Origin of the sequence: Micromonospora sp. MW-13, assembly GCF_003434305.1 — a bacterium.
Lineage (GTDB): Bacteria > Actinomycetota > Actinomycetes > Mycobacteriales > Micromonosporaceae > Micromonospora.
Map to the genome: position 1 here is coordinate 55708 of NZ_QKKX01000054.1, position 56650 is coordinate 112357.

55 protein-coding genes, 1 tRNA gene and 1 pseudogene (2 of these 57 running past the window's edge) are annotated in these 56650 nt (G+C 71.6%); 25 read left to right on the forward strand and 32 right to left on the reverse strand.

The features are described 5' to 3' along the window. From C5N14_RS23840 to C5N14_RS23860, 5 genes are all read left to right on the forward strand, one after another. On the forward strand, positions 1-290 hold the 3' end of the coding sequence (locus C5N14_RS23840) for a hypothetical protein (RefSeq protein ID WP_128763651.1). 829 nt of this gene lie to the left of the window's left edge; only the last 290 of its 1119 coding nucleotides appear in the window; its start codon lies off the left edge, out of view; its stop codon occupies positions 288-290. Positions 291-351: 61 nt separating this feature from the next. Further along, positions 352-834: a GNAT family N-acetyltransferase gene (locus C5N14_RS23845; protein ID WP_117670835.1), complete on the forward strand. Its 483-nt coding sequence runs from the start codon at positions 352-354 to the stop codon at positions 832-834. Positions 835-994: 160 nt separating this feature from the next. Then, on the forward strand, positions 995-1420 hold the full coding sequence (locus tag C5N14_RS23850) for an Imm12 family immunity protein (RefSeq protein ID WP_165878209.1): 426 nt from the start codon (positions 995-997) through the stop codon (positions 1418-1420). Between the two features lie 178 nt (positions 1421-1598). Further along, on the forward strand, positions 1599-2228 hold the full coding sequence (locus tag C5N14_RS23855) for a hypothetical protein (protein WP_117670837.1): 630 nt from the start codon (positions 1599-1601) through the stop codon (positions 2226-2228). A gap of 106 nt (positions 2229-2334) precedes the next feature. Further along, positions 2335-2517, forward strand: coding sequence for a hypothetical protein (locus tag C5N14_RS23860; RefSeq protein WP_117670838.1), 183 nt, complete (start codon positions 2335-2337; stop codon positions 2515-2517). 507 nt (positions 2518-3024) lie between these two features. On the opposite strand, the gene C5N14_RS31825 is transcribed toward C5N14_RS23860, so the two are convergent. The 14 genes and pseudogenes from C5N14_RS31825 to C5N14_RS23915 all read right to left on the reverse strand — a co-directional run bounded on the left by C5N14_RS31825 (position 3025) and on the right by C5N14_RS23915 (position 15029). After that, the gene (locus C5N14_RS31825) at positions 3025-3774 is read right to left on the reverse strand and encodes a hypothetical protein (protein WP_128763652.1); all 750 of its coding nucleotides are present in this window, start codon (positions 3772-3774) and stop codon (positions 3025-3027) included. Between the two features lie 110 nt (positions 3775-3884). Further along, the gene (locus C5N14_RS31830; protein ID WP_128763653.1) at positions 3885-4076 is read right to left on the reverse strand and encodes a hypothetical protein; all 192 of its coding nucleotides are present in this window, start codon (positions 4074-4076) and stop codon (positions 3885-3887) included. A 684-nt stretch (positions 4077-4760) separates the two neighbouring features. Further along, complete coding sequence (locus C5N14_RS23865) at positions 4761-6752, reverse strand: DUF4209 domain-containing protein (protein WP_117670839.1); 1992 nt, start codon at positions 6750-6752, stop codon at positions 4761-4763. A 220-nt stretch (positions 6753-6972) separates the two neighbouring features. After that, positions 6973-7296: pseudogene (locus tag C5N14_RS23870) on the reverse strand (winged helix-turn-helix domain-containing protein); the annotation flags it as partial. A 181-nt stretch (positions 7297-7477) separates the two neighbouring features. Then, positions 7478-9433 (reverse strand): DUF3987 domain-containing protein, encoded by a 1956-nt coding sequence (locus C5N14_RS23875; RefSeq protein WP_117670840.1) that lies wholly within the window; start codon positions 9431-9433, stop codon positions 7478-7480. Positions 9434-9468: 35 nt separating this feature from the next. Continuing rightward, entirely contained in the window at positions 9469-9771 is a 303-nt protein-coding gene (locus C5N14_RS23880; RefSeq protein ID WP_117670841.1) for a hypothetical protein, read from the reverse strand. Then, a complete protein-coding gene (locus C5N14_RS23885) occupies positions 9768-10007 on the reverse strand; it encodes a hypothetical protein (RefSeq protein ID WP_117670842.1) in 240 nt (79 codons plus the stop codon). The genes C5N14_RS23880 and C5N14_RS23885 overlap by 4 nt, the downstream gene beginning before the upstream one ends. Positions 10008-10154: 147 nt before the next feature. Beyond that, the gene (locus C5N14_RS23890) at positions 10155-12332 is read right to left on the reverse strand and encodes a cell division protein FtsK (protein ID WP_117670843.1); all 2178 of its coding nucleotides are present in this window, start codon (positions 12330-12332) and stop codon (positions 10155-10157) included. A gap of 96 nt (positions 12333-12428) precedes the next feature. Further along, a complete protein-coding gene (locus C5N14_RS32360) occupies positions 12429-12596 on the reverse strand; it encodes a hypothetical protein (protein ID WP_165878210.1) in 168 nt (55 codons plus the stop codon). 26 nt (positions 12597-12622) lie between these two features. Beyond that, complete coding sequence (locus tag C5N14_RS23895; protein ID WP_117670844.1) at positions 12623-13090, reverse strand: DUF3307 domain-containing protein; 468 nt, start codon at positions 13088-13090, stop codon at positions 12623-12625. Positions 13091-13181: 91 nt separating this feature from the next. After that, on the reverse strand, positions 13182-13976 hold the full coding sequence (locus C5N14_RS23900; RefSeq protein ID WP_117670846.1) for an ABC transporter permease: 795 nt from the start codon (positions 13974-13976) through the stop codon (positions 13182-13184). Next, a complete protein-coding gene (locus C5N14_RS23905; RefSeq protein ID WP_117670848.1) occupies positions 13973-14182 on the reverse strand; it encodes a hypothetical protein in 210 nt (69 codons plus the stop codon). The genes C5N14_RS23900 and C5N14_RS23905 overlap by 4 nt, the downstream gene beginning before the upstream one ends. Before the next feature lie 12 nt (positions 14183-14194). Next, complete coding sequence (locus C5N14_RS23910) at positions 14195-14443, reverse strand: DUF6284 family protein (protein WP_165878211.1); 249 nt, start codon at positions 14441-14443, stop codon at positions 14195-14197. Positions 14444-14786: 343 nt separating this feature from the next. Next, the gene (locus C5N14_RS23915; protein ID WP_117670852.1) at positions 14787-15029 is read right to left on the reverse strand and encodes a helix-turn-helix domain-containing protein; all 243 of its coding nucleotides are present in this window, start codon (positions 15027-15029) and stop codon (positions 14787-14789) included. Between the two features lie 200 nt (positions 15030-15229). Here C5N14_RS23915 and C5N14_RS23920 point away from each other — a divergent pair, with 200 nt between their 5' ends. After that, positions 15230-16444 carry a hypothetical protein gene (locus tag C5N14_RS23920; RefSeq protein ID WP_243639983.1) on the forward strand — a complete coding sequence of 405 codons (1215 nt, stop codon included), beginning with the start codon at positions 15230-15232 and terminating at the stop codon, positions 16442-16444. On the opposite strand, the gene C5N14_RS23925 is transcribed toward C5N14_RS23920, so the two are convergent. The 6 genes from C5N14_RS23925 to C5N14_RS23950 form a co-directional block, all read right to left on the reverse strand. Beyond that, complete coding sequence (locus C5N14_RS23925; protein ID WP_117670854.1) at positions 16424-17461, reverse strand: NAD-dependent epimerase/dehydratase family protein; 1038 nt, start codon at positions 17459-17461, stop codon at positions 16424-16426. The two genes, C5N14_RS23920 and C5N14_RS23925, sit on opposite strands and share 21 nt — an antisense overlap. A gap of 126 nt (positions 17462-17587) precedes the next feature. Continuing rightward, positions 17588-18523: a hypothetical protein gene (locus C5N14_RS23930; protein WP_128763654.1), complete on the reverse strand. Its 936-nt coding sequence runs from the start codon at positions 18521-18523 to the stop codon at positions 17588-17590. Between the two features lie 227 nt (positions 18524-18750). After that, positions 18751-20232, reverse strand: a complete 1482-nt coding sequence (locus C5N14_RS23935; RefSeq protein ID WP_117670978.1) for a tyrosine-type recombinase/integrase — start codon at positions 20230-20232, stop codon at positions 18751-18753. A 102-nt stretch (positions 20233-20334) separates the two neighbouring features. After that, a tRNA-Arg gene (locus C5N14_RS23940) sits at positions 20335-20407 on the reverse strand. A 127-nt stretch (positions 20408-20534) separates the two neighbouring features. Further along, on the reverse strand, positions 20535-21584 hold the full coding sequence (locus tag C5N14_RS23945; protein WP_243639988.1) for an alpha/beta hydrolase: 1050 nt from the start codon (positions 21582-21584) through the stop codon (positions 20535-20537). A 96-nt stretch (positions 21585-21680) separates the two neighbouring features. Then, positions 21681-22103, reverse strand: a complete 423-nt coding sequence (locus C5N14_RS23950; protein ID WP_117670858.1) for an HPF/RaiA family ribosome-associated protein — start codon at positions 22101-22103, stop codon at positions 21681-21683. A 383-nt stretch (positions 22104-22486) separates the two neighbouring features. Here C5N14_RS23950 and ssb point away from each other — a divergent pair, with 383 nt between their 5' ends. The 5 genes from ssb to C5N14_RS23975 all read left to right on the forward strand — a co-directional run bounded on the left by ssb (position 22487) and on the right by C5N14_RS23975 (position 27906). After that, positions 22487-23323, forward strand: coding sequence for a single-stranded DNA-binding protein (ssb, locus tag C5N14_RS23955; protein ID WP_117670860.1), 837 nt, complete (start codon positions 22487-22489; stop codon positions 23321-23323). A gap of 98 nt (positions 23324-23421) precedes the next feature. Beyond that, on the forward strand, positions 23422-23811 hold the full coding sequence (locus C5N14_RS23960) for a VOC family protein (protein WP_117670862.1): 390 nt from the start codon (positions 23422-23424) through the stop codon (positions 23809-23811). A gap of 179 nt (positions 23812-23990) precedes the next feature. Next, positions 23991-25010 carry a cobalamin biosynthesis protein gene (locus tag C5N14_RS23965; RefSeq protein WP_117670864.1) on the forward strand — a complete coding sequence of 340 codons (1020 nt, stop codon included), beginning with the start codon at positions 23991-23993 and terminating at the stop codon, positions 25008-25010. Next, positions 25007-26551: a cobyric acid synthase gene (locus C5N14_RS23970; RefSeq protein ID WP_117670980.1), complete on the forward strand. Its 1545-nt coding sequence runs from the start codon at positions 25007-25009 to the stop codon at positions 26549-26551. Before C5N14_RS23965 ends, C5N14_RS23970 begins: the two co-directional genes overlap by 4 nt. A 293-nt stretch (positions 26552-26844) precedes the next feature. Beyond that, positions 26845-27906 (forward strand): hypothetical protein, encoded by a 1062-nt coding sequence (locus C5N14_RS23975; protein ID WP_117670866.1) that lies wholly within the window; start codon positions 26845-26847, stop codon positions 27904-27906. Positions 27907-27934: 28 nt separating this feature from the next. Here C5N14_RS23975 and C5N14_RS23980 read toward each other — a convergent pair whose 3' ends face one another. Further along, positions 27935-28336: a rhodanese-like domain-containing protein gene (locus C5N14_RS23980; RefSeq protein WP_117670984.1), complete on the reverse strand. Its 402-nt coding sequence runs from the start codon at positions 28334-28336 to the stop codon at positions 27935-27937. Between the two features lie 125 nt (positions 28337-28461). Here C5N14_RS23980 and C5N14_RS23985 point away from each other — a divergent pair, with 125 nt between their 5' ends. From C5N14_RS23985 to C5N14_RS24000, 4 genes are all read left to right on the forward strand, one after another. Next, complete coding sequence (locus C5N14_RS23985) at positions 28462-29106, forward strand: uridine kinase (RefSeq protein ID WP_117670868.1); 645 nt, start codon at positions 28462-28464, stop codon at positions 29104-29106. Positions 29107-29142: 36 nt separating this feature from the next. Further along, entirely contained in the window at positions 29143-30495 is a 1353-nt protein-coding gene (locus C5N14_RS23990) for a dipeptidase (RefSeq protein WP_207892855.1), read from the forward strand. Positions 30496-30572: 77 nt separating this feature from the next. Next, positions 30573-30779 (forward strand): hypothetical protein, encoded by a 207-nt coding sequence (locus C5N14_RS23995; RefSeq protein WP_117670870.1) that lies wholly within the window; start codon positions 30573-30575, stop codon positions 30777-30779. Positions 30780-30911: 132 nt separating this feature from the next. Then, positions 30912-32492 (forward strand): ATP-dependent DNA ligase, encoded by a 1581-nt coding sequence (locus C5N14_RS24000; protein ID WP_117670872.1) that lies wholly within the window; start codon positions 30912-30914, stop codon positions 32490-32492. Between the two features lie 71 nt (positions 32493-32563). Here the strand turns inward: C5N14_RS24000 and C5N14_RS24005 are convergent, their stop codons facing one another. The 3 genes from C5N14_RS24005 to C5N14_RS24015 form a co-directional block, all read right to left on the reverse strand. After that, on the reverse strand, positions 32564-33442 hold the full coding sequence (locus tag C5N14_RS24005) for a hypothetical protein (RefSeq protein ID WP_117670874.1): 879 nt from the start codon (positions 33440-33442) through the stop codon (positions 32564-32566). A gap of 119 nt (positions 33443-33561) precedes the next feature. Further along, positions 33562-34383, reverse strand: a complete 822-nt coding sequence (locus C5N14_RS24010; RefSeq protein WP_117670876.1) for an SURF1 family protein — start codon at positions 34381-34383, stop codon at positions 33562-33564. Between the two features lie 127 nt (positions 34384-34510). Then, a complete protein-coding gene (locus C5N14_RS24015; RefSeq protein ID WP_117670878.1) occupies positions 34511-36643 on the reverse strand; it encodes a transglycosylase domain-containing protein in 2133 nt (710 codons plus the stop codon). A gap of 133 nt (positions 36644-36776) precedes the next feature. Here C5N14_RS24015 and cobC point away from each other — a divergent pair, with 133 nt between their 5' ends. The 3 genes from cobC (at position 36777) to cobA (ending at position 40310) form a co-directional block, all read left to right on the forward strand. Further along, positions 36777-37859, forward strand: coding sequence for an Rv2231c family pyridoxal phosphate-dependent protein CobC (gene cobC / locus C5N14_RS24020; protein WP_117670880.1), 1083 nt, complete (start codon positions 36777-36779; stop codon positions 37857-37859). Then, positions 37859-38929, forward strand: coding sequence for a nicotinate-nucleotide--dimethylbenzimidazole phosphoribosyltransferase (gene cobT / locus C5N14_RS24025; protein ID WP_117670986.1), 1071 nt, complete (start codon positions 37859-37861; stop codon positions 38927-38929). Before cobC ends, cobT begins: the two co-directional genes overlap by 1 nt. 127 nt (positions 38930-39056) lie before the next feature. Then, positions 39057-40310, forward strand: coding sequence for a uroporphyrinogen-III C-methyltransferase (gene cobA / locus C5N14_RS24030; RefSeq protein ID WP_117670882.1), 1254 nt, complete (start codon positions 39057-39059; stop codon positions 40308-40310). Between the two features lie 91 nt (positions 40311-40401). Here cobA and otsB read toward each other — a convergent pair whose 3' ends face one another. After that, positions 40402-43008, reverse strand: a complete 2607-nt coding sequence (gene otsB / locus C5N14_RS24035) for a trehalose-phosphatase (RefSeq protein WP_117670884.1) — start codon at positions 43006-43008, stop codon at positions 40402-40404. Continuing rightward, complete coding sequence (locus tag C5N14_RS24040) at positions 43005-44405, reverse strand: trehalose-6-phosphate synthase (protein WP_117670886.1); 1401 nt, start codon at positions 44403-44405, stop codon at positions 43005-43007. Before C5N14_RS24040 ends, otsB begins: the two co-directional genes overlap by 4 nt. A gap of 467 nt (positions 44406-44872) precedes the next feature. Here C5N14_RS24040 and ettA point away from each other — a divergent pair, with 467 nt between their 5' ends. The 4 genes from ettA (at position 44873) to C5N14_RS24060 (ending at position 48465) form a co-directional block, all read left to right on the forward strand. Next, positions 44873-46549, forward strand: a complete 1677-nt coding sequence (ettA, locus tag C5N14_RS24045) for an energy-dependent translational throttle protein EttA (RefSeq protein WP_117670888.1) — start codon at positions 44873-44875, stop codon at positions 46547-46549. Further along, positions 46542-47000: a thioesterase family protein gene (locus C5N14_RS24050; protein ID WP_117670890.1), complete on the forward strand. Its 459-nt coding sequence runs from the start codon at positions 46542-46544 to the stop codon at positions 46998-47000. The genes ettA and C5N14_RS24050 overlap by 8 nt, the downstream gene beginning before the upstream one ends. After that, positions 46997-47749 carry a hypothetical protein gene (locus tag C5N14_RS24055; RefSeq protein ID WP_117670892.1) on the forward strand — a complete coding sequence of 251 codons (753 nt, stop codon included), beginning with the start codon at positions 46997-46999 and terminating at the stop codon, positions 47747-47749. The genes C5N14_RS24050 and C5N14_RS24055 overlap by 4 nt, the downstream gene beginning before the upstream one ends. 131 nt (positions 47750-47880) lie before the next feature. Beyond that, a complete protein-coding gene (locus tag C5N14_RS24060) occupies positions 47881-48465 on the forward strand; it encodes a YbjN domain-containing protein (protein WP_117670894.1) in 585 nt (194 codons plus the stop codon). A gap of 157 nt (positions 48466-48622) precedes the next feature. Here the strand turns inward: C5N14_RS24060 and C5N14_RS24065 are convergent, their stop codons facing one another. The 3 genes from C5N14_RS24065 to C5N14_RS24075 form a co-directional block, all read right to left on the reverse strand. After that, on the reverse strand, positions 48623-49045 hold the full coding sequence (locus tag C5N14_RS24065; protein WP_117670896.1) for a globin: 423 nt from the start codon (positions 49043-49045) through the stop codon (positions 48623-48625). An 85-nt stretch (positions 49046-49130) separates the two neighbouring features. Further along, complete coding sequence (locus C5N14_RS24070; RefSeq protein ID WP_117670899.1) at positions 49131-50501, reverse strand: MFS transporter; 1371 nt, start codon at positions 50499-50501, stop codon at positions 49131-49133. A 254-nt stretch (positions 50502-50755) separates the two neighbouring features. Beyond that, the gene (locus tag C5N14_RS24075) at positions 50756-51805 is read right to left on the reverse strand and encodes a mechanosensitive ion channel family protein (protein ID WP_207892856.1); all 1050 of its coding nucleotides are present in this window, start codon (positions 51803-51805) and stop codon (positions 50756-50758) included. A 359-nt stretch (positions 51806-52164) separates the two neighbouring features. Between C5N14_RS24075 and C5N14_RS24080 the strand changes: the two genes are divergently transcribed. Next, positions 52165-52554, forward strand: coding sequence for a hypothetical protein (locus C5N14_RS24080; RefSeq protein WP_207892854.1), 390 nt, complete (start codon positions 52165-52167; stop codon positions 52552-52554). A gap of 607 nt (positions 52555-53161) precedes the next feature. After that, entirely contained in the window at positions 53162-53704 is a 543-nt protein-coding gene (locus C5N14_RS24085) for an HNH endonuclease (RefSeq protein WP_117670991.1), read from the forward strand. 68 nt (positions 53705-53772) lie between these two features. On the opposite strand, the gene C5N14_RS24090 is transcribed toward C5N14_RS24085, so the two are convergent. The 3 genes from C5N14_RS24090 to C5N14_RS24100 all read right to left on the reverse strand — a co-directional run bounded on the left by C5N14_RS24090 (position 53773) and on the right by C5N14_RS24100 (position 55795). Continuing rightward, positions 53773-54612, reverse strand: a complete 840-nt coding sequence (locus tag C5N14_RS24090) for a class F sortase (RefSeq protein WP_117670901.1) — start codon at positions 54610-54612, stop codon at positions 53773-53775. Positions 54613-54622: 10 nt separating this feature from the next. Then, positions 54623-55099, reverse strand: coding sequence for a hypothetical protein (locus C5N14_RS24095; protein ID WP_371685896.1), 477 nt, complete (start codon positions 55097-55099; stop codon positions 54623-54625). 237 nt (positions 55100-55336) lie between these two features. Continuing rightward, a complete protein-coding gene (locus C5N14_RS24100) occupies positions 55337-55795 on the reverse strand; it encodes an Lrp/AsnC family transcriptional regulator (protein WP_117670905.1) in 459 nt (152 codons plus the stop codon). Positions 55796-55940: 145 nt separating this feature from the next. On the opposite strand from C5N14_RS24100, the gene C5N14_RS24105 reads away from it, so the two are divergent. Beyond that, positions 55941-56650, forward strand: the 5' portion of a protein-coding gene (locus C5N14_RS24105; protein ID WP_117670907.1) for a tryptophan 2,3-dioxygenase. The gene runs 193 nt beyond the window's last position; only the first 710 of its 903 coding nucleotides appear in the window; its start codon is at positions 55941-55943; its stop codon lies off the right edge, out of view.

The window sequence follows — 56650 nt, forward strand, 5'->3', positions numbered from 1 at the left end:
CGGCGGTCCTCTTCCCCAGCCGGTCGGCGGCGCGCGAGCGCCGGGGGTCGCTGCCCGACGGCACCGGGCAGGCCGGGATCACCGGCGAGGCCATCGATGTGGTGTCCGTGTCCGGGAACTGGGTGCTGTTCACCGGCGTCGGGCACGCCGACGGGCGGGCCGTCGCCGGGACCGACCGCGGCTACCTGCTCTGGGCGGCCACCCAGGTCGGGTACCGGTTCATCGGCCACCAGGTCGGACTGCTGGTCTCGCCCACCCCGAAGGACGGCATCGGCCCCCGGACGCCCTGACGGTGGTGGAACTCGGATTAGTGCGTCAAGAGGCCGGCGGGGCGCTCGGTAGGGTGCCGGGATGCCGTCCCTGCGCCTTGATAAGGTCACCCCGGCCAACGTCGATGCCGCATGCGACCTGAGGGTGCGGCCGGACCAGGAGCACCTGGTCGAGTCGGTCGCCCGGTCGTTGGCCGAGGCGTACGTCTGGCCGGACGTCGTCTGGCCCCGGCTCGTCTACGACGGCGACGAGCTGGTCGGCTTCCTGATGGGCTTCTTCCGCATTCCGTGGCGGGAGGACACCCCGACCGACCTGCGGTCCGGGCTGTGGCGGCTGAACATCGCCGCCGAGAAGCAGGGGCGCGGGTACGGGCGCTTCGCCGTCCGGTCCCTGGCAGAGGAGGCGCGGCGGCGCGGGGAGACCCGGATCCACACGACGTGGCAGCCGGGCGACGACGGGCCGGAGGAGTTCTACCTGCGGCTCGGGTTCCGTTTGAACGGAGAGCGCAGCGGCGGCCAGACTGTCGGCGAACTGGACCTGGCCGCGTTCCTTGCCGTCACCTGACAATCGGCCGGCGCCGAGCCGGTTGCCGGCCGGATCGCCCGCAGCTGCACCCGGGCCCGGTCTCCCGGGCCGGCTCCTCGCCCCGTTGTCCCGCCGACCGGGCGGCGGTGTGGCCGGCCCGGTACCGGATGACGGATGACGGATGACGGATGATCATGCCATGAGAGTCGCGGTCAGAGTCCGCCTCGGCGGTCCCGAACGGGCACTGGCGGAGCCGGTCGCGCTGCGGCGGGCGCTGAAGGAGTCGTTCGGGCGGATCGTGATCGACGGCCTCGACGAGGTCGACATCTTCCTCACCCTGGGCGGATCGATCACGAGCGCCGAGGGCGACGGCGGGGTGCACAATCTCCGGTACTCGGCCGTCCGGCGGCGGCTCACCGTCAACGTCGTCGTACCGGCCTCGGAGATCGGACGTGACTCGACGGCCGGGGCGCTCGCCCCGTACCTCGACGAGCTGGCCCGCCGCATTGCCGGGCGGTGCGCGCCCCGGGACTGCGCCGCCGTCTCCCAGGAACTGGCCGGGGCGTGCCGGGAGGCGCTCGCGGCGACCCCCGGGCCAGGACCGTCCGGCCCGCACGGCGGCTGAGCCCACCCGGCCGGGAACGTGGTCGGTCCGCCCACCGGAAGCCCCGGCGGGATCGCGTCGGGGCGCGGCCCGTCGAGTTCGCCGGCCGGCGCGGGCACCGGTGTGGTGGACGCCCCGCCAGCTTTGCCGGCGGTGTTACCTTCACGCCATCGCCGCCCTCGCCAGGCAGGAGCCAACCGTGCAGAAGAGGTATGTCGGTCTGCTGGCCGTCATGGTGGCGACGGCGTGCCTCGCCGTCGTCGGCGCCCTCGGCGGCGGGTACCTGGCCGACCTCACCACCTCCCGGTCGGCGGACCCCGTCGCCGTCACCGGCAGTGCCCCGCCCGCCGCCCGTGTCACGCCGGTCGCCACCGAGAGTCCCGACCGCACGTCGACCGGTTCCGGGAACGCCGACCCCAGCCCGCCGGAGTCGCCGGCGAAGGAGCAGCCCACGAGGCGGACGTACCAGATCGACCGGCTCATGTACGAGCAGGCGTCGATGAGCGTCACCCTGGTCAGCGCCGAGGTCAACGGCGGCAAGCTGCGGCTGAACCTCAGGTACCGCAACGGCTCGCTGGTCCCGTGGCCGGTGAGCTGCCCGACCGCCGCCGTCGACCTGATCTCCTCATGGATCACCCTCGCCGACGGTCGGATCGTGTACCCCGAGAACACCTGGTGCGCCACGACACGGCCCGGTGAGTCCTTCAGCATCGCGCCGAACACCCAGGCGACCACCTGGGGTGTCTACCCGGTGGTTCCGGAAACCGGGTCGTCCTTTGAGCTGACCTGGTACGACTTCCCCACTCTCGACGACATCCGGCTCCGGTGACCGCCCTGCGCCGTACCGCGACCGCCGGTGCGACCGGAAGGCTGCCCGGCCGCACCAGGGATCCGCTGGTCGGGTCAGGAGTGGCCACGAGGGTACGATCAGGACCGTGGAGCCCACCTCCCGCGCCGTCCTCGCCTACTTCGTGTTCGTCGCCGCCGGGTATCTCCGCTTCGGTGTCGCGACCGCCGCAGCGCGGCGGTCGCGCCGCAAGGCTCGATGGTTCAAGCTCGCCGCCGTCGCGATGCTGCTCGTGGGTGTCGGCCTGCTCGGCTCGATTCTGCGCTGGTGATCCAGGTCGACCGACGGCTCAACGGGTCCGGTCGACTGAGGAAAGTAGCTGTGCGCCCGGCAGGATTCGAACCTGCGGCCTTGGGATTAGAAGTGGCATTCAGGCCCTGATCCCTGGTTTCAGTATCTTCGCTAGCTGCAAAAACGCTTGCTCTAGCTAGCTCTGTTTTCGTTGGCAGCCTGCATTTCGCACCACGAATAGCTCCATGGCCGGACGCGCTAAGGAATCCTGGTGCCTGACATCTAGTTACTCTGTGTAACATCCGCTTCCCAGCGAACTGAGCGTGCTGAGCCTTGTTCTTCAGGCTTGCTGCACCACTTCAACGTGGCCCGCTTCGCGGGCAGCTCGCGCCGCTGACCAGCGGCAGGGCTTGTCAGCCTCGCCATCCTGGGGACCTCTGCCCTGGCGGAGTCGAGTAGGCGGACCCCGCCCCGTCAACAGTCTGAGGACATGGCCGTCCTCTGTAGGGCAGGGCCGACAGGATGTCTGAGACGCGCAGCGAGGAAGTCAGCGCGGTTGCTCGGCTTGGGTAACAACTTCCGAGGTCGCGAGCAGTAAGTCGCTGAGACGACGAAGTAGCAAATTCGTCTGTTGCTCCATGAGGCCGGCGCGTTCGGAGCTGAGTGTCTCAAATTGCCCATGTGCAGCCAGGTTTCGAAGCCCTGAGCATTGCTCTAGGTCTTTGACGTCTTGAACGGTAAGAAGTTGCGCCCGGCGGAGTGCCCTTATGAGAACCGAAAAGGTGGGCCGTTCTTCCATGGCGATGCCACGATTATCCGCGACCGCACGTAGGGCGACTTCGAGGGCCGCACCGCATAGGACGATAGCAGCAGCAGGGTGTGCGTCTGGATTCTCGTTGAGTTGACGAACTTGGCTCATGACGTCGGTGCTTGCCTGGCCAACCTCAATCCAGGCCCTAGAGCCGACTATTTCAATGACGCCTGCCTCAACCTGTTCTGCCCATGCCCGCAGCAATTCGCCGATGGCCCGAGCCCCGGATTCAGTTGATTGGTTGTCACCCTTGTTTTGATACAAGAAGTTGGCACGTTCAGTCCAGAAGCTTTCTGCGCCCGAGTACTGTCGTAGAAACTCCTGTGCCGCTGCGGCTCGCGCGACTATCTTCGTAAGCATTTGGTAGTCGGTCGAGATCCAGTAGCCCCGACTTGGGCTATGCTCGCTCGCGACCCAACGCATATCCTTCTCGAGTTCGTCCGCCTGCTTCCGGGCGTATGCGAGAATCTTCGCCGTCTTCGTCATGATGGGGTGGCCCTTCAAATGGCGGTAAGTAGGACGCCGGAAATCGCGATGCCTGCACCAGGCTCCATGATTTGAGGTGCCCTAACAGGGGATTAGGCAGATTTGGGTGATCAAATTTCGACCGGTAGGCAGAACGCAGCTTTCTGCTCGCCTCGGACAATGAGCATCTCGTCGGCCCTTTGCCGGGCAAGCGCCTTCATTCCTCGCATTACGAAGGTGCCGAGACGCTTTAGATCCTCCGGCGAGCCTGTCCAGTAATTCCGACGTGATCCATCCAGGATCTCTTCTGATTCGGCGGCCATGACTTCCAGGTACCTTGGCAACAGATCTGCTGGCTCCCGAAACGGGTTGTCGTCGACTAGGTTTTCGTACAAGAAGCAGACGTCTGGGCCCTCGGGGCCGAAAACATTTCCTCCGGCGGGAAGCAATAAGGAGATTCCGCTAAATCCCTGGACGGCTGGCCGCGTTCCGCGTTGAGCGCCAGGCGCGATCGTGCTGTCTCTCCCGAGCCGAGCGGCAGGCGTTCGCCAGTATGGGCAGACCATGGCCGAATAGAGCATGCAAGATAGATGGCCCGCCATCCCAAGCTCGTCACTTCTAGGATCTAGGCGGGAGAACGCCGCGTCTCTTTGCGTGAACACCCGATAAACGGGATTTCCGGCAAGCAGGGGAAACCCGCACACGTTGCACGCGTATAGAAATGCGAGGGCGGCTGTCCTGTAAGGATTAAACTTTGATAATGCTGGCTTGTCGGACATCCATGGCACTTCGGCGGGAACGGCGAACCCGCGATCATCCTGAGGGAGTCCGTCGAGATGGGCTGCGAGGGAAGGGCTCGGAGTGGGCATGACACATCCTAGCTTCCGGGTAGATGATGGATTCCATGGTTTATCGGCGACCGAGTCGTGCCGGCGGTGGGCCGATGCGTCGGTCACCGGTGGCTAGGTGGTGGGTGATTGGGTGGTCGCCATGGCGGGAGGGGTTGCTCAGTTGCTCTCGTCCCCTGGCCGCGGAGCATCTGCATCCTCTACCTCGCCGGAGACGCCGGCCGGTCTTTCGCCTACCCGATCCTCCTGAACTTGCTCACTGCGCTGATCGGAGTCCAAATCTTTGTTCGCCTCTGGCGTCGCTCCTTGCGCTCGCATCTGGAACACCGAGTGAGCGACGATGCGGAGGCATAGCCACCAAGCGTATACCGCACTATGGCTCCAGACCTCAGCGTCGGTCGCAAGGCCGTGAGCCAAATTGTTCCGGAGATTCGGACCCTGTTGCTCGCAAAGCAGGGTGCGTAGCTCAAGGGCTAGGCCGGGCCCGAGAAAATCAATCGCCTCGGGCATCCTCAGGAGCGCCGATAGCCCCTTCTCGGTCTCCACTCCCATTTCATCAACAAGTAACGTGTAGGCGCCGTTCCGCTTCAACCCCTGGCGCACCAATTGTTCAAGCTGAGGGACTAGAATGAAGGCGGATGAAGCAAAATCGCCATTAAGGCCATGCCATAGGCCTAGAGCCCACAGTGCCTCCTGGCTTGCAGGGACAAATGGACACTCCTGGCATATCCCTAAAAGATTGGACTTGCTGTATTGGTGTTCCATAACGATCATTGCGTGTGCAGGCAAGATCCGACCTTGGCTTGCGATCTGGACCCGCATACCCAATTCTCGCACTACCTCGGACCATATCGCTGGATCCACCGCATCTGGATCCGTAACTACTTGGCTTCCGGATGGCTTGTCCACAGATGAACTTCCGGCGTTGGAGGCAACCTTGCGGCCATCGTGCGCGAAAGTGGAGCTACTGAATAATCGCGCAATGCTGCCACGGACCCGCTCCGTAGCCGAGGCAAAGACTTGCTCAGGATTAACGATCGGGTAAATGCTGCCGAGGCGCGCAAGGGCTTCAAGCGGTTCGGCACCCCGGACGGCCGCACGTGCACTCTCAATGTAGTCAGTGAGATCGATTCCTTCACTCTCGATTGCGACCATCTCGTCGAGGGAGTTAAGGCGGTTCTCCTCCAACAGTTTACGCAACTCGGCCAGTCGAGTATCAAGACCTGCGGCCACCCGATAACTATTAGGCAACGAGGTAAGGGTGGCTACCGCCTTTTCAAGGAAGTGGCTGGCAATCATGGCGCTGGGCGACCCACCGCAGAGTCGCTGCTGCGCCTCTGCGGCATAGGCCTCTGCCACCGCAGCTTGGCATTGGTTGGCGGCTTCGGCGTCCGCGATGCGCTTATACCAACTAACAGCTTGGCGGTTGAGTGCTCGCGCCAAACGCTGATCTCCATTGCCTGCGGCGTCTGCGGCTAGAGACCGGCAGTGGTCTGCTACCGAACGCCTGTCAGTCGGATTTAGGGCGCGTATGCCAAGAAGGAGGGCCGAAATTTGTACGGTTAGGAACGAGTCAGGAACGCTCGCAGCTAGGATCCTCGTCTTGAGTGCCTCGCTCATTTCCTCGACGCGTCGACGCTCTGCCCTTCCTCTCCGTAGCCCTAACTCCAAAGCGCGCCGCCACGACTCCTCGCCGTCGTGATACCACGACGATGCCTCTAGCGGACTTTCGCGATACGCATCGATGGCTGTAGCCAGCAGGGCACCGTCTCTGCGATCACCATAAGTCCAGGCTATATCGGCTACGCGCGCACGGAGCCCTGCATGCTCTACGAGGGGCGCCAAGCTCGCTAGTACCCTCAGTTGATTAGCAGTGAGGTCCGATGGCATGGCCGAGCGATGAGTAGAGGTCTGAATCATGGGAGCGAAAGGATCGAGCCAATTGTCGGGCACCAGCATGGGAGAAGTGGCGATTGCCAGCGCGTCGAGGACCAGTCGCTTGAACTCCCCGACTTCGACCTCCCGCGCCGCTGCTTGAAAGCGAAATGACATCGAGCTGATATTGGAGTCTCCGCTGGCCTCGACTATGGAGTTCCACCAGCTAGGGTCAATCAGCTCTGACGTGGAGGTTGGACTTTCTGATTCGGCCATGACTTACCAATCGTTCGCGATTCCACTGCCGGAACGGCATTTCACGTTAGCAAATCCGACTTGGCGCTGGCATCCTAAATTCGGCCGTCCAGGCTTCGGCCGTCCAGGCGTCCATGCCAGCTGCACGAACCGCCCTGTCGGAGAAGCCGGCCAGGACGAGCGAGGATCTGGTCCACGAACTCCGCGATCGTATGTCGTACCGCCGTCGCGTTTTCGGCCGTTACTCGGCACCTGCCACGGTCGCGCGGCGATGTCGGGCAACACTCACCAGACCTTCCGACGTCAGCAGCGCCAGGGCGCGGTGAGCGGTGCCGACCGAGACGCCATGCGCCGCAGCCAGCTCGGTAACCGCGGGGACTTGGTCACCGGGCCGCAGCTGACCCTCCGCGATCTGCTCGCGCAGCTCTCCGGCGATCGTCTGGTAGGGGTTGCTCGCCACGGTTCGCTGCGTCGGCGCGACCGGGCGCGACGGCATTCGGGCGGCCAGTGTCCCGGCGGCCCGCTGGTCGGACTCAGACAGCCACGCGGCGTAAACCCGGAGAGTCCATGCCGGCGTTGCCGTCCATCCCGGCCTGCTGAGAGACCAGTGGGACGACGAGAGCGGTCGCCTCTCGCGGCAGTGGGTGGGCGTGGCGGTAGCAGTCGGGCGCTGGTCTAAATGGCGGGAATGGCAGAAACCCCGACCAAACGGGGTTTCTGCCATTGCGGCCATTTAGACCAGGAGGCTATGCGGGTCTACGGCCTGTCGTCGCGGGTAGGGCGTGGACGGTGCCGGCGGCCTGGTGCACGTCGGGGTGGACGAGGAACACGGGCGACGGGGGCCGTCCGGCGCCGGTGCGGGCGGGTGGGTCGAGTTGGCGCAGGTACCCGTGAATTTCCAGTAGGGACAGCACAGGGTCGAGGTCAGCGGCGGTGGGGATCTGGCTGCGGACGGACCGGTACAGCTCCTTCTTGGTGAAGGTCGTTGAGCCGGTGCGCTCGATCCAGGCGAGCACGAGCCGGGCGTACCGGGTGCTCTTGTCGGTGCCCATGTCGTCGAAGGCGGCCAGGGCGTGAGCGGCGAAGTATTCGCCGAGCAGTGCGGCCCGCTCGATGGTCTCGGCCGTGACGGGTTTGCCCCAGCCGTCGCGCAGGTGTTCGGCGAGGTGGATCAGCCCGGCGAGGCGGACCACTGCGCCGGTGTACTTGCTGCCCCAGTCCACGACGTGTCCCCAGGCGCCGCCGGGGGCAAGGCGTGGTTCAACGGCCCTTTCGATGTCCAGTACCCGTTCGTTGGCTTCCGGGGTGAGTGGGAGCACGGCCGGGTCGGTCCATTCGGCGAGGCTGGCGACCAAGGTGCCGAGGTTGGCGGCGTAAGCGGTGGCGATGTGCTCGGGTACCGGGTCGGCGCCGATCTTTCGGCGGCCGACGGTGTTCTCGGGGAGGCTGAACAGGATGCGGGCGAGCAGGCCCTTGCCTCGGAAGCCGGGCATGTCGGCGATGTCGCGCAGCACGTCGGGCTGTACGGCCAGGCCGAGGGTGAGGGCGGGGTGTTCGACGTGTTCGGGGGCGCGGGAGCGGCGGTTGACGCGCAGCATGTCCCCGGCGTGGCCTTTCAAGAACACTTCGAGGTTGGGGGTGCCGGAGTAGCGGCCGGCGATCGTGGCGAAGATCCCGCCTTCCGGGGAGAGGACGGCGAGGCGTCCGCCTTGCTCGGCGAGTAGGGAGGCGGCTTCTTCGCTGGTGACGTCGTCGGCGACCAGTTGGGGTAGGACGGGGACGGTGACGGCGTCGGCGTTCATCGCGGCGGCGGTCGCTTCGGCAAGCAGGGTGTCTCGGCCAGAGGTGTCGGCGTTCGCGGCGGCGATGGCGGCTTTCTCCGCCGCTTTGCCGGCGACGCGGGCGGCGAGTTCGGCTTCCACGATCGCCGGTTTGGTCCGCTCGACAAGGGATTTCTCGGCGGCGAGCAGCGGCCCGGTCATGGCGGCGAACACGGCTGACTTGCGGGAGCCGGGCGGCAACACCACGACGGTGAACAGGTTCGTTGGCTCGCGCCAGGAGCCGCGTACCTCTACTTCGGCGCGGCCTCCGGCGGCGGTGGACAGGGCGGCCAGGGCGATGCAGCCGGCGAGGTCGATGGGGGTTTGGGTGAACTCGGCGACGGCGTAGACGTGCTCGGCGACCCACTCGGGCAGCACGTAGGCCGGGAACTCGGGGAGGTGTCGGCGGTCGCCGAGCGGGATTAGCGGTGCCCATTGAGTGCCGGTGGCGGCGTGGTCGAGCATCGCGCGGCCGGTGGCGAGGATGTCGGCGACGTCGGCGCCCTGGTCGGCTTTCTCGGCGAAGTAGGTGCCGAGGTCGGCGACCTGGCGGCGGCGGGCGTGGTCGGCGACGATCCGGGCGTAGTGGCCGGCGTTCGCGGTGGTGGGCACGGCGGCAATGAGGGTGTGCAGGTAGGGGGCGCCGCCGACCTTGGCGAGGTCGCCGGTTGCGGCGAGTCGGGCGGCCAGGGCGATCGGGTCGACGGGTTCGCCGGCGGCGTGCATCGCGCAGAGCGTTTCCCACAGTCGGCCGTGAGCGGGCCGGTGGAAGTCGGCCGGGGTGAGCGTCGCGGCGAGGTCGGCGACGACGGACGGGCTGAGCAGCGCAGCGCCGATCACGGCCTGCTCGGAGGCGTGGTCGTGCGCGGGCGGTCGGGTCACGATGATGTGCTCCTGTCGTGGGTCGGGAGGGCGAGTCAGGCGACGGTGCGGCCGGGGCACGGCCGGCGGATCGCGGCGGCGCGGGTCACCAGGTCGCGCAGGCCGGCGAGCAGGGTGCCGAGCTGGCGGCGGGCGGCCGGGTCGACGTCGGCCAGGGCGACCCGTACGCGGATCTCGGCGTGCTCGCGGCCGTCGCTGGCGCGTACGCGGACGAGAACGGCCCGTGCATGGCCGGGCAGGTCGACCAGGATTTCGTCGGAGCGGTGTTCGCCGAGGTTGCAGCGGTGGTCTCGGGCGCACCACCCGGTGTGCCGTTGGCTGCCGGGGCGGCGCTTCACTGGTTGCCTGCCCGGTACTCGGCCCGCATGTACTCGGCGATGCGGCGGCCGATACGGACGCGGTGGCCGGTGCCCTCGCAGCGGCGGCAGTCGCGCCGGGTACCGATGGCGGTGCGGTGGTTGCGGCGGCCCCGGCAGCGGCGGCAGCGCCCCCACGGGGCGATGGCGCACAGGATCAGGTACCACACTGCGTAACCGAAGGTGGCGAGGCTAGCGAGCAGGGCGATGGTGGTCACGAAACGCCTCCACGAGCCGGTTTGAGGATGCGGAGGGCTGACGCCGCTAGTGGCTAGGGCGCTGGCCAGGGTTGGGATTGGTCGCTAGCGGGGGTGCTAGGTCTAGCGGGGAGTGCCGCTAGACCTAGCAACCACACGCTGTCCGGGTTAGGCGGCTTTGTCGCCGCGCCGCTTGTTACGCTCCGCCACCGCATCGGCGATGTGGGCGCGTTCTATGCCGCGCCGGTTCGCGCCCTTGCCGGTCGTGGGGTCGGTGCCCCATACCTGCCCCGTGGTGATGCCGTACGGCTTGAGCGCGGCCGTCAGCTGATCGCGGGTCAGGTCTCCGTACGCGTCGGCGTTCAGCTCGGCGAGCCGCTCGGTCAGCGTCTCCGCCCACACCTTCGGCTCCGTCGCGGGAACGACGGTGAGGATGTCGTCCAAGAGGGTGTCCCGGCGCACGGCCGGGGTCGGTGCGGCCTGTCCGATGGCGTGGCCGGTCAGGGTGCCGGCTGCTTCGCGTAGGGCGCGTGCCCGGTCGGTGATCTTCTCGGCGGTGGGGCCGTCGACGTAGAAGGTGCGGACGATCTGTGCGTCGTCGGCGGCGCCGACGAGGTAGCCGACGCCCTTGTCCTTCTTGGCGAACATGGTTGCCCGGATGCCGTTCTTGTACGCCGAGGTGCCAAGGATCATGTCGTTTTCGATTTGACCCATGACCCGCAGGCAGAACCGCGTACCCGCGTTCGCGCTGACGCCGGTGGGTAGGCTCTTGGCGTCGGGCCGCTGGGTGGCCACGACGAGGATGACGCCCAGGGCGCGACCGAGCTTGATGACCTTCTCGGCCAGCTCTCCGGCTTCCTTGCCGAACTCCGGGTGAGAGAACAGTTCCTGCACCTCGTCCAGAGCGACAACGAGCCAGTGCAGACCGAGCTTGCGGCGGCGGGCCAGTTCGGGGGTGACCTTGTTGTCCGGGCACACCGCCTTCGGCAGGCCCTTGATGACGGCGGCGCGGCGCTGGCACTCCTTGCGCAGCTCCCGCAGGGCGATCAGGCCCTCTTCGGCGGTGTCGTCGTCCTGCCCCGACGCATACCGCGCCGAAACCTTCTCCAACGGGTCGAGTCCGCCGGTGCCCTTGAAGTCGAAGCACCACAGTTCCGCGTACGGGTCCAGCGCCGCCGCGAGCATGGGAACCTGCGTGGCGGCAGTCTTGCCGTAGCCGGGAATCGACCCGATGAGCAGGTTCGTGTACGGCAGGTCGAAGGTGATGATCCGGCCGCGTGGGTCGGTGCCGAACGGCACCGGCTTGGCGAGGTCGAAACCGCCGGACGCCTTGAGCAGCGGCCAGGCAGCCGGCTTCGCGGCGGCCATGTCCTGATCTCCGACCCACAGCAGCAGTCGGCCGGGGTGCACCTCCGGCTGCCCCTCCGGCCACACACAGCCCAGAGGCCGGGTGAGGCCGGCGGCGAGCCGGTCGCGCCGCTCGATGACGTCCCCGGCGGTTACGCCCGGCGGTAGGTCGATGTCGGCCCGCCACCCCGGCCCGTCGCGGGTGATCGGGGCGGTGAAGGCGATAGCGCGGTTGCCCTGCTTGGCGATGGCCTGGGTGATGCCGGAGATGCCGAGCACCGCCAGGGCGCGCACCACCACGTCGGAGGTGAGCCGGGCGACCCGAGGCACGACCACGGCGGTGTCGAGCAGCGGCTTGTCGGCCGGCTGACCGAACATCCCGCACAGCGTCACCAGCAGCGCCAGCACGGCCCACCGCGCCCACTCCGGCGCGAGAGCGACTGCCACGCCACCGGCCAGGGCGATGGCGAGGGTGAAAGTGGCGACGATGCCGCGCCACCGCACTCGCCGGTCACGCTGACGGGACAGCTTGAGGTAGTCCTCGGCATTCTCTCGGCGGACGGTGGCCTGTCGGACCGGTTCGCCTTCCCAGTCGAACAGCCACCGGGTCGCCCCGGACAGCATCCGCCACGCGCCGGCCGGAGCACGCAGCGCCAACTTGCCGGCGTACTTCGGAGTGCGGGTGGCGTGGTAGGCGGTGGTGTGCAGGAGGTGCCCAACCGCCCACCGCATCGTGTCGCGCAGTTCGGCGCGCGAGCGCAGCCAGGCTGGCAGGATCGGACGCCGCTGACCGGTGCGTACGCCGTCGAGGGTGAACCGCGGCGTGCGCTGCGCGGCCGGGGAGTCGACCAGCAGCGGCCCGCCGTCGTCGGGGTCGGTGTTGATGCGGGCGGTACGGGCGGCGTCCAGGTCGACCACGTTCGCGTCGGGGGTATCTCCGGTCAGGTCGCGCTCGGCGGCCCGCCAGTCGAATCGGTCGTCGTCTTGGGGGGACGTCATGTTGGGTGTTCCTCCATCTGGGGTTGTGGCGGTGGGGAAGGGCCGGCGGCGCGGCGCAGGTTGGTAGCCAGGTGGCCGCGCCGCCGGGCAGCAGGGTCAGTTCTTGACGGAGATGCGGTTGCCGCAGTTGCCGCAGGTGGCCTGGGTGCGCTGGTTGTTGGCGCTGATGTCGCGCCAGCTGGTCTCGTTGCCGCAGGCCGGGCACCACAACTGCTTGCCGCCGCTGCTGACGCGTCCGGCGCTGCCGATCGAGATGCTTGCCATCAGGGGATCTCCTTCGGTGAGGGTGGTCAGGCGGCGCAGAACAGGGCGGCGATGAACAGCCAGCCGATGTGCCACGACTGGTCCAGGGCGTAGGCCCCGGTGCCCAAGCTCGGGTTGTCGTCGCGGCCGGGGCGGGGTGCGCCGAGGGTGTAGAAGTCGGCCGAGCCGAGAGCGGCGGCGATCCGGCGAAGCGGGGTGCGCCGGTCGGCGATGTAGTGGGTGACCGCCGAGATAGTCAGCCCGACCGCCACACCCCACGGGTCGAGCCGCAGGCCGGTGCCGGCGATCAGGAACACCAGCGCCAGGCCGGCGGTGGCGGTGTAGGCGGCGACGTGGGCGGCGCAGGCGATGCGGCCGGTCCAGCCGGGCTGACCCTTGCAGTCGGCCTGGTGCTGGGTCTGCACCCAGTGGTCGGCGACCTGGTGGGCGACGTAGAGGGCGACGAACACGGCAGCGAACGCGGCAGCGTGGCGGCCGGTGGGATCTGCGAACATGGGTGGTCTCTCCCGAGGTCGTTGGCTGAGGGGTGGAGGGCCGGCGGCGCGGCGCAGGTTGGTAGCCAGGTGGCCGCGCCGCCGGGCGGCGCTAGTCGTGCGTCCGGACGAGGTGTGCCAGGGCGGCGCCCATGCCGAGCACCCCGACCGGCAGGCAGGCCACGGCGGTGGTGATCCACCACGGGGCCGACGTGACCCCGGCCGCAACCAAGAGGTGGTACGCGACCTGGCCGAGCGCGCCGACGAGCAGCGAGGCGATGGCCGACCACTTGGCGAACCGGCGGGCCAGGTCCGGCACCCGACCGGACAGCCACACATAGAGGGCGTATGCGCCGTACGTCTCGACCCCGATCGGCAGGGTGATCGCGGAGTTGATGGAGAAGCTGTCCCAGATGCCCGGCAGCGGGTGCACCACCCCGAACCCGGTGAGTCCGCCGAGTCCGACCCACCCGGACCAGATCGCCACGAACGCGGGCAGCGCCAGCAGCACCACCGGCCACACCACCGCCCGCCGGTTGTCCGGCGAGTCGGCCGGAATCGCCTCGGTCGCGATGTTGGTGCCCAGGTCTGCGACGGGTGCTGCCTGCTCCGACAGGACCGGCGGGATGCCGTCGCCGGCCGGCGGCAGGTCCGGTGCCGGGACCGGGTCAGCGATCGGGTCCGGGACGCTGTCGGCCGGGTCGGTGGTGGGCTCGGTGGTGGCCCGGGGGGCGTCGGTGCGGGCGAGAGCGGCGAGGATCGCGTCAGCCTTCGGACCACCCACCCGCAGTTCCTTCTTGATGCGGTTGCGCGACGGGATCTCGCCGAGCTGGTCGGCCAGGTCGCGGGCGGCGGGGATCAGGTCTTCGACCGGCCGGGGGAAGGCCGACAGCGTGGGGGCGGTCATGACAGGTGTCCCTCCGATACGTCTATGCCGTAGATGAGCGAGAACAGGGCTTGTTGCAGGTCCACCAGGTCCGCTCCGCACCCGTCGTACGGCTCGGCCATCGCCGGGTAGCCGTGCGCGGCGAGCACCTGGGCCACGTCCAGCGCCAGACCGAACGTGAAGCGGGGGTCGTCAGCGGGGCGGGGGATCGGGTAGCGACGGCTCATGTCGCTACCCGCCTACGCGGCCCGGCCGTCGGCCGAGCGAACGGCGAGCAGGGCACGCGCCTCACGCAGCACCCGGCGCTGCGCCCGACGAAGCCGCTGCCAGTCCAACTCGGTCGGGCCGGCGTCGCTGGTCAGTACGACGATCTGCGCGTCGAGCAACAGAACCTCGGCCTCGATCAGCGGCAATTCCTGCTCAATCTCGGAGAGTTCAGCGGCGTTCGGCTCGACGTCGGGGGAGTGGTTCGCCTCAGTCACTTGCATGTCCCTTCTGACTGGTCAGGCGCTCTAGATGCGCGCCTTGGTTGCGCAACAAGGTAGCGATACGCGGGTCTGTTGCGCAAGGGGGTAGCGGTATGTTGGTCCGATGAGTGATGCGCGAGACGAGCTGTCAGCAGCTACAAGGCGATATCGGCGTACCGAAGCTGCTCACGAGGCCGCACGCGATGCGGTGGTGGCGGCGGTGGTTGCGGCACTCCGTGATGGCGTCGGTCCGGCTGAGGTCGAGCGGCTGTCGCCGTTCAGCGGTGCCTACGTCCGGAAGCTCGCTCGTGAGCACAACGTCCCGCCTGCGCCGCCAGGACCAAAGCGGGCCGCCCGGTAGCGGTCACCCGGCAGGCCGCAACGCGTAGTTGCTGGCGTCCACCAGGCCGTACGCCAGCGCGGATGCCTCCATGTCGTCGATGGCGCGTGCCGGAATCACGAAGCGGCCACGGACCTTGATGGCGGGGAACTGGCCGGCGTGAATCGCCCGGTAGAGGGTCACCTCCGACATGCCGAGAATCGTTGCGGTGTCCGCGACCGACCGGAACCGAGGGCGGTCGTTCTTGGCGGCGAGGGGTTCAGCCACGGGAGTCTCCTCAGTAGTCTGTGCTTGGCGTTCCGTCCGGCTTGCTGGGACCCAGTGAAGTCGAAAAGGAGCGGAGCGCCCATGCAAAGCCAGTGCAACGCTCGGCAATCCGATGCAACTTGCAAGCTCGGGAGACCACGGTGGCGACGGTAGATCGCTGGACAGGCAGTCTCGCTTGTTCGCTTCAAGCTGCCGCCGGAATGACGAACGAAGGGTTCGCCGGGTGGCTGGGAATCGCGACAAGGACGGTCGCGTACTGGCATAGTCGGCCCGACACCATTCCCGGGAATGCTAACCAAGACGTGCTTAATGCCGCCTTGGACCGTGTCGCGGATTCGGCTCGCTCCCGGTTCTTCGAAATGCTCAGCGCGAGGCGCCCGGAGGGAAATGCTGGCAGCGGCGGCAGTGTTGTTAATGCTGTGAGCGCTGCTGCCGACTCGGTCGCCAATGATTCCCTGCTGCTGAGCCTGGCCCTGCCACACGACTCTATCGAGTCCTTGCAGGAAGACGTTAGGTTGCTCGCCCGGTCGGGAGGCATGGCAGCCTTCGATGTCTTCAGCAGCGCCCGCTGGCTGCGGGACGAGGCAAGGGCTTTGGTGGAGCGCACGCGTCGGCCCGTCGAGTTGGCCGACCTCTACGTGGTTATTGGCCAGAGTGCTTCCCTGATGGCCTCCACCGCATTCGATCTCGGGCACTGGAACGAATCGGCGGCGCTGGCCAGGGCATCGACGCAATACGCCGACTTGGCCGGACATGCGTCATTGAAGGCGTGGACCTATGGCCTGCAAATGACGCTGGCAAACTGGCGTAACGAGCCTGACTCCGCGCTGAGCTACTTTGCTCGGGCCATGCGAACGGCACCGGAGGGCGAGCCGAGACTGAGGCTTCGCTACGTCGCTGCCCGCTCTCACGCTCTGCTTGCCGACTCCGATTCGGTCGCGGCCGTTTTGGAGGCGGCCCAGCGAGACAGAGAGGCGGCGGCGGACCGACCCGACGAACTTGCCACCGTTACCGGCGGAGAGTTCGCATTCGGCGACGCGCGGGCGGCGGCATGTGCCGCGGCGGCATGGCTTGACCTCCGCAACGGTGAACAGGCCGCGAGGTACGCCCGAGAGGCGTTGCAGGTGTACGAGGCGTTGCCGTCGCCCAGGCGGCCGTACTCGCAGATCAACGGGACGCAGATCGACGTGGCCGCTGCGCACCTCCACATGCGAGACAAGGACGGTGCAGCCGAAGCACTGCGTACCGTCTTGGACCTGCCGCCGCAGAAGCGCAATGTCTCGCTGACTGGCCGGCTGTCGCGGATCGAGCGCCTGCTGAGCCAGTCGCCGTGGGACCGCGATGGGGACGCGCGCCAGCTTGCCGAGCGCGTCTCGGTCTGGCTGTCGGAAACCTCAGCGCGCCCGCTGACCTGACTGCTGCCGCCAGGCGGCCAACACCTGGGCTTCCCTCTCCGGGCTGATGCCGATCTCGGCGGCCCGGTCGTGGTTGCTGACTTCGCCGCTCTCCACCATCCACCGCCAGGTGTCGCGGACGGTCAGGGAGAGCGGCCGACAACGGAGGCCGGCAGCCTGAGCCTTGGCTGTGTCGACGCGCCACACGCCGTCGAACGTGCGCCAGAGTGGCAGTTCGGACCACTGCCGGACGCCTTGGCTGAGCAACACCTCGTCGGGCACCCAGTCGAAGGAGGCGTCAGCACGGGTCGCGTGGGCGCAGTCCGCCAGTAGTCCGCCGAAGGTGGCGCCGTCCACCGGGGCAGAGACGTTGAAGGCGCCGGAGGATTCTTCGGTGATGGTGTGAAGTGCGAACGCGGCCAGGTCGCGCACGTCGACCGGCTGAATCGTGCGGTCGGGGGAGCCGGGGGCCAGGACGTCTCCACCAGCAGCCACCCGGCGCAGCCACCACGGCAGGCGGCCGACGTACTCGCGCGGGCCGAGCACGACACCGGGGCGCAGGATCGTGGTCCGGTCAGCTCCGAACGCGGCGGCGGCTGCTGCCTCGCAGCCGGACTTCTGGTAGCCGTACTGCGTCGGTCCGTCCTCGGTGTCGGTGCCGTAGTCCGGGCCGGCGTCCGGCGGGCAGTAGAGCACCTCGGACCGCTCGCTGAGCGGCTTCAGCGGCCAGTCCCGATAGACGCTGACCGTCGACATGAAGACGTAGCGACTGGCGACAGGAGCGAGCGTACGGGCCACGTCGAGAGTGTTCCTCGGCACGTATCCCGAGGTGTCGACCACGGCATCCCAAGGGCCGGCAGCAGCGAGGGCGGCGACATCCTCCGGACAGGTTCGATCACCCCGGATGGGCCGCACAGCCTCCAGGAAGGGATCCGAAGTGCCCCGATTGAACGTCGTCACCTCCCAGCCGGCATCGAGCGCAGTCGTGACGATCGAGTGTCCTACGAACCAGGTTCCGCCGAGCACCAGCAAACGCATGGGCCCATCATGCCGAGCAGGGCGATCGCCCAGTCGCGGAGGGTGCGGGCAGCTACAGTAATAGCAGGGGGCCGTAGAAATGCCCACGATTCCTCTGCACCCTCGGCCGTCGCTGACGACCAGCAGTCAGCTCTCTTCGCTGATGATCTGGCGCCATCGGCCAGGATCGTTAAGTCTTTGCAGTCGGAGCGCCTCATCGTGGTAAAAGCTACGGGCCTCACTCTCGGTTTCGCAAACCAACTGGTCGCTACGGGGGTCTGTGGCCACGATGTACCAACTGCCATAGCTGGATCCGTTAGGGAACTTACCCAGAGTGATCTGGAACGACTTTTCGGGATCGGCGGCAACGAACTCCCATTGAGCTAGGGGCGTAAGATCCTGAACTGTTTTCGACAGGTTGGAGAAGAATTCCTCGGCCCGGTCGATCTGCCACCAATCTAGGTCGTCGGGTCCGACAAGTAAGTATGCAGCCAGAATGCGGGACGCTTTCGATAGGCCGTATCCCGCGGGCAGGTCCGGCTCACCCCCGACAAAATCCCAGAACGTGCCAAATTTGGGTCCTAGTTCGAGTACGTCAAGCCTGCCCGACATAAGCTCTTGGCGGACTGGAGCGATGAAATCTAGCCACCCTATGCCGTCGCGGTTGAGATTGAATCCCTCGGCATCCTCGCTGTAGAACATAAGCCGCAAAATAAGATCCTCGGCGTCGGTCTCCACCTGCACGCCTTCGTGGGAACCGCCAACCACGTATGGAGCGATGGTCTCTGCCGATAGCATTCGGCTGGGGATTCGGAAGGCGACCTGCCGGGGACCGGTGTTCTCGAAGTAGAGCCAGGCGTCAAAATTCTGCTCTATGAGATGCTCGACCGCCGATCGCTCCTCTGGCGTGACGACAGAGGTGGCGAAGGAAGTCGATGTGACCAGGGGGCCTCCGGGGAGCAATCTGAGCGCGGTTTGAGTCGCCTCATCGATCACGCGGCCGATCACCACTGCCTCGACATCGAGGAAGCGGCGGTAGGGACTCCGATGGCGACGCCTGTTCTGATACCTGCGGGTGCTCATTCGGCTTGCCTCAGATGCTTATCGAGCTGCACGTGCTCCTCCAGGTTCCGCATCGGACTGTCGCATCCTACGCGATGCCATTGGTGTCCGGTCCCTTGTACGTGAGCGCTGCAGGTCGGCGTCAGTGCGCGTGGCGGATGGGCGGATAACACACGACTTCAGGCGCGCGCAAACGGCAGTAATGCGCTGTCGGAGGTGCGACACTTCTGCCTGGTTGCAAGGGGCTGTTAAGTGGCGGCATCCATCCGCTTTGACTTCCGCTCATCGCGAGGGTGCGCGACGGTTGCCCGGCGGCCTCGGACGACGCTTACCAAGCCCTCCGCCACCAGCAGCGCTACGGCGCGATGGGCGGTTCCGACCGAAACGCCGTGCGCTACAGCCAGCTCGGCAACGGCAGGGAGTTGGTCGCCGGGCCGAAGCTGACCAGTGGCGATCTGCTCGCGTAGCTCAGCCGCTATCACTTGGTACGGGCTGCTCGACGAAGTGCCTTGAGCTGGCGTGACAGGGCGCGGCGGCATTCGAGCGGCCAGCGTCCCGGCCGCACGCTGGTCTGACTCTGACAGCCAAGCGGCGTAGACCCGGAGCGTCGTCGTTCCACCTCCACCGTGGCCGAGACGTCCGGCGACTGTCCGCACGTCGACTCCCGCGTTGATCAGTTCGGTTGCCGAGTAGTGGCGCAGGGCGTGAATGTGGCTGTTGATGCCGAGCCGGGTGGCGAGTCGGCCGTACCGCTGGGTGATGGTGTCGGGCCGGTAGCCGCGGTTGTTGTCCGGCTCGGGGGAGAAGACGTAGTGGGCGGGATCGGCGTCCGCGTCGAGCTGTGCCAGGCGCTCGATGTACCGGCCGTGCAGCTCGCGCAACACTTCGATCGTTTCCGGGTCGAGCGCTACCCGCCGCTGCTGGTGCGTCTTGGTGTCCTTCTCTCGCAGCTCGCCGTCTGCGTCCAGGTAGGAGCTGCGCCGCAGCGTCAGCACACCGGCGGCCAGGTCGAGATGGTGCCAGCGCAGCGCGCACAGCTCGCCGCGCCGGGCGCCCGTCGTCATGGCGAGCCAGACCAGCGCGCCCCAGTCCGGATCGCGCCACGCCTCGTTGATGATGCGCGCGGCGTCGGCCGGGTTCGGCGGCTGTGGGTCGGGATGCGGGGGCGCGGGTGGCTCGGCCTGCCCGGCGGGATTGACGGCGATCCAGCGCCACCGGACGGCGCGGCTGAGGGCACCACTGAGGATCCAGTGGATCTGCCGCACTGACGAGGCGCTGAGCGGCTTGCAGACGTGCGGCCGGCACTTCGCCGTGCAGGTGTGCTCACCCTGCACCCGGTGCTTTACGTACGCCTTGCCTCCGCACCAGTCACGGCAGCGGCGCAGGCTCGCGTAGAACGACTCCAACGTCTCGGCATCTAGCCGGGTCAGCGCCAGCTTGCCGAGCACCGGCCGAACGTGCTTGTTGAGCTTGTTCACGTAGCCCATACGGGTGGTCGCTTCGATGTCGGCGACATCCAACCACTTGTCGAGCAGTTGGTTCAGCGTCGCTCGGGTGCGTGGGCTGCGCTTCTCGTCAACCTCGTTGAGGAAGCGGGTACGTACCTTCTCCGCCTCTCGTTCGGCGGTCCGACCGGCCGGGACCGTCTCGGTGAGGTAGTGCCGCTTGCCAGTGAGCGGGTCGACACCCGCGTAGACCCTCACGCGGAGTGACCCGCTGGGGAGCTTCATGATCTCGCCACGTTGCCGCTTGACGCCTGCCACGGGGCCGACAGTAGCTCGATAGCTCCACGAATAGCTCCACGGGAGCCATCCGGCTGAGAGAAGTACCTGTGCGCCCGGCAGGATTCGAACCTGCGGCCTTGGGATTAGAAGTCCCCTGCTCTATCCGCTGAGCTACGGGCGCGCGTGGTGGGTGTCGCGCCAGAAGGGTACCGCCGCACCTGCGGGAGCGGGTGCGACGGGGCAGGGCGTCGACCTCCTGCCAGGGTCGCACGACCCGACCGCGCCGGGCACCCCAGTTTGTTCCCCCGTCAGCTCGGCGCAATCGCCTCCGCACCCTGCCCGCCGACGCCCGCTCGCTGCCCGACAACGCCCTCGGCCGGCTGACGGCTCGTTGGGGCCGCGGGCGTCGGCCCGGCGCCGAGGAACGCCTCCGCCCAGCGGCCCACCTCGGCGAAGACCTTCTCCCGTACGGCGGGGCCGGAGAGGGTCAGGTCGTGCAACCCGCCGTCGAAGCGGGCCAGGGTCACGTGCCGGCCCAGGCGGGGTGCCCAGCGGACCATGTGCTCCACGTCCAGCACGGCGTCGGCGAGCGCGGCCGACTCGTGCCACTTCGTGCCCCGGAAGCTGCGGGTGGAGCAGGCCAACAGCACCGGTACGCCGATGTCGAGGCCGGCCCGCAGCTTCCGCTGGCCGGCGCGGACCGCCGACAGCCAGCCGGCCCGGACGGGGAACCCGGCGAGCGGCTTCCACGCCAGGTCGTACGTCCACTCGCCGCGCCGCTCGGCGTGCAGGCTCTCGCCGTACACCGAGCCGAGGCCGGCGGGGAGGATGCGGCGCGGCGCCCGGCGGGCCAGGCGGGAGACGGCGGCGGCGAGGGGTCTGCGCACCACCCAGGGGGCGTTGATGTCGAAGAAGGGGCTGTTGAGGACGAGCCCGTCGACGATGCCGGCGTCGCGCCGGGCGTCCGCCCACAGCGAGATGACCAGGCCGCCCGTGGAGTGGCCCATGGCGAGCAGGGTGCCGTGGCCGTCGTCGTCCCGGACGATCTTCGCAGCGGCGTCCAGTTCGGGGAAGTAGTCGCCGAGGTCGAGGCAGAAGTTCGGGGTCTGGTGCGGCAGCAGGCTGCGGCCGTACTTGCGCAGGTCGAGGGCGTAGAAGTCCCAGCCGCGCGCGGCGAAGAAGTCGGCCACGTGGGTCTGGAAGAAGTAGTCGACGTAGCCGTGCACGTACAGCACGGCCCGCCCGGTGGGGCGCTCGGCCCGGCGGCGGACCAGGGTCGCGACGACCGGACCCTCGTCGTCGGTGCCCAGGTCGATCGTCTGCCGCTCGTACGGCGGCCCCAGCACGTCCGGTTCCACGACCGCGACGGTACGCCGGGAACCTACCAGGCGGTAGCCCCGAAGCGGGAGGGTGGGACGCGTCCCACCCTCCCGCCGGTCAGGTCCGGTTTCCGATCAGGCCGGCTCGGCGTCGACCCGGACGACGTCGTCGAGAGCGACCTCGTCCGGTCCCGCCTCGGCCTGGCCGGTGTCGCGCAGGTGCTTGTTGTGCCGGGGCTCCTGCCGGGTCTTGGCGTCGTTGAGCCGGCGGCGCAGGTCGTCGCGCACGTCGTTGAGCGCGGCGTGCAGGTCCTCCTCCGTCGAGGTGGTGACGATCTTCTGCCGGCCGGCGATCCAGCACTCCAGAGTGACCTTCTGCCCCCGGACCTCCCGGTCCTTCACCGAGACCTCCAGCTCGGTGGCGTCGGCGTGGAAGCCGGCCAGCCGGGCGTCGAGGGTGGCGAACTGCTCGGCGATCCAGTTCCGGTCGCCCCGGGAGAACCCGGTGCCGACGCGCAGACACTCGGACACGGTCGCGGGGTTCGCCACGGCGCTCATCGGCGCACCTCGCCCTCGGTACGGACGGAACCGGTCGTACGGAGTCGGCAGAGAGTCATCTTCCGTGGCCCTTCTGATCGGACGGCGGGTCGCCTGTCGTCGGCCGGCGTGCCGTCGGTGGTGCTCGGTTGATCAAGGCTGTACCCAGTAACGGTCCGTCCGGAAACGCCCCGGCTCTACGCGACCCGGCGACCGGCCGCCGGCCGAGGACGTTGACCCCACCAGGGGACATAGCACACCGGGACCTTGATCAGGCTGTTGTCCACAGGCCGCCCCGTTGTCCACAGGTGGCGACCGGCCGATGGCGACGGGCGGCCGGGGCGGCCAGGCTCGGCGGTGAGTCGACTCGCATGGCAAGTCCCCGGTTCTCCCCTGGAGGGACGATGTTCGACACCTACGTAACAATTGTCGGAAATGTCTTAACCGCGCCCGAGTGGCGGCGCACCACCCAGAGCAACACGCTGGTGGCCAACTTCAAGGTCGCCTCCACCGCCCGCCGGCTCGATCGGGACAGCGGCCGGTGGGTCGACGGCAACAGCCTTCGGGTCCGCGTCAACTGCTGGCGCAAGCTGGCCGAGGGGGTCGCCTCCTCGGTGATGGTCGGCGACCCGGTCGTGGTGGCCGGCCGCCTCTACACCCGGGACTGGACCGACGAGGCCGGCAACCACCGCACCCTCTACGAGATGGAGGCGGTCGCGGTCGGGCACGACCTGGCCCGGGGGCGGGGGCGGTTCCTGCGCAACCGGCCGAGCATGGCCACGAGCGCCGTCGAGGACGCCGAGGCGGAGAGCCGGGTGCACGGGGAGCCGACCGAGCGGGTCCCGCGGGGGCAGGCGCCCGCCTCGGCGGCCGACCGTCCCCTCGACGAGGACTTCGAGCCGGGCGGCTTCGATCCGGCCCGGGGCTCGTTCGACGCCCCGCACGCAGGGCGGGACCCGGCCGGTGGCCCCGACTTCGAGAACCTGGCGGGGGACCCCTTCGACGACCGGGCCGATCCCGCCGACGACGAGCTGACGGAGTTGGGCGTCGACGGCGGGGACGACCTGTCCCCGTTGCCTGACGGCGAGGCACCCTCCGGCGATGTCGCCAGGGCCGGTGAGGTCGGCCTGTCGGCCCAGGGCGGTCACGACGACCCGGAACCGCCCGGCGGTGAGCCGGACGGGGTGACGCCCGACCGCCGGGGCCGGCGGGGCCGTGGACGGGTCCCGGTGCCCGCCTGACGATCGGCCGGGGCGCTCGACGGGCTGGCACGGGGCAGCCCGTCGAGCGTCGTCCGTTCCGATTCCCCCGGACCTGCCGTGCTGTTAGCGTTCGGGCCGTGCGCGGGGAGATCAGGCTCGATCATTGCGTGATCGCGGTGAGCGACTGGGACAGGTCTGCGACCTTCTACCGGGATGTGCTCGGTGCCGAGGTCGTCGGGCATCCCGGCGGCCGGGTCGCGTACCGGTTCGGCGACCAGCAGCTCAATGTTCACGGCCCCGGCCTGGACGTCGGGACGCTGGTCGCTCGTCTTCCTGTCGCCCCCGGCGGCAGCGATCTGTGTTTCTCCTGGCCCGGAACGGTGGACGAGATTCTCGACCATCTCCAGCGGCACGCCGTCGCCGTGGAGACCGGGCCGGTCGACCGCGACGGCGGGCGTGGCCACGGCCGGAGTGTCTACTTCCGCGATCCCGACGGAACTCTGCTCGAACTGATCAGCTACCAGTGACGGCCGGCCGTGGCGGTCGATCAGACGGCCCGACATGGCCTCGGGTGTGAGGTCGGCATAGCGGCCGTGGCGGCCGAGCGTGGCCCCGCCCGGGGGAGGCGCTGCGCGTGGGAAATCCGACCGGTGCGGGGTTTTCGTCAATCACCGCGGCTAGGCTGGCCGGCCGGAGGTGGTGGCAGGTGCGGCAGTCGGTCGCCGTGGCTAACGCGGCAGGTCTGGTGGCGGGGTACGCCCTCGACTCTCTCCTCGGTGACCCCCGGCGGTGGCATCCCGTGGCCGGCTTCGGCCGGGCGGCCGGGGCGCTGGAACAGCGCGTGTACCGGCCGGACCGTACCGCCGGGGTGGTGTTCACCGCGCTCGCGGTCGGCGTGCCGGTGCTGGTCGGCGCGGCGGCGACGGTGGCCACCCGGCACCGGCCGGTCGGCCGGGCCGTGCTGATGGCCGCCGCCACCTGGACGGTGCTCGGCGGGCGCACCCTGCGCCACGAGGCGAAGGTCATGGGCCGGGCGCTGCGCGGCGGGGACCTGCCGAAGGCCCGCCGCCGCCTGGGGCACCTGTGCGGGCGGGACCCGTCGACGCTCGACGAGCGGGAGCTGGCCCGCGCCACTGTCGAGTCGGTCGCCGAGAACACCTCCGACGCGGTGGTGGCGCCGCTGCTGTGGGGGGCGGTCGCCGGCCTGCCCGGCCTGCTCGGCTACCGCGCGGCCAACACGCTCGACGCGATGGTCGGCCACCGGTCGCCCCGGTACGCCCGGTTCGGCACCCCGGCGGCCCGCCTCGACGACCTGCTCAATCTCGCCCCGGCCCGGCTGACCGGGCTGCTCACGATCGCCCTCGCCCCGACCGTGCACGGCGACCGGAGTCGGGCGTGGCGGGTCTGGCTGCGGGACCGCAACGACCATCCCAGCCCGAACGCCGGGCAGTGCGAGGCGGCGATGGCCGGGGCGCTCGGCGTACGGCTCGGCGGGCGCAACGTCTACTTCGGGCGGTCGGAGGTGCGGCCGTACCTGGGCGACGGGCCCCGCCCCGAGGCTCGGCACCTGAAGCGGGCCGCGAGGATCTCCGGCGCGGTCGGGCTGGCCGCGCTCGGCGTGGCCGCCGCGTACCCGGTCACCGCGGGTCGGCTGGTCGGCGCGGTGGCGAGGACGGGTTGGCGGGCCGTGGCCGCCCGGGCGCGCGGGGCGGGGGAGGGGCGGTGAGCGGGGGGCTGCTGGTCGCGGGGACCACCTCCGACGCGGGCAAGAGCGTGCTCACCGCCGGGATCTGCCGGTGGCTGCACCGGCGCGGGGTGAAGGTCGCGCCGTTCAAGGCGCAGAACATGTCCAACAACTCGGCGGTGGTCCTCGGCCCGGACGGCCGGGGCGGCGAGATCGGCCGGGCCCAGGCGATGCAGGCGGCGGCCTGCGGGATCGCCCCCGACCTGCGGTTCAATCCGGTGCTGCTCAAGCCGGGCAGCGACCGGTCCAGCCAGGTGGTGCTGCTCGGCGAGGCCGTCGACACGGTCACCGCCGGCAACTACCGCGCCCTGCGGCCCCGGCTCGCCGAGGCGGCCTTCGCCGCGCTCGCCGAGCTGCGCGAGGCGTACGAGGTGGTGGTCTGCGAGGGGGCCGGCAGCCCGGCGGAGATCAACCTGCGGGCCGGCGACTACGTGAACATGGGGCTGGCCCGGCACGCCGGGTTGCCCACGATCGTGGTGGGCGACATCGACCGGGGCGGGGTGTTCGCCTCGATGTTCGGCACGGTCGCCCTGCTCGACCCGGCCGACCAGGCGCTGATCGCCGGCTTCGTGATCAACAAGTTCCGGGGCGACCTCGGCCTGCTCCAGCCGGGGCTGGACATGCTGCGCCGGGTCACCGGCCGCCCCGCGTACGGGGTGCTGCCCTGGCACCTGGACCTGTGGCTCGACGCCGAGGACTCCCTCGCGTACGGCCGGGTGCTCGGCCGGCCGGCGGCCCCGCACGGCACCGACTGGCTGGACGTGGCGGTGGTCCGGCTGCCCAGGATCAGCAACGCCACCGACGTCGAGGCGCTGGCCACCGAGCCCGGCGTCCGGGTCCGGCTGACCGTGGAGCCCGCCGAGCTGGCCGCCGCCGACCTGGTCGTGCTCCCCGGCTCCAAGTCCACGGTGGCCGACCTGGCCTGGCTGCGGGAGACCGGGCTGGCCGACGCCGTGGCGGCCCACGTGGCGGCCGGGAAGCCGCTGCTGGGCATCTGCGGCGGCTTCCAGATGCTGGGCCGGGCCGTGCACGACCCGGTGGAGAGCCGCGCGGGCAGCGTCCCGGGGCTGGGCCTGCTGCCGGTCGAGGTCACCTTCGAGGAGCGCAAGACCGTCCGGCAGTCGGCCGGCACCGCCGCCGCCGACCCGGGCGTCCCGGTCCGGGGGTACGAGATCCACCACGGGTACGTCTCGTCGGCCGACCCGGCGCTTCCGCCCCTGCTGACGTACGACGACGGCACGGGGGAGGGGGCGGTGCTCGGCGCGGTGCACGGCACCCACTGGCACGGGGCCTTCGAGTCCGACGGGTTCCGCCGCCGGTTCCTGACCGAGGCGGCGCGGCTCGCCGGCCGCACCGGCTTCCGGGCCGCCCCGGACACCGCGTTCGCCGCCGCCCGCGAGCGGTCCCTGGACCTGCTCGGCGACCTGGTCGAGGAGCACCTGGACACCGAGGCCCTGTGGCGGCTGATCGAGTCCGGCCCACCCGCCGGGCTGCCGTTCATCCCACCCGGCGCACCCAACTGACCCACCCCACCCCACCCCACCCCCGCCCCGCCCGCCCCCGTCCCCCGCCCTCGATCGGCGCAAATTCAGAGAATGTGTGGTCATGGAGCGCCGAAAGGCCACACATTCTCTGAATCTGCGCGGCTGACGGGGGTGAGGTGGGGCGGCGGCGGGGCGGGGTGGGTGGGGGCGGGTGGGGTGGGGGTAGTGGCGCGTCGCACATTTTTGGACAGTGCCTGGCCGGGCCGCACCGGGTGCTCACGGGCCCGGGGAATGGGCCGTGCGGGGGCAGGCGTGCTCGCTAGGCTGCGCCGATGATCTTCAATCGCAGGGGGAAGCTGGCGGACCGGATCGCCGACGTCGAGGCGGCCGTACGCGAGCGCGACGGCACCGCCATGACCAGGGCCGTGCCGAGGGTCTGGCAGGTGGCGCAGCAGGCGTCCGTCGCGGAACTGGACGCCGTGCTGCCCCGGTGCGTGGCGCTGCTGCCGCAGCTCGGCACCGGGGCCGGGGGCCAGTTCTCCGTCCTGTGCGGGGCGCTGGTCGAGCTGGGCGCCCGCCCCGACCCGCTGGTCGCCCCGGTGGCCGACGGGTTCTCCGCCGCCCTCACCGGCGCGCACCGGTTCCGGTCCGGCTGGCAGCGGGTACGCGGCGACGACGCGCCGCCCGACCCCGACGATCCCGCCACCATGGACGCGGCGATCGGCGTGCTGACCGAGGCGTACGACGACGAGCAGGCCGCCTTCGACGCGGTCCAGGGCTGGTACGCGGCCGGCACCTGGGCGATGCCCACGATCACCCTGTTGCAGCAGTCCGCCGCCGTGCGGGCCACGTTCCCGCACCGGGAGCGGCTGCTCGCGGTCGGGGCGGAGCTGGCCGGCGAGCGGCCCGACCTGGACTGCGTCCTCGGGCTGCTGCGGGTGCTCGACGGCGAGCGGCTGCTCGTGCTGCACCGGGAGACCGGCCGGGGCTGGCGGGTCACCATCGACGGCGTCGCCGACAACTTCCAGCTGCACACCCTGCTGGCCGGGGCGCTCGCCGGGCCGGCCGAGCGGGGGCTGATCGAGGGGCTGGCCGTCGACCCGTCCTGGGTCGCGGTGGCCACCGACGCGCCGGAGGACCGGTTCGGCGGCACGGTCGTCGGCAGCTTCAACCTGGTCGACGGGCACGGCAAGTGGATCTGGAACGAGGGCGCCCCGGCGGACATCCCGCTCTTCGACGACACCCGCGTCGTGGTCCTGGACCCGCCGCCGTACCAGCGGAGCTGGAACAACATCAGGCGGTTCCCGCTGATGTCCGCGGCGCTGGTCGTGGACGGGGCGCTCACCCCGGCCGAGGCGGCGGACTGGCTGGCCCGGGTGGCCGAGCCGGCCTGACCGCAGTCGGCCTGACCGCAGTCGGCGATCAGTAGCGGACGTCGGCGGGGCGGTCGGACATCGGCAGCCCTGCCTCCCGCCACGCCTCCACCCCGCCGACCATGTCGGTGGCGCAGTGCAGGCCGAGCGTGCGCAGGCTGGCCACGGCGAGGCTGGAGCTGTAGCCCTGGCGGCACACCAGCACGATCTCCCGGTCGTACCCGGTGGCCTCGGGGACGCGCCAGTCGCTGGCCGGGTCCAGCCGCCACTCCAGCACCGTCCGGTCGATGACGACCGCGCCGGGCAGCTCGCCCTGTTCCCGGCGCTGCGCCTCGGTTCGGGTGTCGACGAGCAGCGCGCCGAGGCGTACCGCCTCGACGGTCTCGTGCGGGGTCAGCCGGCGGACCCCGGAGCGGGCCTGTTCCAGCAGGGCGTCGACGCCCGGGCTCATCACGTTGTGGCGCACGGCACGATCATGCCCACCGCCCGCGTGGTCCGCGCAATGAAACCGCCCCGGTTCGACCGGACGACGTACCCGCCGGGATCGGGGCGCCCCGGGCGGCTAGCGTCGGGCCCGTGGTGGTGCCGGTCGTCGAGACGTACGCCGAACTGGGCCGGCGGGTGCTGGCCGGGCCGGCGCGGTTGGGGCGTACCCGACTGGTGGCGGTCGACGGGTGCAGCGGCGCGGGGAAGAGCGTCTTCGCCGCGCGCCTCGCGGACGCCCTCGCCGCGCTGTCCGGCGGCGGGCGACCGCCGGTGGTGCACACCGACGACCTGCTCGACGGCTGGTCCGACCAGCTCACCTTCTGGCCCCGGCTGGAGGCGCGGGTGCTCGCGCCGCTGCGCGCCGGCCGGCCGGGCGGGTACCAGCGGTACAGCTGGGCGCGCAGGTCCTTCCTGCCCCGCGAGGTGCCGGTGCCGCCCGCCCCCGTGGTGCTGGTCGAGGGGGTCAGCGCGGCGCGGGCCGTGGTCCGGCCGGAGCTGACCCTGTCGGTCCTGGTCGCCGCGCCCGCCGAGCTGCGGCTGGCCCGGGCGGTGGCCCGGGACGGGCCGGGGATCCTGCCGGAGCTGCGCCGCTGGCACGCCGGCGAGCGGGCGCACTTCGACGCCGACGGCACGGCCGACGCGGTGGACCTGGTGGTCGACGGCGCCCCGGCCGCGCCGCACGATCCCGACCGGGAGTACGTCCGCCTCCGGGCCGCGGGCGGCCGGTGGAGGTAAGGCCGGCATACGATGCCGGTCATGACCTCACCGATCATGTCCGACGCCGAGGTGCGGGCCGCCGTCGAGCGGGAACTGCCCGGCGTCCGCGCCGACCTGGAACGACTCGTCCGCATCCCCGGCATCGCCTTCGAGGGCTTCGACCACTCGCACGTGGAGCGCTCGGCCGAGGCCGTGGCGGAGCTGCTGCACGGCTGCGACCTCGACGTGCGGATCGTGCGCTCGGGCGGGCAGCCGGCGGTGATCGGGACGAGGGCCGCCCCGCCCGGCGCGCCGACCGTGCTGCTCTACGCCCACCACGACGTGCAGCCGGTCGGCGACCTGTCGCTGTGGGAGTCCGACCCGTTCGAGCCGGTCGAGCGCGACGGCCGCCTCTACGGGCGGGGCGCGGCCGACGACAAGGCCGGCATCATGGCGCACGTCGCGGCGCTGCGCGCGTTCGGCGACCGGCTCCCGGTCGGCGTGGTGCTCTTCATCGAGGGCGAGGAGGAGTACGGCTCGGACTCGCTGGAGCGGCTGCTCGCCGAGCACCGCGACGAGCTCGCCTCGGACGTCATCGTGATCGCCGACTCCGCCAACTGGGACGTCGGCGTGCCGGCGCTGACCACCTCGCTGCGCGGCATCGTCAACTGCTTCGTCGAGGTCCGCACCCTGGACCACCCGGTGCACAGCGGCATGTTCGGCGGGCCGGTGCCGGACGCGCTGACCGCGCTGGCCCGGCTGCTGGCCACCCTGCACGACGACGCCGGGGACGTGGCCGTGGCCGGGCTGGCCGGCCGGGAGGGGGCGTCCGTCGACTACCCGGAGGACCGGTTCCGGGCCGAGGCCGGGCTGGCCGAGGGGGTGTCGTTCATCGGCACCGGCCGGATCACCGACCGGCTGTGGACCAAGCCGGCGCTCGCGGTGCTGGGCATCGACGCGCCGGCCACCGGCGAGGCCCCCAACGCCCTGGTCCCGGCGGCCAAGGCCAAGCTCAGCGTACGGCTGGCGCCGGGCGACGACCGGAAGCGGGCGTACACGGCGCTCCAGGAGCACCTCGCCAAGCACGCGCCGTGGGGCGCCCGGGTGACGGTGACGTTCGAGCACGATGGCGATCCGTGCGTCATCGACGCGTCCGGGCCGATGTTCGACGCGGCGCGGGACGCCTTCCGTACCGCCTGGGACGGCACCGAGCCGGTGGACGTCGGCATCGGCGGCTCGATCCCGTTCATCGCCACCTTCCAGGAGATGTTCCCGCAGGCCGCGATCCTGGTGACCGGCGTCGAGGACCCGCACGCCCGGGCGCACGGGCCGAACGAGAGCCTGCACCTGGGCGAGTTCGCCCGGGTCTGCCGGGCCGAGGCGTTGCTGCTGGCCAAGGTGGCCGCCGCCGGCACGAACCGGAGTTAGGTGACGAAACGGTAACGTCGCAGTTCAGGTGGATGTTCTCGGCGTGTCGGGAGCGGAGCTGTTATAGCCTTTCGAACATGAGTACGAACGAGGTGATGGCCCGGCTTGAGGCCGCCGTCAGCGCTCTGGGGGACGTCGACGTCTCCGCGTGGCCCGAGGACACGCTCAAGGACCGGATCGGTGATCTCTCCACCGCCCTGGTCGCGCTCGACGCGATGCTCTCCCGGGTCGCCGACGAGGTGCGCGCCCGTGGCCTGCGCATCGAGGAGCCCGTTCCGGCCTGATCAGGTCGTCGCCGGGCCGGTCTGGGGGGAGTGGCCCGGCGTCGGGGGGCGGCTGAGCGCCCGGAAGCGGCAACTTCCGGGCGTCCGCCGCGTATCCCCAGCGGTGTCGGGGGTGGCTGGCAGGATGGGAGCGTGCGGTTCCTGGACCTGGCGGCCACCTCCGCCGCCGTGGGCGCCACCAGCGGCCGGCGGGCCAAGGTGGAGCTGCTCGCCGCCGCCCTGAAGTCGCTCGACCCGGCCGAGGTGCCGGCGGGGGCCGGCTGGCTCGCCGGCGAGCTGCGGCAACGCCAGACCGGAGTGGGCTGGGCCGGCCTGCGTGACCTGCCGCCGCCGGCCGCCGAACCGACCCTGACCGTCGCCGCGGTCGACGCCGCGATCGACGAGATCGCGGCGGTGCGCGGCCCCGGCTCCCAGGCCCGGCGCCGGGCGCTGCTCGATGCCCTCTTCGCCGGGGCCACCGCCGACGAGCAGCGCATGCTGCGCGGGCTGTTCAGCGGCGAGCTGCGCCAGGGCGCCCAGGCGGGGCTGCTCGCCGACGCGGTCGCCCGGGCCGCCGACGTGCCGCTGGGCGCCGTCCGCCGGGCCCTGCTGCTCGCCGGCGACCTGCGCGCGGTCGCGGTGGCCGCCCTGCGCGGCGGCGCCGTCGCGCTGGCCGACTTCGGGCTCCAGGTAGGCCGGCCGCTCGCCCCGATGCTGGCCCAGAGCGCCCCCTCGGTCGACGAGGCGCTGGCCGCGACCGGCGTCCCCGCCGTGGTCGACGTGAAGCTCGACGGCATCCGCATCCAGGTGCACCGCGCGGGCTCCGACATCGCGGTCTTCACCCGCAGCCTGGACGAGATCACCGCCCGGGTGCCCGAGGTGGTCGCCGCCGTCCGGGCGCTGCCCGCCCGGGAGCTGGTGCTCGACGGCGAGGCGATCGGGTTGGACGCCACCGGCCGGCCGCTGCCGTTCCAGCAGACGGCCAGCCGGGCCGCCCGGCGCACCACGCCGAGCACCGCCGGCCCCGCCCCGGTCGCCCCGGCGGTCCTCGCCGCCGCCGGGACCACCGGCGAGGCCGTGCTGACGCCGTACTTCTTCGACCTGCTGCACCTCGACGGGGAGGACCTGGTCGACCGGCCGGGCCGGGAGCGGTGGGCGGCGCTGGCCGGGGCCGTCGACCCGAGGCTGCTGGTCGGCCGGTTGGAGGTCGACGGGCCGGAGCCGGCCGGGGCGGCCTTCGCCGCGGCCCTGGACGCCGGCCAGGAGGGGGTGGTGGTCAAGTCCCTCGACGCCCCCTACGACGCCGGGCGGCGCGGCGCGGCCTGGGTGAAGGTGAAACCCCGGCACACCCTCGACCTGGTGGTGCTCGCGGTGGAGTGGGGCAGCGGCCGGCGCAGCGGGTGGCTGTCGAACCTGCACCTCGGCGCGCGGGCCTCGGGCAGCGGCGAGTTCGTCATGCTCGGCAAGACGTTCAAGGGGCTCACCGACGAGTTGCTGCGCTGGCAGACCGAGCGGTTCCTCGCCCTCGCCGTGGAGCGGGGCGACTGGGTGGTCCGGGTCCGGCCCGAGCAGGTCGTGGAGATCGCCTTCGACGGCGTCCAGACCAGCTCCCGCTACCCGGGCGGGCTGGCGCTGCGCTTCGCCCGCGTGGTCCGTTACCGCAGCGACAAGACCGCCGCCGAGGCGGACACGATCGACGCGGTCCGGGCCATCCACGCCGGTCGCCGGTCCTGACCGGCCCCCGGGGCCACCCCGTCGGCGGGCGCTGTCCCGTGACGGAGGGCCCCGGGCCGGCGGCGTCGGGGTCAGCGCATCGACAGCGACCGGGCGTAGTTGACCTGGTTGTTGACGTGCATGACCTGCCCCTGGTCGGTGACGGGGATGCGGGCCACGTACTGCCGGGGCCCGCTGGTGACCGTGACCTGCACGGTGCCGTGGTGCCGGGTCTCCTTGATCAACAGGAAGAGCAGGCTGAAGATGGTGAGGCAGAAGAACCCGAGGACGGCGCAGACGATCGCCCAGGGGGCGATCTTCTCCTCCTTCTGCCAGTAGTCGGCGACGTGCCACTGCGCCCCGGCCAGGGGCAGCACGCCGGCCGGCGTACGGATCTCCGGCGGCGTCACCATGATCTCGCCGATCTGCACCGCCACGGCGGACGGCGCCCCGTAGTGCGGGCCGCCCGGGGCCGCAGTCGGCGGCGCCATCACGGGCGGGTGCGGCCCGGGCCGACCGGCGGCCGGCGGTACGGAGTACTGAACCGGCGGTGCCGAGTACGGGTCCGGCGGTGCGGAGTACTGGGCCGGCGGCGCGGAGTACGGGGCGGGCGGTGCCGAGTAGTGAACCGGCGGCGCGGAGTACTGGGCGGGCGGTGCCGAGTACTGGTCCGGCGGTGCCGAGTACTGGGCGGCTGCCGGGGCTGCCGGGAACTGGTCGGCAGGTGGGGCGGGGAACGGCCGCGTGGCGGGCAGTGCGGCGGGCAGTGCGACGGGCGGGGGAGCGGCGAACGGGTTGGCCGTGGCCGGAAATCCGGCCGGCGGGGTCGAGTACGTCGTCGACCGGGGCGTGACCGCCCAGGGATCGGTCGACGGGTGCGTCGTCGTCACCGGCTCCGACGGATGCGCCAGGGGCGGCGGCTCCGGGTGCGGCGGCTCCGGGTGCGGCGGTGGCGTGGGATCAGGGGTCACCGTGACCCCCCACGGAAGTTGATCACCTGCGGACACTACAACGTTCCGCCGTGTCGCGGGCCCGCCGATCGTCCGGCGGCTGGCCGGAGTTCCCCTCCGAATCGTCGAGCCCGCAGGTGTCAGGCCGGGGTGGTCGGGATGGGCTCGGCGGCCCGGTCGACCGGCTTGCGCGGCTCGTCCAGCCCGGCCATCCGGCGGGCCTCCCGCCGGGCCACCCAGCCGTAGCCGAAGAGCGTCATGGCGGCGAACAGCCACCACTGCACCACGTACCCGAAGTTCTGCCAGTTGTTGGTGTGCCCGATCGGCACCGCCTGGAACAGCGGGTCGGCGGCCGGCGTCTGCTCGTCCAGCAGGACGTACGCGCCGTGCACCGGGTACGGCAGTTCGCCGGCCAGCCGGGGGACGGCGATCCGACGGGTCTCCAGCCGGCCCGCGCGCCGGTCGACGGCCCCGCCGCCGCTCTCGGTCGGGTGCACCCGACCCACCACGGTCACCTCGCCCTGCGGCACCGGCGGAAGCTGCGGCTGGGCCATCGCGCCGCCGGGCGCCGGCGGCACCCAGCCCTGGTCGACGAGTACGGCCGTGCCGTCGGCGAGGACCAGCGGGGTGACCACCTCGAAGCCGACCCGGTTGTCGACCGTCCGGCCGCGCACCAGGACGACGTTCGCCGGGTCGTACCGCCCGGTCGCGGTGACCCGGGTCCAGGTGGCCTCGTCGGCGGGGGCCGGGCCGGCGGTGCCGGCGCCCCCGCTCGGCGCGGGCACGGCGTCCCGCAGCGGCACCGGGGCCATCCGCTCCCCGGCGTCGATCCGCTCGTTGATCGCCGTCCGGCCCCGGTAGCGGTCCAGCTGCCAGTTGCCGAGCAGCACCATCACGGCCGCAGCGACCAGGGTCAGTGCGAGGATGCCCAGCCAGCGTGGCGTCAGGAGGAACCGGTACACGCGTCGAGGCTACCCGTATGACGGCCACCACTGGCCGCGGCGGGCCACCACGGCCCCGCAGCCGCCGGCCGGGCCGGGCGTAGGCGGGCTACAAGGAGCACCGGGCGGTGCTCGGGTGGGTGGTGGGTCAGCCGACTATTGCGTCGGAGGGTGGGGTGAACTGGCGGGTGGGTTGGCCCTTGAGGGCGTCGTGGAGGGTCTGGGCGACCGCGTTGACCGGGATCTGGGACTGGCCGTCGCCCACCGCGTTGAACGGATTGTCCGGGTCGGCGATGAAGCTCGCCGCCGCCAGCTCCGGGGTGTACCCGACGAACCAGGCCGACCGGGTGCTGTCCGTGGTGCCCGTCTTGCCGGCCACCGGCCGTCCCACGGTGCCCCGCACGCTGTCCGCCGTCGACCAGCCCCCGCAGCCACCCTTCGCCGGGGTGTCCCCGGTGGGGCAGCGGGCGGCGTCGGTGGCGGCCCGGGCGGCGTCCGCGCTGACCACCTGTCGGCAGCGCGGCTTGGCGATCTCCCGCTCGATCCCGCCGGCCGTGGTGTACGTCGCCGGATTGCCGTCCCGGTTGCTGATCGACTGGACCGGCATCGCCTCGCAGTACCGCCCGTCGGCGGCGATCGCGGCGTAGGCGTTCGCCATCTCCAGCGGGGTGGCGTCGGAGACGCCGAGGGTGAACGCGCCCCACTTCTTCGCCTTGCCGGGTGACGCCTGCTCCCGGTCGACGTCGGTGCGCCAGCGCAGCCCGAGCTGCTCGGCGAGCCGGACCGCGGCGTCCGCCCCGACCTTCTCCTCCAGTTGTACGAAGTAGGTGTTCACCGACTTGCCGAAGCCGGACCACATGGTCTGCCGGCCGGTCATCGCGGCGCTCGCGTTGGACGGGGCCCAGCCGTCGTAGATCGCCGACTGGTACTTGTACGGCGAGTCGTACGCGGTGGACAGCGGCATGCCCGCGTTGAGCGCGGCCAGCATCGGGAACATCTTGAACGTCGACCCGGCCTGGTACCCGGGCAGATCGCCGCCGCCGAGCAGCGGCGCGACCGTGTTCGGGTAGTTCGCCTTCACCTTCGGGCCGGCCTCCGGGTTCGAGCTGAGCCCGTTCTCGCTGACGTCCAGCGAGTAGTTCCGGTTCACCGCCATCGCCTTCACCCGCCCGGTCCCCGGTTCGGCGAGCACGATGCCGTTGGCGAACGGGCTGCCGGTGCTGTCCTTGGCCCCGACGTTGTTCTCGGCCGCCTCCTGCATCTTCGGGTCGATGCTGAGCACGATCCGGTAGCCGCCCCGGCGCAGCTTGTCCATCCGTTCCAGCCGGTTCTCGCCGAACGCCGGCTGCGCGCTCCACCAGTTCTTGAGGTAGTCGCAGGCGAAGCCCCAGCTGTTGTACTTCTCCGGCAGCGAGGCGCAGTCGTTCGGCGGGTTGGTCAGCCGTAGCTGGATCGGCTCGGCCTTCGCCGCCGTGGCGTCGTCCGGCGAGAGGTAGCCGAGCTGGGCCATCCGGTCGAGCACGTAGTTGCGCCGCCCGGTGGCGTCCTTCTGGTCGGAGGTGACCGGATCGTACTCCGACGGGGACTTGACCAGGCCGGCGAGGGTGGCCGACTCGGCCGGGGTGAGGGTGGCCGGCGTCTTGGAGAAGAAGATCTGCGCGGCGGCGTAGATGCCGTACGCCCGGTGGCCGAAGTACGCGGAGTTCAGGTAGCGCTCCAGGATCTGCTCCTTGCTCAGCTCCTTCTCCACGTCCAGGGCCATCCGCATCTCCTTGACCTTGCGCAGGCTGGTCTGCTGGGTGGCCTCCTGGACCTCCTTCGGGGTCCGGGCGCTGTCGCGCAGGGCCATCCGGACGAACTGCATGGTCAGGGTCGACGCGCCCTGGGACACCCCGCCGGAGCGGGAGTTGGCCACGAAGGCCCGGGCGACGCCCTTCGGGTCGACGCCGTGGTGTTGGTAGAAGCGGCTGTCCTCGGCGGCCACGATGGCCTGCTGGATGTTCGGGGACATGTCCGACAGCTTCGTGTAGCGCCGGTACTCCTCGTAGAACATCGTCAGCACGGTCTTGCCGTCGGGCGCGTACAGGTAGGAGGTCTCGGCGGGCAGCGCGGTGCGCAGGATGTTCGTCTTCTGCTCCACGGCGTGCGCGGTGGCCTTGGCGCCGAGCCCGGTGAAGGCGGCCAGCGGGTAGAGGGCTCCGGCGAGCACGATGCCCGCGATCAGCCCGGCACGTAGGAGAGGGACGAGACGACCAGCGCCAGCAAGGGGTCGGTTGCTCACAGGGTCAAGCTATGACATTTCCGATTCGGAAATGAGAAGAATTCATAAACGGGAAGGTGGGTCGGCGGGTGGTGACGCGGCCCACCCCGGGATGCGCTGTCCCGCACGGCGGCTTCCCGGCAGGATCGCGGACATGCGTGCTCAGCCGGCATCGACGACCCCCACCCGGGATGAGCCGGACCTCGGCCACCACGGGGACGCCGAGGTCGGCGACGGCCTGGTCGACCTCGCGGTCAACGTGCGGCGGGCCCCGATGCCGGACTGGCTGGCCGACCCGATCACCGCGGCGCTGGGCGACCTGGCCGCGTACCCGGACCCCCGGCCGGCACGCGCGGCCGTCGCCGGCCGGCACGGGCGTCCCCCGGAGGAGGTACTGCTCACCGCCGGGGCGGCCGAGGGGTTCGTGCTGCTCGCCCGGGCGCTGACCGGGATGCGCCGGCCGGTGGTCGTGCACCCGCAGTTCACCGAGCCGGAGGCCGCGCTGCGGGCCGCCGGGCACGAGGTCGAGCGGGTGCTGCTCGACCCGGCGGAGGACTTCCGGCTCGATCCCGCCCGGGTGCCGGACGACGCCGACCTCGTCATGATCGGCAACCCGACCAACCCCACCTCGGTGCTGCATCCGGCCGCCGATCTCGCCGCGCTGGCCCGCCCCGGCCGCGTCCTCGTCGTCGACGAGGCGTTCGCCGACACCACCGCCGCGCCCGGCGTACCGGGTGAACCGGCGTCCCTGGCCGCCCGCCGGGACCTGCCCGGCCTGGTCGTGGTGCGCAGCCTGACCAAGACCTGGGGGCTGGCCGGGCTGCGGATCGGCTACCTGCTCGGCGACGCCGGGCTGCTGGCCCGGCTGGCCGCGGCCCAGCCGCTCTGGGCGGTCTCCACCCCGGCGCTCGCCGCCGCCACCGCCTGCGCCTCCCCGGCCGCCGTCGCGGCCGAGCGCGCGATCGCCGCCGCGCTGGCGGCCGACCGCGACCACCTGTCCGCCCGCCTGTCGGCCCTGCCGGGGGTACGCGTCGCGGGCCGCCCGGCCAGCGCGTTCGTGCTGGTCCACCTGCCCGGCGCGGCCGAGGTACGGCAGCGCCTGCGCCAGTGCGGCTGGGCGGTACGCCGGGGCGACACCTTCCCCGGCCTCGGCCCCGACTGGCTGCGGGTGGCTGTACGCGACCGGGCCACCACCGACGCGTTCACCCAGATACTGGCGGAGATCCTGGAGGCATGATGCTCGAGTCCACGGTCGCGGCGATCCGGCCGCTCGACGAGCCGGCGATGGTGGCCGCCGGGGAGCTGCACGGCCGGCTCACCAAGCCGGCCGGCTCGCTGGGCGCCCTGGAGGAACTCTCCGTCCGGCTCGCCGGGCTGGCCGCCGCCTGCCCCCCGCCGCTGCCCGAGCCGGCCGCCGTGGCGATCTTCGCCGGCGACCACGGCGTGCACGCCCAGGGGGTGACCCCCTGGCCGCAGGAGGTCACCGCGCAGATGGTCGGCAACTTCCTGGCCGGCGGGGCGGTGGTCAACGCGTTCGCCCGGCAGGTCGGCGCCTCGGTCACCGTGGTCGACGTCGGCCTCGCCACCCCGCTGCCGCCCGCCCCGCCCGTCCCGGCGGGCGGTCCCCGGCTGGTGGCGGCGAACGTACGCCCCGGCACCCGTGACCTCGCCGTCACCGCCGCCCTCACCCGGGACGAGGCCCGCGCCGCCGTGGAGACCGGCATCCGGGTCGCCCGGGAGTTGATCGACGCCGGGGCGGGCATCCTGCTCACCGGGGACATGGGCATCGGCAACACCACCCCGGCCGCCGTGCTGGTCGCCGCGTTCACCGGCATCGCCCCGGCCGAGGCGACCGGTCGGGGCACCGGGGTGGACGACCCGACGTACGCCCGCAAGGTCGACGTGGTCCGGGCGGCACTGGCCCGGCACGCCCCCGACCCGGCCGACCCGCTCGGCGTGCTCGCCGCGGTCGGCGGCCTGGAGCACGCCGCCCTGGCCGGGCTGATCCTGGGCGCCGCCGCTCGCCGGGTGCCGGTGCTGCTCGACGGGGTGATCGCGGTCAGCGCGGCGCTCGCCGCCGCCGCGTTCGCCCCGGAGGCGGTGGGCGCGATGGTCGCCGGGCACCGCTCGGCCGAGCCGGGCGCGTCGGCCGCGCTGCGCCACCTCGGGCTCGACCCGCTGATCGACCTCGGGCTGCGCCTCGGCGAGGGCACCGGCGCGCTGCTCGCCCTGCCGGTGGTCACCGGCGCGGTCCGGGTGCTGCACGAGGTGGCCACCTTCGACTCGGCCGGGGTGGCCGAGAAGTGAGCGGGCGAGCGATCCGGTTCCGTGCCACCGCGGGGCGGGGCGAGCGGACCGTCCGGCCCGGCGGCGCGGCGTCCGTCGCGGTGGCACGCAGCGGGCGGACGATCCGGCCCGGTGCCGGGGCGGCGGCGTGAGCGCCAACCCGTACCCCCTCGGCCTTCGGCTGGCCGGCCGGCGGGTGGTCGTGGTGGGCGGGGGCGCGGTGGCCACCCGGCGGGTGCCGGCGCTGCTCGACGCGGGCGCGGACGTCCTGGTGGTCTCGCCGGAGCTGACCCCGGCCCTGCGCGCCCACGTCGACGCCGGCCGGCTGCGCTGGGAGCCGCGCCGCTTCGCCCCGAGCGATCTGGACGGCGCCTGGCTGGTCCAGGCCGCCGTCGACGACCCGGCCGCCGCGGCGGCGGTCAGCGCCGCCGCCGACGAGCGCCGGATCTTCTGCGTCCGCGCCGACGACCGGGCCGCCGCCACCGCCTGGACCCCGGCAGTCACCCGGCACGGCGCGGTCACCGTCGCCGTCCTCGGCGGCGGCGATCCCCGCCGGGCCATGTCGGTCCGCGACGCCGTCCGCGCCCTGTTGAGTGCCGGCCAGGGGCCCCGGGCGGCGACCCCGGGGGCCGCTGTCGACACCTCGCGGCGGAGCGGGCCGGGGCGCGAGCCCGCCGCCGGCCGGGTGGCGCTGGTCGGGGCCGGGCCGGGCGACCCGGAGCTGATCACCGTGCAGGGGTGGCGGCTGCTCACCGAGGCCGACGTGGTGGTCGCCGACCGGCTGGTGCCCGGGCTGCTCTTGGACGAGCTGCGCCCCGACGTCGAGCTGGTGGACGCCTCGAAGATCCCGTACGGGCCGTCCCGGGCCCAGGAGGAGATCAACCGGATCCTCGTCGACCGGGCGCTGGCCGGCGCGTTCGTGGTCCGACTCAAGGGCGGCGACCCGTACGTCTTCGGCCGGGGCGGCGAGGAGCTGCTGGCCTGCGCGGCGGCCGGGGTGCCGGTGACCGTGGTCCCCGGGGTGACCAGCTCGATCGCCGCCCCGGCGGCGGCCGGCGTCCCGGTCACCCACCGGGCGGTGGCGCACGAGTTCACCGTGGTCTCCGGGCACGTCGCGCCCGACTCGCCGGCCTCCCTGGTGCGCTGGGAGGCCCTCGCCGGGCTGCGCGGCACGCTGGTGATCCTGATGGGGCTGAAGAACCTGGCCGCGATCACCGAGACCCTGATCGCCCACGGCCGCCCCGCCGGGACCCCGGCGGCCGTCGTGCAGGAGGGGACCACCGGTGGCCAGCGGAGCCTCCGGTCGACTCTCGGGGCGGTGGCCGCCGACGTGGTCGCGGCGGGCCTGCGGCCACCGGCCGTGGTGGTCGTCGGCGACGTGGTGGGAGCGCTCGACGGCTGAGCCGGCGGGCGCCCCCGTCCCGGCCCGGCGGGTTCCCGGAACGTGAACGGCGGCCGGAGACGGAGTCTCCGGCCGCCGTTCACGCGTCAGGTCACTGCTTGAGCATGTTGTCCAGCAGCAGGGCGCAGCGGATCAGGCCGAGGTGGCTGTACGCCTGCGGGTGGTTGCCCAGCCCGCGCTCGGCCAGCGGGTCGTACTGCTCCGGGAGCAGCCCCGTCGGGCCCGCCGTGTCGACCATCTGGGTGAACAGCTCCTCCGCGTCGGTGCGCCGCCCGGTGCGCAGGTACGCCTCGATCAGCCACGCCGTGCAGATGTGGAAGCCGCCCTCGCGCCCCGGCAGGCCGTCGTCCCAGTGGTACCGGTAGACGACCGGTCCGCTGCGCAGGTCCGCCTCGATCCTGAGCACGGTGGACAGGAAGCGCGGGTCGTCGCCCGGGAGCAGCCCGGACAGGCCGATCCACAGCGACGACGCGTCCATGTCCTCGTCGCCGTACGCGACGCTGTACGCCTCGACGTCGGCGTGCCAGCCGTACTCCAGGACGTTGGCGCCGATCCGGTCGCGCAGGTCCACCCACTCCGGCCGGTCCTCGCCGCCGTGCTGCCGCACCACGTGCAGCGCCCGGTCGACGGTCATCCAGCACATCACCTTGGAGAAGATGTGGTGCCGCGGGGGGAGGCGGGCCTCCCAGATGCCGTGGTCGGGCTCGTGCCAGCGGCGGCGGACCGCCTCGACCATGTTCTCCAGCACCCGCCACTCGTCCTCGCGCACCGAGCCCCGGGCATCGGCCACGGCCGCGATCAGGTCGGCGATCGGGCCGAACACGTCGAGCTGGAGCTGGTGGTTGGCGAGGTTGCCGACCCGCACCGGCCGGGAGCCGGCGTACCCGGGCAGGGTGTCGATGACCGCCTCGGCGCCCAGCTCGTACCCGTCGACCGTGTAGAGCGGGTGCAGCCGCTCGGGGTGGCCGCCGGTGCGGTCGATGCAGCCGTCCACCCAGCGCAGCAGCGCCTCGGCCTCCTCGATGGAGCCGAGGTCGACCAGTGCCCGCGCGGTCATCGACGCGTCGCGCAGCCAGCAGTACCGGTAGTCCCAGTTCCGCACGCCGCCCAACTCCTCGGGCAGCGAGGTGGTCGCCGCGGCGAGGATCGAGCCGGTCGCCTCGTGGCAGAGCCCGCGCAGGGTCAGCGCGCTGCGGGCGACCAGGTCCCGGGCGGTGGTGGGCAGCCGCAGCGACGCCACCCAGTCCTTCCACGGCTGCTCGGCGGCGGCCTGCCGCTCGTGGACCGGCAGCCGGTGGTGTTCCAGGCTGTGCGTGCCGAAGCGCAGCTCCAACACCACCTGCCCGCCGGCGGCGGACAGGTCCACGACGGCCTTGGCCGTCTCGTACCCGCCGTCGTTGCTGACCTGCCACTCGACGCCGGGGGAGTAGAGCGCGATCGGCTCGTTGGAGCCGAGCACCAGCAGGCCGTCGCCGACCGGCTGGAGCTGGGTGGCCACCTGGCCGAACTCGGGCCGGGGAGCGAACTCCACCCGGACCCGCCCGGAGCCGGTCAGCACCCGGACCAGGGTCGAGTCGCCGGTGAAGACCACCGGGCCGTCGGGTGTGGTTTCCCGGGCCGGCGTGTCCAGCCAGTCGGTGACGGTGAGGCCCGACCAGCGGGTCTCCACCGTCATCGTGCCGGAGCGGTAACGCTGGCCGAGCGGGATGCCGCCGCGCTCGGGAGCCACGCTGAAGTGCCCGGCAGGGCTGCCGCCGACCAGGTCGGCGAAGATCGCCGCCGAGTCCGGCTTGGGGTGGCAGAGCCAGGTGACCTTGGCGTCGGGGGTGAGCAGGGCGACGGTACGCCCGTTGGCGAGCATCGAGTGCCGCTCGATCGGCACGGCCCGCTCGCCGAAGAGCCAGTGCCGCCGGGTCTCCAGCAGCAGGCCGAGCGCGCGGGCGGCCTCGATCGGCTCGGCGACCCGGTAGTCGGCCCGGGTCTCGCCGATGCCGATCTTGATGCCCATGTCCGGGCCGTGCAGGTTGCCGAAGGCGTTCTCGTCGGTGACGTCGTCGCCGATGAACAGCACCGCGCTCGCCGAGAGTTGGGTGCGGAGCTGGTCGACGGCGGTGCCCTTGTGGGTCGCCACCACCGACAGCTCGATCACCTCCTTGCCCTGGGTGACGGTGACGCCGTCCCAGGTGGCCGGGCCGGTGCGGACCGCCTCGACGGCCGCGGCGGCGACCTGCGGGTCGAGCCCGCGGGTGTGCACCGCGACGCTGGCCGGCTTGCGCTCCAGCCGGACGCCCGGATGGGCGTTGGCGATCTCGCGCAGCGCGTCGCGCAGCCGGGTGCGCACGGCGATCAGCTCGGGGGAGAGCCGCTCGACGAAGCCGATGTCGAACTCGGAGCCGTGGCTGCCGACCAGGTGCACCTCGCTGGGCAGCCGGGACAGCGCGGCCAGGTCACGCAGCGCCCGGCCGGAGACCACCGCGACGGTGGTCTGCGGCAGCGCGGCGAGCGCCCGGACGGCGGCGACGGACTCGGGCAGCGGCACGGCCTTGCTCGGGTCCTCCACGATCGGCGCGAGGGTGCCGTCGTAGTCGCAGGCGACGAGGAGCTGGGGAACCCGGGCTATCCGCCCGATGGCCGCCCGAAGCTCGGGATCCAGCACTCCCGCGGCCGGGGCCGCCCCGTCGTGGACGGACGTGTTCACGCAGCCTCCGAATCAGGCACACCAAGCTCGGTGAGGAACGACTTCGCCCAGTGACCCACGTCGTGGGTGCGCAGGTGACGCTGCATGACACGCATGCGTCGGCGGGCCTCGGGCTTCTCCACATGCACGGCCTTGAGCAACGCGTCCTTGACCGCGTCGGGGTCGTGCGGGTTACACAAAAACGCCTGGCGCAGCTCGGTGGCGGCGCCGGCGAACTCACTGAGCACGAGCGCGCCGCCCTGGTCGGCGCGCGATGCCACGTACTCCTTGGCCACCAGATTCATTCCGTCTCGCAGCGGGGTCACCATCATCACGTCGGCGGCAACATACATCGCCGCCAGTTCACTGCGACTGTACGACTGATGCAGGTAATGCACCGCCGGCACGCCGACCCTGCCAAATTCCCCATTAATCCGGCCAACTTCGCGTTCGACCTTGACCCGTAGTGCCTGATAATGCTCCACCCGTTCGCGGCTCGGAGTGGCCACCTGCACCATAACCGCGTCCGGAACTGTCAACTTTCCGTCAGCCAGCAGCTCCCGGAAGGCCTTGAGTCGAAGCTCGATGCCCTTCGTGTAGTCCAGCCGGTCGACGCCCAGGATGATCGTCTTCGGGTTGCCCAGCTCCTCGCGGATCTGCTTGGCCCGGGCCTGGATCGCCGGGTCCTCGGCCAGCCGCTCCATCTCCTTCGTCTCGATGGAGATGGGGAAGGCGCCCGCCTTCACCTGCCGGCCGTCGACCTGGATCATCTGCCCCTCGTAGCGCAGCCCGAGCAGGTGCCGGGCCAGCCGGACGAAGTTCTGCGCGGCCAGCCGCTGCTGGAAGCCGACCAGGTCCGCCCCGAGCAGCCCGCGCAGGATCTCGGTGCGGAACGGCATCTGCATGAACAGCTCGATCGGCGGGAACGGGATGTGCAGGAAGAATCCGATCCGCAGGTCGGGGCGCAGCTCGCGGAGCATCGCCGGCACGAGCTGGAGCTGGTAGTCCTGCACCCAGACCGTCGCGCCTTCGGCCGCGACCTCCGCCGCGGCCTCCGCGAACCGCGCGTTGACCAGCCGGTACGCCTCGCGCCAGCGGCGCTTGTACGCCGGCGTCTCCACCGCGTCGTGGTAGAGCGGCCAGATCGTCGCGTTCGACTGACCCTCGTAGTAGCGTTCCAGCTCGTCCGCGCTCAGCGGCACCGGGTGCAGCCGGATCCCCTCCAGGTCGAACGGCTCGGGGGCGGCACCCGTGCCGCCGGCCCAGCCGACCCACGTGCCCTGGTGTTCCGCGAGGACGGGATGCAGCGCCGTGACCAGGCCACCCGGGCTGCGGCGCCACTGCCGCCCCTCCGGGGTGTTCACCTCGTCGACCGGTAGTCGGTTCGCCACTACGACAAAGGAACTGCGGACGGTCACGTTCGGCCACCTCCGGGTGCTGACGGGGTCCACCGCGATGAGCGTACTGAGCGTAGCTGCGGCCTCTGATGCCCCGTGCCGGAGTTAACCTACCCGTCCCACGCTCGGCGAACCGTGAAGGTGATCACGCCCGGGCGACCTCGGCCGGAGGTGGGCCGTCGGCCACCCCTCGCCGGGCCCGCCCGGCGCTCCCACCGGTCCGTCCCGACCCCTGCCGTCGCCCGGTCGGTGGCTCGCCGGGGCGCGGTCGGGGCGGGGTGATGTGGGCGAAGCCCGGCGTACCTGTCAGGATTGAGGATGGCGTGCGTTGTGGCCGGCTCCCGGCCGGCGGCGGCGAGCGGCCCCGGAGCCCCGGCGGCACACCAAGCCCGAGTGGCGCCGGAGCCCCCCGAGTGGCGCCGGAGCCCGCGCCCGCCAGCCCACACCCGCAAGCTCCCAGATCGCAACCTACGGAGGTAGCCCGCACCGTGGCCCAGTACATCTACGTCCTGGAAAAGGCGCGCAAGGCGCACGGCGACAAGGTCGTGCTCGACAACGTGACGCTGAGCTTCCTGCCGGGTGCCAAGATCGGTGTGGTCGGCCCGAACGGCGCCGGTAAGTCCAGCCTTCTCAAGATCATGGCAGGGCTGGACCGGCCGAGCAACGGCGAGGCCCGGCTGATGCCCGGCTACACCGTCGGCATGCTCGCCCAGGAGCCCCCGCTCAACGACGCCAAGACCGTCCTCGGCAACGTCGAGGAGGCGGTCGCGGAGACCAAGGCCAAGCTGGAGCGGTTCAACAAGATCGCCGAGCAGATGGCGACGGACTACTCCGACGAGCTGATGGAGGAGATGGGCAGGCTCCAGGAGGAGCTGGACCACCTCGACGCCTGGGACATCGACTCCAAGCTCGAACTGGCCATGGACGCGCTGCGCTGCCCGCCGCCGGACGCCGACGTCACCGAGCTCTCCGGTGGCGAGCGCCGCCGGGTCGCGCTCTGCAAGCTGCTGCTGGAGGCGCCCGACCTGCTGCTGCTCGACGAGCCCACCAACCACCTGGACGCGGAGAGCGTCTCCTGGCTGGAGCAGCACCTGGCCAAGTACGCCGGCACCGTCATGGCGATCACCCACGACCGGTACTTCCTGGACAAGGTCGCCGGCTGGATCCTGGAGCTGGACCGCGGCCGGGCCATCGGCTACGAGGGCAACTACTCCACCTACCTGGAGAAGAAGGCCGCCCGGCTGGCCGTCGAGGGACGGCGGGACGCCAAGATGAAGAAGCGCCTCACCGAGGAGTTGGAGTGGGTCCGCTCCAACGCCAAGGCGCGGCAGACCAAGTCCAAGGCCCGCCTCGACCGGTACGACGAGATGGCCACGGAGGCGGAGAAGACCCGTAAGCTCGACTTCGAGGAGATCCAGATCCCGCCGGGCCCGCGCCTGGGTAGCACGGTGATCGAGGCGCAGAGCCTGAGCAAGGGCTTCGGCGACCGGCTGCTGATCGACAACCTGTCGTTCTCGCTGCCGCGCAACGGCATCGTCGGCATCATCGGCCCGAACGGCGTCGGCAAGACCACCCTGTTCAAGACCATCGTCGGGCTGGAGCAGCCGACCGGCGGCGAGGTCCGGGTCGGCCCCACCGTCTCCCTGTCGTACGTCGACCAGAACCGGCAGGGCCTCGAGGGCGACAAGAGCGTCTGGGAGGTCGTCTCCGACGGCCTGGACTACCTGATGGTGGGCAAGGTCGAGATGCCGTCGCGGGCGTACATCGCGGCGTTCGGGTTCAAGGGGCCGGACCAGCAGAAGCCGACCAAGGTGCTCTCCGGCGGCGAGCGCAACCGGCTCAACCTGGCGCTGACCCTGAAGATCGGCGGCAACGTCATCCTGCTCGACGAGCCGACCAACGACCTGGACGTGGAGACCCTGTCCAGCCTGGAGAACGCGCTGTTGGAGTTCCCCGGCTGCGCCGTGGTCATCTCCCACGACCGGATGTTCCTGGACCGGGTCGCCACGCACATCCTGGCCTGGGAGGGCGACGACCAGAACCCGGCGAAGTGGTTCTGGTTCGAGGGCAACTTCGAGGCGTACGAGAAGAACAAGATCGATCGGCTCGGCGCCGAGGCGGCCCGCCCGCACCGGGTGACCTACCGCAAGCTCACCCGTGACTGACCGCTTCGTCTACCACTGCACGCTGCGCTGGTCCGACCTGGACGCGTACGGGCACGTCAACAACTCGCGCTTCCTCACCCTGTACGAGGAGGCGCGGGTGGCGTTGATGTTCGCCGGTGGCCGGGCGTGGGGGGTGGGCTCCTTCGCCGACGGGGTGGTCATCCGCCGGCACGAGGTCGACTACCTGCGCCCGGTCGACTACGCGCTGGGCCGGGCCACCGCGGCGGCCGCCCCCACCGTGCGGATCGAGCTGTGGATCGAGGAGATCCGGGCATCCCGGTTCACCGTCGGCTACGAGCTGTACGACGCCGACGTGCTGGCCAGCACGGCCCGCTCGGTGCTGGTGCCGTTCGACCTGGTCGCCAAGCGGCCCCGGCGGATCACCGAGGAGGAGCGGGCCTTCCTGCTCGCGTACGCCCCGGGCATCAGCGCGGCCGGAGCCCCGGCGTGAGCGGCACCCCGGCCCGCCCTCAGGGCCCCGACGTGGCCGGTGGCGGGCACGGGCTGGCCGGGGTGGCCGACGCGGGCGCGTTCCTGGCCCGGCTCGTCCGGCTCGACCGGGCCGCGCTGGTCCGGCTGCGTCCCGCCGCGTCGCCGGCCGGCCCGGCCGACCGGACGGCGCTCTGGGCGCGGCTGCCGTGGGACGTGCTGGCCGTCCGGACGGTGGCCGGGGTGGGCTGCGGGGACGTGACGGTGGCCGCCCGGGACCTGCTGGCCGAACTCACGGCCGGCGGGCACACCCTGCCGGCCCGCCGGGACGCGCAGTGGCGCTGGCCCCTGCCGCCGGCGGCGAGCCGGCCGGTGGAGCTGCTGCCGGCCGGGGAGCTGTGGCGGATCGCCGAGGCGGCGGCGGGGACGCTGCGCGAGGCCGCCGCGCACGGGGTGTCCGGCCGGGCGGTGGGGCAGCGGGTGCTGCGGGACGCGCTGCTCGACCACGTGGCCGTGGTGGTCACCCCGGACGACCCGCCCGGTCCGCCGGTCGAGATCGCCCAGCGGCTGGTTCAGGGTCTGGTCCGGATGGGCTTCCTGGGCCATCCCGGCAGCGCCACCGGGACCGCGGCGCCGGGGACCGCCGGCGGCGACGTTCAGGTGCGGGTGGTCGGCCGATGGGTCGGACTGGTGGGACCATACGGAGCCGTGTGGTTGCAGAAGGTGGCCGATCTTGCCGTCACGCCGCTCGGGGTTCAGCCGAAAGTATGACCCATGGTCGTTCTTCTGGCCCGGGGCTGCCGTTGGGGGGATGCTTCAACCCGGCTGTCCGGGTACCGTCCATCCTCGGATCCAACGCACCGTAGGCGGCTGGATCCGCTGGGGAGTGAGGTGCGCGAGCGATGCCGTGGTGGTCATGGCGCCCCGGTCCCGCCGGTGGCGGCGAACCGGAAACTCGAAGCGGGATCACAGTGGACAGCACCGTCCGGGTCGGACCACCGGCCCCACGTCAACCGGGCGACGACTGCCCGGCCGCCGACCGTGCCGTGATCACCGACATGTCGGCAACCATCGCGCCGGTCACCCTCCGCCGGGTCTGCGACGCGCTCGACCTGCTGGACGTGCGCTACCTGGCCGACGGTGACGGCAACCTGCTGGCCATGTGGGAGCGGCACGCGGTGCTGGTCACCCTGGAGGGCCCGGAGGACGAGATCCTGGTGATGCGGGCCCGTCCACATGCGACGGTGCCGCCCGACTGGGCCGACCGGGCCTACCGGGTGGTCAACGAGTGGAACCACACCCGCCGATTCTGCAAGGCGTACATCGGCGATCCCACCGAGCGGGGTCAACTGCCGATCTACGCGGAGCTCCAGGTGCCCCTCGGTGCCGGGACGCACGACGCGCTCCTGGTCGAGATGCTCGACTGTGGCGCCGCGGTGGCCACCACCTTCGTGGACTGGCTGCACGACGAGGGCGCGCTGCTCTGACCCGCACGCCCGCCCGGGCCGCCCTCGCGGGACCCGGGCGGGCTGCCGGGTGGCGGGGCGCCGGGCAGGGTGGCGGGGTGCCGGCCCGGGCGAGGCCGGCGGGGCGCGGACGCCCGGCCCGGGTGGCAGGCCGGGCGGGGAGCGTGGTCTCGGCCGCTCAGACCGGACCGGCCGCCGGGTCGTCCATCGCGTTCACCATGAAGTAGGCGGCCCGTTCCAGGTAGTCCCACAGCGCGGTGGCGATCTCCGGCGGCAGGTCCAGCCGGTCGACGGCCCGGCGCATGTGGTGCAGCCAGGCGTCCCGTTCGGCCGCGCCGATCCGGAACGGGGCGTGCCGCATCCGCAGCCGGGGATGCCCCCGCTGGGCGGAGTAGGTGTTCGGGCCGCCCCAGTACTGGATCAGGAACAGCGTCAGCCGGTCCGCCGCGGGGCCCAGGTCCTCCTCCGGGTACATCGGTCGCAGCAGCGGGTCGGTGGCCACGCCGGCGTAGAACTCGTCCACCAGCTTGCGGAAGGTGGGTTCGCCGCCGACCGCCTCGAAGAGGGTCACGGCACGCTCGGACTCACCTGCGGGATTCACCGTTCCATCCTGCCAGGTGCGCCCGGGGTCGGCGGAGGCGTACCGGCCGGGGTCGCTGCCGACCTCGTCACACCGGTCCCGCCCGTCAGCCCACCGCGTGGCTGCGCCGGCCGCGCTCGCCCGGCACGTCGCCCAACTGCCCGTCGCTGTCGCCCGTCGGCCGGGGCCGGACCAGGCCGTCGGCGTTCCCGGCGGCCTCGATGGCCGCGTCGATCGTCGTCCGGCTGGGCCAGCGGGCGACGCTGAGCGCCATCAGCAGGACCCCGGCCGCGCTCCACGCGCCCACCACCAACGGGATCGAGAACCGCTCGGCGAGCAGGCCGGTGGCCAGCACGGCGAAGCCCTGGATCACCTGCACCCCGGTGGCCATCACCCCGAACGCGCGGGCCCGGTAGCCGTTGGGCAGCGCCCGGACGAAGAGCCCGTTGGCGACCGGGAGCAGCCCGGCGACCGCGAAGCCGCAGAGGGCGGCCAGCAGGGCCACCAGCAGCGGCGGCGGGTCGAACAGCGCCGGTACCAGGGCCAGCGGCGCGAGCACCGCCAGCGGCCGGATCAGGACCAGTCGGCGGGCCGGGGCGACCGCCCGGCCGACCAGCAGCCCGCCCAGGATGAAGCCGATCGGGTTGGCGGCCATGATGACGGCCTGGGCCGCGCCGGTGTCGAGGCCGCCGCCGACGCCCTCCCTGGCCCAGGCGGCGGCCAGCCCCTCCGGCACGATCGAGAAGAGCATGGAGCTGAACACCAGCAGGGCGATCGCCCGCAGCACCGGGGTGCCGAAGACGATCCGGAAGCCCTCGCCGGTCTCCCGCAGCAGGTGGCTGCGGTGTGCGGCGCTCATCGCCGGCGGCCGGTCCCGGATGCCGAAGCGGACCAGGGCCGCCGAGAGGGCGAAGGTGGCCGCGTTGAGCAGCAGGGCGGCGGTCGGGTTGACCGCCGCGATGGCCGCGCCGATCAGGTAGCCGACCACCTGGGCGGCCTGGCCGGTGCTGCTGTTCAGCGAGAGACCGACCACCAGCCGGTCGCCGGTCAGGATGAGCGGCATCAGCGCGGACCGGGCGGCCTGGCTCGGCGGGTTGGCCAGGGTGGTCGCGAAGAGCAGGCAGAGGATCAGCCACGGCGGGTTGCCCGGGATGGCGACCAGCACCATCAGGGCCATCCGGATCAGGTCGCAGGCCACCATCACCGAGCGGTAGCGGTGCCGCTCCGCCAGCGTGGCCAGCAGCGGGCCGCCGATGAGCCAGGGCAGGAAGCTGACCGCGAACGCGGCGGCCGAGTAGGCCACGGACTGGGTCTCGTGGTAGACCAGAACGGTGACCGCGGCCTTCGCGACGAAGTCGCCGATCCAGGAGAGCGCGCTCGCGGCGAAGACCGCCCTGTACTCCCGTTGGGCGAACACCTCACGGAAGGTGGCCGGCCCTTCCTGGGAGGGTCGCTCGTCGGGCACCGTGGCCTCCATCGTTCCCCGGGTGGGCCACTCGTGATGGCTTGCCCGGGAAACCGTCGTCAGATCTACGGATCAGCGAGACGTGATCACGCTCCGGCAGGTGGCGCGTACCGGATTCTGCCCGATCGTCTGAGAGCTGGCTAGGGCGAACGGTTTGATCGTCGCATCTCCGACTGAACGAACGGACGATACCCGAGGGGCCGCGCGGTCCGCGACCCCTGGATTCTCGGTCAGAGGAACCGCAGGTCATCGAGGTTCTTCTTGGTTCAGGTGGCCCCGCCCTGGCCGGTCGTCCCGTCCTCGGTAGTGGCGCGCGGCGGGAAACCCGGGTAGAGGCGGGCGGCGGCGATCTTCGCCGTGATGCCCGAGTTCTCCAGCGCCTCGGCGAGCCGCCGGCGCAGCTCCCGGCCCACCGAGAACTGCCCCTCCGCGGTGGTCTTGACGACGGTTCGGATCACCGCCCCGTCCACCGTCATCTGCTCGACACCCAGCACGTCGGGCGGCTCCACGATCTCCGGGGCCAGGTCCGGGTCCATCGCCACCGAGGCCGCGGCGGTCCGCAGCACCGCCGTCGCCTCCTCGGTGCCGGCGAACCCGATCGGCAGGTCGACCACCACCAGCGCCCAGCCCTGGCTCTTGTTGCCCACCCGGATGATCTCGCCGTTGCGGATGTACCAGAGCACGCCCCGGCTGTCCCGGACCGTGGTGACCCGCAGCCCCACCGACTCCACCACGCCGGTCGCCTCGCCCAGGTCGACCGTGTCGCCGACGCCGTACTGGTCCTCCACCAGCATGAACAGGCCGGCGATCAGATCCTTGACCAGGCTCTGCGCGCCGAAGCCGAGCGCCACGCCGGCGATGCCCGCGCTGGCCAGCAGCGGCGCCAGGTCGAAGCTGAACTCGCGCAGGATCATCAGCAGCGCTATGCCGAAGACGAACGCGGTGACCATGCTGCGCAGCACCGACCCGATCGCCTCGGCCCGCTGCCGGCGCCGCTCGGGGACGAACTCGCCGGGCTCGTGCGCGGCGGTCGGCACCCGCTCCCGCAGCGGGCGCAGCATGGTCGGCACCCCGTCGGCGGTGGTGCGGACCAGCCGCTTGATCATCCGGTGCAGCGCCCAGCGGGCGACGAACGCCAGCACGAGGATCAGCAGCACCCGCAGGGGCTTCAGCAGGATCCAGTAGCTGCCCTCGGCGAACCACGACGACCCGGTCGTCTCGTACATCCACTCGCAGGAGGTGCTGCCCTGGCAGTCGGCGCTCGGGGTAGCGTTCGGGGAAGGGCTCGGGGCCACCACGGACGCGGCGGCGAGCATCAGGCTGGCGGCACTCACCCTGCCTTCGTACCCCACGGCCACCGAACGGCCCGCGGCGGACCCACCATCCGGTACGCGGCCCCGGCGGACCAGCCGTGTTTGGCGAGCGCATCCAGTTGCGGGTACCGGGGCCGGGAGGCAACGTTCTACGGCTGTCGAGCAAACGCTTCGTTTGCCGATCGCAGACATGCGAATCGATACCGAAAGCTTGTCAGTTGGTGCAGCAGCAAATGTCATCGAGCGATGTATACGAGATCAGCCGTAACGCATTGGCCACCTGCGGGGGCCGAGCTGGCAGCACGTCCGCTCGCTCATAGCCGACGAGCGGATGCCCGTGTGCCGTCTGGCACCATGGTCCCGTGCGGCAATATTCGGTCGGGCCGCCGACCTCCATGCTGGCGGGTGCCGACGTGGCGCTCGTAGGCCTGTTCTCCGGGAGGGATAGCGAGTTCGGCGCGAAGCTCGACGTGCTGGCGGCTTCCGTGGAGGCCCATGGCGGGCGGGTGGTGAGCCGGCACGTCCAGCGGCGGGGTGTCTCGCACGGTGGCGCGTCCAAGATGGCCGTGCCGTTCTCGCGGCAAACACTGCTCAGCCCCGGCAAAGCGCGCGAAGTCGCGCAAGCGTGCCGGGCAGCAGGGGTCGGTGTTGCGGTGTTCGTAAACCCGCTCACAGAACGCCAACGGGCTGTCCTCGGCGATATGTTCGGGTGCTTGGTGGTCGGCGGCGACCTCTTCACCCCCAGTCAGTGAGCGCCTGCACATGCCGCGAGCCGTGCGGTTGTCGCGATCATGTGCCGGCCGGCGTCGATCGCCACCAGGAGCACGCGCGCAGCTCGGGCGCCAGCCTCGACCGGACGCGCGGCAGTGGACGCACGGGGTGTGCCGGGGTCGGGCCGGCTGGGCCTGGCCGAGGCGGGATCGCCGAGTTGTCGACCGGTAGCCCGCCACCTAACCTGAGCCCCTGATCGGGTCCTGGACTACCCGTGTCAGCGCTTCGAGAGGGCTTCCCGCTTCGCGTCGGGAACTCTAGTGATCTTGAGTTAACTTGATCAAGTTCACCAAGTTCAATGCATAATCATGATCATCGGGCCCGGATCCGGCACAACTGAGATCGAAAACGGGGGTGATACGTCGCGCGGCGCTGAGGGGTCCCGCCCTGCTCAGGGGTCAGATCGGTCCGGTTCCGGGTGTTGCCCAGCCGGCTTCCGACATTAGTACGTGCAATCCGGGGTCGTATCAGGGACGATTGGCGCAACGGACGTCGGTGATCCTGCCGGCGTCGGACGTGGTTCCGCCGTGCGCGGGCACGCCCGGCGCGCCCGGCGGTGGGAGCGGCTGGACCGGGAGGGTGAGCTCGATGCCTGACATACGACCCACGGTGGGCTCCGGCGCGCTGGTTCTCAACGCCACCTACGAGCCGCTGTGTGTCGTGTCGGTGCGTCGCGCCGCGATCCTCGTCCTCTCCGCCAAGGCAGTCTGCGTGGCCGACGGCGAGGGCGTGTTGCACAGTGCCCGCAACGCGCTCCCGGTGCCGTCGGTGGTCCGGCTCACCCGGTTCGTCCGGGTTCCCTACCGTGCCCACGTCGGGCTCTCCCGCCGGGCGATCTTCGCCCGGGACGGCTGGCGGTGCGCGTACTGCCGGGGCCCGGCGGAGACCATCGACCACGTGTTCCCGCGCAGCCGGGGCGGCCGGCACGCCTGGGAGAACGTGGTGGCGGCGTGCGGCCGGTGCAACCACACCAAGGGCGACAAGACCCCGGCCGAACTCGGCTGGCGGCTGCACTCGCCGCCCGCCGTCCCGAAGGGGACGGCCTGGCGGGTGCTCGGCCACCGCACCCCCGACCCGCGCTGGGCCGACTGGCTCGACCTGTGCGAGCCCGAGACCGAGGTTGCAGCCTGAGCGGTGCCGGGGCCGGAAACGGCGCTCCGTCGGGCCGGGGGCCGGGAACGGCGACCTGAGCGGCGCTCTCACTCGTGGCGGGCCTTCACCAGGGACGCGTACACCACCACGTTGTCGGCGTATCCGGTCTCCCCGCCGACCCACCGGCCGCCGCAGGTGATCAGGCGCAGCCTGGGCCGGGTGAAGTCGCCGTATACCTCGCCCACCGGCAGTTCGTCCTTGTCGTAGCGGTGCACCGAGTCGACCTCGAACACCGCCACCGAGCGGTCCGCCCGGTGGACCTCGACCCGGTCGCCGGGGCGCAGCTCCTTCAGGCCGTGGAAGACCGCCGGCCCGGTCCGGGTGTCGACGTGGCCGACGATCACCGCCGGGCCGTACTGGCCGGGGGTCGGCCCCTGGTCGTACCAGCCGGCCTCCTGGGCGCGGGCGGCGTCGGGCACCCCGATGCTGCCGTCCGCCGCGATGCCGACGTCGTGCACCGGGGCGTCCAGGTCGATCGGGTCGCTGCTGATGGCGACCGGCCGGCTGGCCGGCAGCACCGGGAACTTCTTCGGCGGGGGCCGCAGCCCGGCGACGAACCGGTCCGGCAGCACGCTGTGCCCGGTCACCCGCTCGACGCCGAGCATGGTCACGATCAGCGCCATCAGGGCGGCGATGACCAGCACCGGGGCGCCGGGACCCCGGCCGGCCAGCCGCCACCGGGCCGCGCCCGGCCCGCCCCGGCCCGGGGCGACGGCCACCGGGCGGGTGTCCGGGTCGACCGTGGCGACGCTGGCCGAGAAGACCTGCCCGGCGGCCCGGGCGGCCCGGCCGCACCCCCGGGCCACCAGCCGGACCCCCGTCCGGAACCGGCCGGCGGTGCGGCGCGGCCTCCCGGCCGAGTCGGCACGCGTACGTCGGCGGGCCATGGCGACCTCGTCAGGAACGCGTCCCGGTACGCCGACGCGAGCCGAACGCCCCGAACCCGGCGGCCACGGCCGCCACCGCGAGGCCGCCCACGAGCAGCAGCGAGCCGGCGCCCCGGTCGCCGCCGGCCGTGCCGCCGCCACCGGTGTTGGGCCCCTTGCTCGGCTGGGCCATGTTCAGCACGTTGAGTGTGGTGGTCGCGGTGCCGCCGTTGCGGCAGCGCAGCTCGACGGGGTAGTCGCCGGGCTGCTTGTTGCCCGGGACGGTGACCGTCCCGGTCAGGAAGCCGTTGTCGGGCCGGAGCACGACCCGGCCGAAGGCGTCGGACTGCACGTCCGCCTGCCGGTTGTTGTCGTTGTCGCAGCTCGCCCGGATGCTGACCCGGCTGCCGGCCTGCACGCTGTTCGGCGTGACCTCGACGAAGGTGTTCTCCCCGGCCCGTGCCGGCGCGACCGTGGCCAGGACGAACGCTCCGACCAGGCCGAACACGGTCAGCACGGCCGACAGGACGCGATGTGACGCGGTGAGCCCCCGCATGATTCCCCCCTCCCGGTGCCGGGCACCGGAATCCTCCCCCGGGTAGTCCGTCCTGCATTCCCCACGGGGTCGGGGCAAACCCGCCGTCGGCGGCGCGGCGGGCCGGGATGCCGACCGGGTGCGGTCCGGGACGCGGGCGCCACTCGGTTCTGATGACGCAGACGACTCAGCTCCATAGGCGGGCGGGCGCTACCGCTGGGCGGGCGGCTCGCCGTCCAGCAGGGTGACGGGGTGCCAGTCGAGGGGGGTGGACAGCACCATGGTGCTCGACGGCTGGCCGTACGGGGCGAGCCGGTCGATCACCCGCTCGAACTCGCCGATCGACCCGGTCGCGACCTTGAGCATGCTGCACGCGTCGCCGGTGATCCGGTGGATCTCCAGGATCTCCGGCCAGTGCGTCACCTCCGGGTCGTGCAGGATGCAGCGGGACCCGTAGCAGGACATCCGGATCAGGGCGACCACGGAGCGGCCGGCCCGGGCCAGGTCGACGTGGGCGCGGTAGCCGGTGATCACCCCCGACTCCTCCAGCCGGCGGACCCGCTCGGCCACCGCCGGTGGCGACAGGTGCACCCGGCGGGACAGCTCGCTGAACGACAACCGGGCGTCGGCCTGGAGCTCGCGCAGCAGGGCCCAGTCCATGTGGTCCACGCCTGACCTTCCTTCCCGAAACCCCGAAGGGGTGTTCGCCTTTGTCGTCGCAGGTCGGAGGCCAGTAGTGCCGTCGATCCGGCATTCCATTCGCCCCTTCCACCAGGGCACCATGACGTTACCCGGCTGATGGAGGAGACGACAGGTGGAGCAGACGGACCTGCGGGCCCCCGCGCTGGCCGCGGCGGTTCGTCCGGCGACCCCGCAGCAGCGGGCGGCCCGGGCGGCCCGCAACGGCGGCGAACCGACGCTGGAGTTCGCCGAGCGGGTGCCCTACGACGCGTATGTGCACGCCAGCACCCTGCACGGGTTGCAGCAGCCGCTCAGCGACGACCCGGGCGAGATGTCCTTCCTGATGGTCAGCCAGATCATGGAGCTGTACTTCGGGCTGACCTGCCACGAACTGCGCGAGGCGCAGCGCTGCCTGCGCGCCGACCGGGTCTGGGAAGCGCTGGCCCCGCTGCGCCGTGCGGCCATGCACCTGGAAGGGCTCAACGCGGCCTGGAAGGGGCTGCGCTGGATGACCCCGGCCGACTTCAACCGGTTCCGCAACCTGCTCGGCGAGGGCTCCGGCTTCCAGTCGGCGATGTACCGGCACCTGGAGTTCCTGCTCGGCCTGCGCGACGTGACCCTGATCCGGCCGTTCCGCCGGCAGGCCGAGGTGTACGCCGAGCTGCGCGACACCCTGGCCGCCCCGAGCGTCTGGGACGACGTGGTCGCCCTGCTGGCCCGGCGTGGCTTCGACGTCCCCGGCGAGGTGCTGGAGCGGGACGTCGCCGAGGAGCACCGGCCGGACCCGGCCGTGGAGGCCGCCTGGGTGGCCGTGTACGGCGACGACGGCCCGGACAACCACCT

Bases quoted from the DNA above. Each gene is read 5' to 3' on its own strand.
- C5N14_RS24060 (WP_117670894.1), top strand. From the start codon at position 47,881: ATGCCGTGGTGGTCATGGCGCCCCGGTCCCGCCGGTGGCGGCGAACCG.
- C5N14_RS23975 (WP_117670866.1), top strand. From the start codon at position 26,845: ATGATCTTCAATCGCAGGGGGAAGCTGGCGGACCGGATCGCCGACGTC.
- C5N14_RS32360 (WP_165878210.1), bottom strand. From the start codon at position 12,596: ATGGCAAGCATCTCGATCGGCAGCGCCGGACGCGTCAGCAGCGGCGGC.
- C5N14_RS23890 (WP_117670843.1), bottom strand. From the start codon at position 12,332: ATGACGTCCCCCCAAGACGACGACCGATTCGACTGGCGGGCCGCCGAG.
- C5N14_RS23920 (WP_243639983.1), top strand. From the start codon at position 15,230: ATGACGAACGAAGGGTTCGCCGGGTGGCTGGGAATCGCGACAAGGACG.
- C5N14_RS31830 (WP_128763653.1), bottom strand. From the start codon at position 4,076: ATGGCCGCCGAATCAGAAGAGATCCTGGATGGATCACGTCGGAATTAC.
- C5N14_RS23935 (WP_117670978.1), bottom strand. From the start codon at position 20,232: ATGAAGCTCCCCAGCGGGTCACTCCGCGTGAGGGTCTACGCGGGTGTC.
- C5N14_RS23980 (WP_117670984.1), bottom strand. From the start codon at position 28,336: ATGAGCCCGGGCGTCGACGCCCTGCTGGAACAGGCCCGCTCCGGGGTC.
- cobT (WP_117670986.1), top strand. From the start codon at position 37,859: ATGCTCGAGTCCACGGTCGCGGCGATCCGGCCGCTCGACGAGCCGGCG.
- C5N14_RS23895 (WP_117670844.1), bottom strand. From the start codon at position 13,090: ATGTTCGCAGATCCCACCGGCCGCCACGCTGCCGCGTTCGCTGCCGTG.
- C5N14_RS23850 (WP_165878209.1), top strand. From the start codon at position 995: ATGAGAGTCGCGGTCAGAGTCCGCCTCGGCGGTCCCGAACGGGCACTG.
- C5N14_RS23930 (WP_128763654.1), bottom strand. From the start codon at position 18,523: ATGAGCACCCGCAGGTATCAGAACAGGCGTCGCCATCGGAGTCCCTAC.
- C5N14_RS23990 (WP_207892855.1), top strand. From the start codon at position 29,143: ATGTCCGACGCCGAGGTGCGGGCCGCCGTCGAGCGGGAACTGCCCGGC.
- C5N14_RS24075 (WP_207892856.1), bottom strand. From the start codon at position 51,805: ATGCTCGCCGCCGCGTCCGTGGTGGCCCCGAGCCCTTCCCCGAACGCT.
- C5N14_RS23995 (WP_117670870.1), top strand. From the start codon at position 30,573: ATGAGTACGAACGAGGTGATGGCCCGGCTTGAGGCCGCCGTCAGCGCT.
- C5N14_RS23950 (WP_117670858.1), bottom strand. From the start codon at position 22,103: ATGAGCGCCGTGGCGAACCCCGCGACCGTGTCCGAGTGTCTGCGCGTC.
- C5N14_RS23865 (WP_117670839.1), bottom strand. From the start codon at position 6,752: ATGGCCGAATCAGAAAGTCCAACCTCCACGTCAGAGCTGATTGACCCT.
- C5N14_RS24085 (WP_117670991.1), top strand. From the start codon at position 53,162: ATGCCTGACATACGACCCACGGTGGGCTCCGGCGCGCTGGTTCTCAAC.
- C5N14_RS31825 (WP_128763652.1), bottom strand. From the start codon at position 3,774: ATGACGAAGACGGCGAAGATTCTCGCATACGCCCGGAAGCAGGCGGAC.
- C5N14_RS24070 (WP_117670899.1), bottom strand. From the start codon at position 50,501: ATGGAGGCCACGGTGCCCGACGAGCGACCCTCCCAGGAAGGGCCGGCC.
- C5N14_RS23925 (WP_117670854.1), bottom strand. From the start codon at position 17,461: ATGCGTTTGCTGGTGCTCGGCGGAACCTGGTTCGTAGGACACTCGATC.
- C5N14_RS24090 (WP_117670901.1), bottom strand. From the start codon at position 54,612: ATGGCCCGCCGACGTACGCGTGCCGACTCGGCCGGGAGGCCGCGCCGC.
- C5N14_RS23905 (WP_117670848.1), bottom strand. From the start codon at position 14,182: ATGAGCCGTCGCTACCCGATCCCCCGCCCCGCTGACGACCCCCGCTTC.
- C5N14_RS23900 (WP_117670846.1), bottom strand. From the start codon at position 13,976: ATGACCGCCCCCACGCTGTCGGCCTTCCCCCGGCCGGTCGAAGACCTG.
- C5N14_RS23845 (WP_117670835.1), top strand. From the start codon at position 352: ATGCCGTCCCTGCGCCTTGATAAGGTCACCCCGGCCAACGTCGATGCC.
- cobC (WP_117670880.1), top strand. From the start codon at position 36,777: ATGCGTGCTCAGCCGGCATCGACGACCCCCACCCGGGATGAGCCGGAC.
- ssb (WP_117670860.1), top strand. From the start codon at position 22,487: ATGTTCGACACCTACGTAACAATTGTCGGAAATGTCTTAACCGCGCCC.
- C5N14_RS23910 (WP_165878211.1), bottom strand. From the start codon at position 14,443: ATGCAAGTGACTGAGGCGAACCACTCCCCCGACGTCGAGCCGAACGCC.